This window comes from Streptomyces sp. NPDC096310, assembly GCF_044763125.1.
Lineage (GTDB): Bacteria > Actinomycetota > Actinomycetes > Streptomycetales > Streptomycetaceae > Streptomyces.
In genome coordinates, this window is record NZ_JBIWFO010000028.1 from 1 (window position 1) to 55,285 (window position 55,285).

Consider the following 55,285-nt stretch of genomic DNA (forward strand, 5'->3'; position numbering starts at 1 on the left):
CAACCCACCTCGCCCAGCCATCCCCGCCGTCACCCTCGTCCAACCCACCAAAACGGCCCCAACCCCACGGATGAAGTCCTAAAGCACCGGTATTGGGCCTAGGACCCGGGCGCCGCGGACCAGACCGAAATGCCCGTGCGGGTTCGGACCCGCGTACGAGGCGGCTGGGGCGCCGGCGTTCCTACGGTGGACGCGTCACAGGCCGCAGATCCCAGGTCGGGAGTCGTAGGTGGCCGGTGGCCGGGATCGCCGACGCGAAGGAGCGGATGTCATGCCGGTAGCGGTCGTCACGGGGGCGTCGAAGGGGCTGGGGCGCGCGCTGGCCGAGGGGCTGGCCCGGCGCGGCTGGGATCTGGTGCTGGACGCCAGGACCGCGCGCGTACTGGAGGGGACGGCCCGGGCGGCCGGGGCGCACGGGACGCGGGTGGTGGCGCTCGCCGGGGATGTGACGGACGCCGCGCACCGCGCGGAGCTGGTGGCCGCGGCGGCGGGGCTCGGCTCGCTGGACCTGGTGGTGAGCAATGCCAGCGCGCTGGGCGCGGAGCCGCTGGTACGGCTGGACGCGCTCACTCTGGCAGGGCTGCGGGCGGCGCTGGAGACCAATGTGGTGGCGGCGCTCGGGCTGGTGCAGGAGGCGCTGCCGCTGCTGCGGGAGAGCGCGGCGGGGGCGGTGATCGCGGTCAGTTCGGACGCGGCGGCGGAGGCGTACGAGACCTGGGGCGGGTACGGGGCGTCCAAGGCGGCGCTGGACCACCTCGCGGCCGTGCTGGCGGTCGAGGAGCCGGGGCTGCGGGTGTGGGCGGTCGATCCGGGGGACATGGCGACGGATCTGTACGCGGCGGCCGTGCCGGACGACCCGGACCCGCGTCCGGCGCCCGAGGTGGTGGTGCCCGGCTTCCTGCGGCTGCTGGAGCGGCGGCCGGTGAGCGGCCGGTACGCGGCGCCCGCGCTGCTGGAGGGGACGGCATGAGGCTGCCGGACATGCCCGAGGAGCTGTCGGCGCGGGTGCCGGCGGAGCAGCGCGGGGCGGGCCGGGACGACGTACGGCTGCTGGTGTCCCGGGGGACCCGGGTGAGCCACCACGTCTTCCGGGAGCTGCCGGGGCTGCTGCGGGCCGGGGACGTCCTGGTGGTCAACACGTCGGCGACGCTGCCCGCGGCGGTCGACGGGCGGATCGGCCCGGAGCCGGGCGGCGAACGGGTTGTCGCGCACTTCTCGACGCGGGGTGACGACGGCCGGTGGGCGGTCGAGCTGCGGACCCCGCGCGGCCCGGCTGCGACGGAGGCCGGGACGGGGGTGACACTGCCCCGCCCGGGCGGCCGGGCGGGGACGGTCGTACGGCTGCCGGGCGGGGCGCAGCTCGTCCTGGAGGAGCCGCTGGACCCGGCGGGGGCCAGGCTCTGGTGGGCGCGGACCCCGGGCGCCGATGTGCCGGGGCTGCTGGGCCGCCACGGCCGCCACATCCGGTACGGGTACACGGAGCGGGACCAGCCGCTCTCCGCGTACCAGACGGTTTTCGCGCTCCCCTCCCCCGGCGGCGGCGGCTCGGCGGAGATGCCGAGCGCGGGGCGGCCCTTCACCGCGGGGCTAGGACGAGCTGGTGAGCCGGGGTGTGCGGTTCGCGCCGCTGGTCCTGCACACGGGGGTGGCGTCGGCGGAGGCGCACGAGCCGCCGTACCCGGAGCGCTTCGCGGTGCCGGAACCGACGGCGCGGCTGGTGAACGCCGCGGTGGCGGGCGGCGGCGCGGTCGTCGCGGTCGGTACGACGGCGGTGCGCGCCCTGGAGTCGGCGGCGGGGCCGGACGGGGTGGTGCGGGCGGCCTCCGGCTGGACGGACCTGGTGGTGACGCCCCGGCGCGGGGTGCGGGTGGTCGACGGGCTGCTGACCGGGCTGCACGAGCCCGCGGCCTCGCATCTGCTGATGCTGGAGGCGATCGCCGGGCCGACCGCTCTGACCAGGGGCTACGAGGCGGCGCTGCGCCGCGGCTACCTCTGGCACGAGTTCGGGGACGTCCATCTCCTGTTGCCCGGAAATCGCTCACGCTCCGGATTGCGGGAGCAACACGCGGTCAGGTCGCAGGGGGCCCGATGTGAGCCCCGGCATAGGACCCACATCACTTACGAGCGGGATTAGTCGACGGATAAGGGCCGCGTGAGCACGGCATAACGGGACATTGGGGCGCCTTCCCGGCGCCCCTTCGCACTATCCGGGGTCGTACATCACACCTTTGCCAGGGCATTTTGCGGCCGCTAACAATTGCCGACGTCGCCGCCGAGATGGCTGGCCGTCCGGCCTCCGCGACTCCCGCTATTCGAAGAGGTACGTCTCTATGTTCTCGTCACGCACCCCTGGCCTCAGCCGTCTGAACAAGACCCATCGGGCATCGATCGCCGGCGTCGCAGCCGCCGGAGCCGCGGCTCTGACGTTCACCCTCGTCCCCGGGGGCCACGGCGCCGCCGAGGCCAAGCCCGAGGCCCAGGCCAAGACCTCCGCCGCCACGCACGTGGCGTGGAAGTCGGCGACGGACAACACCCAGGCATCGACCGTGCACGCGATCGTCGCCAAGCAGCACGCGAACGCGCTCGACGGCGCGGCCCAGGTCAAGAGCACCAGCGTCTCCAAGGCCGACTCCGAGGCCAAGGCCAAGGCCGCCGCGAAGGCCAAGGCCGAGGCAAAGGCGAAGGCCGAGGCGAAGAAGCGCGCCAAGACCACGTCCGCCAGCCGCTCGACCGTGCGCAAGCCGGTCTACCCGAACAACCTGGACGGCTGGATCCGTGAGTCGCTGGCCATCATGAAGAAGCACGGCATCCCGGGCAGCTACAACGGGATCCACCGCAACGTCATCCGTGAGTCGAGCGGTAACCCGAACGCGATCAACAACTGGGACATCAACGCCCAGAACGGCATCCCCTCGAAGGGTCTGCTCCAGGTGATCCCGCCGACCTTCAAGACGTACCACGTCAAGGGCACGCCGAATAACATCTACGACCCGGTCTCGAACATCGTGGCCGCGTGCAACTACGCCGCGGACAAGTACGGCTCGATGGACAACGTCAACAGCGCGTACTGATCCGCACGGACACGCACGGAGCGATCCGGGCAGTGAACGCCGGAGGGCGGCACCCCCACCACGGGGATGCCGCCCTCCGGCGCGTTCCGGTGCATCACCGTACGGTCACTTGCGCATGACCTCGGGCTCGTGACGGCGCAGCAGCCGCGCGACCGCGAAGCCGCAGACGACCCCGATCAGCAGCAGGACCGAGATGTTCAGGACCCACTGGCCCGCCGCGTGCTCCCACAGCGGGTCCAGGTTCGTCGGGTCGTTGATGTCCCACGGCGCCATCAGGTGCGCGAGGTCCAGGGTCGTGCCCGCGCCGGCGATGGCCCAGCGGGACGGCATCAGCCAGGCGAGCTGTTCCAGCCCCGGCGAGTCGTAGAGCTGGAAGAGGACGCCCGTGAACACGACCTGGACGATCGCGAACATGACGAGGAGCGGCATCGTCTTCTCGGAGGTCTTCACCAGCGAGGAGATGACCAGGCCGAACATCATCGAGGTGAAGCCGAGGGCGATCACGACCAGGCAGATCTCGACGGCCGGCGGCATGATCAGGCCCTCTTCGGGCAGCACGCGGGGCGCGAAGCCGATACCGCAGATGATGACGCCCTGGAAGGCGGTGATCACACCGAGTGTGATCACCTTGGACATCAGATAGGCGGAACGGGAGAGGCCGGTGGCCCGTTCCCGTTCGTAGATCACCCTCTCCTTGATCAGTTCACGTACGGAGTTGGCCGCGCCCGAGAAGCACATGCCGACGGTGAGGATGAGCATGATCGTGCCCGCGGCGCTGTTGAACCGGGCCGGGGCCTCGGGCGGTCCGAGGCCGAACTTGGCCGGGATCACGACGCTGACCACACCGAGCACCGCGGGCAGGATCAGCATCAGCCCCATGAAGCCCTTGTCGGAGGCGATCACCGAGGAGTAGCGGCGTATCAGGGTCCAGAGCTGGGAGCCCCAGCTCTGGGCCTTCGGCGGGCGCAACTGCTGCGGCGGCGTGCGGACCGACTGGGCGGCGACGGAGTCGATGTCCGCGGCGTACATCTGGTAGTGCTGGGAGCCGCGCCAGCGGCCCGCCCAGTCGTAGTCGCGGTAGTTCTCGAAGGCCGAGAAGACATCGGCCCAGGTGCTGTAGCCGAAGAAGTTGAGCGCTTCCTCCGGCGGGCCGAAGTACGCGACGGAGCCGCCTGGCGCCATCACGAGCAGCTTGTCGCAGATGCTCAGCTCGGCCACCGAGTGGGTGACCACCAGGACCGTACGGCCGTCGTCGGCGAGGCCGCGCAGAAGCTGCATGACATCGCGGTCCATGCCCGGGTCGAGGCCGGAGGTCGGCTCGTCCAGGAAGATCAGCGAGGGCTTGGTGAGCAGCTCCAGGGCGACGGACACGCGCTTGCGCTGACCGCCGGAGAGCGAGGTGATCTTCTTGTCCTTGTGGATGTCGAGCTTCAGCTCGCCCAGCACCTCGCCGATACGGGCCTCGCGCTCGGCCTCGGCGGTGTCACCGGGGAAGCGGAGCTTGGCCGCGTACTTGAGCGCCTTCTTGACGGTCAGCTCCTTGTGCAGGATGTCGTCCTGCGGAACGAGACCGATGCGCTGGCGCAGCTCGGCGAACTGCTTGTACAGGTTCCGGTTGTCGTAGAGGACATCGCCCTGGTCGGCGGGGCGGTAGCCGGTGAGCGCCTTGAGCAGGGTGGACTTGCCGGATCCCGAGGGACCGATGACCGCGATCAGCGACTTCTCGGGGACGCCGAAGGAGACGTCCTTGAGGATCTGCTTGCCGCCGTCGACGGTCACCGTGAGATGGCGGGCCGAGAAGGAGACCTCACCGGTGTCGACGAACTCTTCGAGCCGGTCCCCGACCAGCCGGAAGGTGGAGTGACCGACACCGACGATGTCGTTGGGGCCGAGGAGCACGGTGCCGGACTTGGCGATCGGCTGACCGTTGACGTAGGTGCCGTTGTGGGATCCGAGGTCGTGGATCTCGAAGCGGCCGTCGGGGGTCGCCGTGAACTCGGCGTGGTGACGCGAGACCTGGAGGTCGGAGACGACCAGTTCGTTCTCCAGCGCACGGCCGATGCGCATCACACGGCCGAGGGAGAACTGGTGGAAGGTGGTCGGGCTGCGGTCCCCGTACGCGGACGGGGCCCCCGCCGCGCCGCCCGCGCCACCACCCTGTGGCTGCTGTGGCCTCGGTGACTGAGGCGCCTGCTGCACATAGTGCGGTGCGGGGGCCTGAGCCTGAGCCTGGGCCTGCTGGGGTACGGGGGCCGCCTGGGCCTGGACCTGTGCCTGCTGCCAGCCCTGCTGCGGCGGGGCGGCCTGCTGCTGGGGCTGCTGCCAGCCCTGCTGGGCCGGTGCCTGGTGGGGCCCCGCCTGCTGGGCCCCCGCCTGCTGAGGCGCCGCGCCCTGCGCGCTGTGCGCGCCCGCTCCGGTGAGCGTCACGCGCGGGCCGTCGGTGGCGTTGCCGAGATGGACGGCGGAGCCGACGGCTATCTCCATCTGCTGAATGCGCCGGCCCTCTACATAGGTGCCGTTGGTGCTGCCGTGATCCTCAATGACCCAGCCACGGCCTCCCCACTTCACGGTGGCGTGACGCCACGAGACCCGGGCGTCGTCGATCACGAGGTCGCCCTGTGGATCGCGGCCGAGGGTGTACGACCTGGACGGATCGAGCGTCCAGGTCCTTCCGTTCAATTCCAGTACGAGTTCCGGCACTCCATGCCCCACTAGTTGTCCCCCGAGTTTCCCCCATCGCAGGGAGTCCAGGGATGGCGAACATCGTGAGGAACTATTTCAGGCTCACTCCCGTCTTTGAAAGTCAGGCCGTGTGCCATATCGGCACAAGCGTGTAACAGCCCCCCACGGAGGGGCTGTCGGTGGGGAACAAAGGGCCATGGAGAGCAACAACACCGACAAAACAGCGGGGTGGTCCGGGTATCCGTCGCCGTGCGCGCTTTCTCGGCGCCCGTCGGAAAGGGCGTCCGCGGCCATGCCCTACAGCGCGAAGACGCGATTCAACCGTCGTTTTCTTGCCATTCGAGAACCGGCCGATACGGCGGTACCGGAGTCATGGAATCCGGTACGTCGGTTACCTCCGGTGCGCCCGAGGGTCCGTACGGCACGCCGGATGGTGATCCTTACCCCGTCGGCACACTGTATGCGCAGGTCATCCCCTCCATCACCACATGATCGCTGTCCGGTACGCGGGACGGCTGGCCGGTTTCCGCGCCCCGCCCGATACGGTGGAACCACCATGAGCGCACCTCAGCCCCGTTTGAACTCCGACGTCCCGACCCTCCTCGTCAAGATCTTCGGGAAAGACCGCCCGGGGATCACCGCCGGGCTCTTCGACACTCTCGCCGCCTTCTCCGTCGACGTGATCGACATCGAGCAGGTCGTCACCCGTGGCCGTATCGTCCTGTGCGCACTCGTCACCGCTCCGGCCCCGGGCGGTGCCGGCGAGGGCGAGCTGCGGGCCACCGTGCACAGTTGGACCGAATCCCTCAAACTCCAGGCCGAGATCATCTCCGGCACGGGCGACAACCGGCCGCGCGGAAGTGGCCGTTCGCATGTCACCGTCCTCGGAAATCCGCTGACCGCCGAGTCGACGGCGGCCATAGCCGCCAGCATCACCGCGACCGGCGGCAATATCGACCGGATCTTCCGGCTCGCGAAGTACCCGGTCACGGCGGTCGAGTTCGCCGTGTCCGGTGTGGAGACCGAACCGCTGCGCACCGCCCTCGCCACCGAGGCGGCCGAGATCGGGGTGGATGTCGCCGTCATCTCGGCCGGACTGCACCGCCGGGCCCAGCGGCTGGTGGTCATGGATGTGGACTCGACCTTGATCCAGGACGAGGTCATCGAGATGTTCGCGGCGCACGCCGGCTGCGAGGACGAGGTCGCCGAGGTGACCGCCCGGGCCATGCTCGGTGAGCTGGACTTCGAGCAGTCCCTGCACGCCCGGGTCGCCCTGCTCGCCGGGCTCGACGCGTCGGTGGTGGAGAAGGTGCGGGCCGAGATACGGCTCACCCCCGGCGCCCGCACCCTGGTCCGTACGCTCAAGCGGCTCGGCTACCAGGTCGGCGTGGTGTCCGGCGGATTCACACAGGTCACCGACGCCCTCCAGGTACAGCTCGGGCTGGACTTCGCCGCCGCCAACACCCTGGAGATCGTGGACGGAAAGCTCACGGGACGGGTCGTGGGCGAGATCGTCGACCGGGCGGGCAAGGCCCGGCTGCTGCGCCGGTTCGCGGCCGAGGCCGGGGTGCCCCTGGCACAGACGGTCGCCATCGGTGACGGCGCGAACGACCTCGACATGCTGAACGCGGCCGGGCTCGGTGTGGCCTTCAACGCCAAACCGGTGGTACGCAAGGCCGCCCACACGGCGGTGAACGTACCGTTCCTGGACACCGTGCTCTATCTGCTGGGCATCACGCGGGAAGAGGTCGAGATCGCGGACGGTGAGGACGGCCTCGAAGAGCCGGCCGAGCCGGGCCCGCGGGACGGCCGCGCGGGCTGAGCCTCAGCGGAGAAGCCCCCGGCGGAGACATACGGCAAGGGGCGGCGGGACCGGAGGGAAGGAAGGCCCCGGCGGGGAGCCGGTGAACGCACCGGATCCCCCGCCGGGGCCTTCCCCGTCCGTACGGACGGAGCCGCACGCCGCCGCCCGGGGGCGCGAGCCCCGCGGGTCAGCCGCGGGGCGTCCAGAACGCGGTGAGCGTCGCCACGCCGTGCTCCACCGACTTCCAGCTCCCGTCGAACGTGAGGACGGCGAAGGCCGCGGTGGGGAAGCCGCTGCGGTTCATCCGGGCGAGCGTGTCACCCTCCGACGCACCCGCGAGGGCGTCGGCGAGGGCGTGCGTCACGGGGTTGTGGCCGATGAGAAGAAGGTCGCGCACATCGTCGGGGACCTCGTTGACGACGGCGATCAGTTCGCCGAGGCCGGCTTCGTACAGCCGGTCCTCGTAGACGGTCCTGGGGCGCTGCGGCAGCTCCGCCACCGCCAGTTTCCAGGTCTCTCGCGTTCTCGCCGCGGTCGAGCAGAGAGCCAGATCGAAGGCGATACCCGTCGCGGCCAGCTCACGGCCCGCGACGGGGGCATCCGCACGGCCCCGGTCCGCGAGCGGCCTTTCGTGGTCCGCCACATCGGGCCAGTCGGCCTTGGCGTGCCGGAGGAGGACGATCCTGCGGGGTGTTTCGACGCTCATGCTTTCCAGCTTCGCATGAAATGAGCCAGCGGGCGCAGGGTGTTGACGTGCTCACCCGGCACGGGTGAACGGCGCCGTCGGCGCTGACCGGTACTACCGGGCCAGGGTCAGATGCAGGTGTTCCAGGATCCGGCCGACCGTGGGGTCGGCGGTCGCGGCGTGCGCCTGGCCGGGATCCGCCATCAGCACGAACAGGACCACGAAGGCTATGGAGGGCAGGGCGACGGACCACCACGGCAGCCGGATGTCGACGCCGCCGGAGGAAGCCGGGGAGTAGGGCCGGGAGTGGGTACGGGCCGGCATGGCCGCCTCCGGAGGTCTGCGAATCGGTCGGTGATCGAATCGGTCGGTGATCCGTGATGCCTCAACGCTACGGATCGCGAGGCCCGGTTCCCATCCGGTGACCCACCCACTTGACCCTGACCCAGGCCCCCTAGGGGATGGGGGTGCCAGCCCCACCCCGGGATGTCACGACGGCGGACGGTCAGGGGCTGGCGATGGTCGCGATGATGCTGATGATCACCATGATGCCGATGATCGTGCCGAAGACGAGCAGCAGTTTCCGCTGGCCGTTCTGAGGGTTCGGGTCAAGGACTGGCATACGGTCAGTCTCGCATCCGCGTCTCGTCCTCGATCGTCCGGTCCCGCCCCGCGACGACACCCATCACCATCTGCGGCACGAGGAACGCCGCCATCAGCCCGATCGGCAGCCCCCAGCCGCCGGAGTACTCGTACACCACTCCCACCAGCATCGGGCCCGGGATCGAGATCAGGTAGCCGGTGCTCTGGGCGAAGGCGGAGAGCCGTACGACCCCGGCGCCGGTCCGCGACCTCAGGCCGATCATGGTGAGGGCCAGCGGGAACGCGCAGTTGGAGACGCCCAGCAGCACGGCCCAGACCCACGCTCCCCCGGCCGGTGCGAGATAGAGCCCGGTGTAGGCGGTCAGCCCGCAGAACCCCAGGGCGACGACGATCGGCCCCTGGTTGCTCATACGGGTGGCCACCCGGGGGATCACGAAGGCCAGCGGCACCCCCATTACCATGGTCACGGCGAGCAGCAGCCCCGCCGTGCCCGCCGGGACCCCGGCGTCGCGGAAGATCTGCGGCATCCAGCCCATGGTGATGTACGCGCCGGTGGCCTGGAGGCCGAAGAAGCAGGCGAGGGCCCACGCCGTACGGCTGCGCCCGAGCCGGAGACCGGGGGCCGCACTGCCGCCCGGCGCCGCCCCCGCCCCCGTACCCGAGCCGGCCGCCGGGGAGCCGGAGGCGGCCGTGGAACGGTCGCGCGCCAGGCCGGCCCACGGCAGTACGGCGACAGCGGCGAGCACCGCCCACACGCCCAGCCCCGTACGCCAACTGCCGCCCAGCGCCTGGGTCATCGGGACGGTCACGGCTGCCGCCGCGGCGGTGCCGAGCGCCAGGCCCATGGAGTACAGGCCGGTCATGGTGCCGACCCGGTCGGGGAAGTGGCGCTTGACGATCACCGGCATCAGCACATTGCTGACCGCGATCCCCATGAGCGCGAAGGCGCTGGCGGCGAGGAAGCCCGCCGTACCGCCGGCGAAGGGGCGGAGCGCCACTCCGGCGGTGATCGCCACCATCCCGGCGAGGACGACGGCACCGGGCCCGAAGCGGCGCGCCAGCCGGGGCGCGGCGAAGCCGAAGACGGCGAAGCAGAGCGGCGGTACGGAGGTGAGGACGCCCGCGAGGGTGCCGCTCATGTGCAGCCCGTCCCGTACCTCTTCGAGGAGGGCGCCGAGGCTGGTGATGGCGGGGCGGAGGTTGAGGGCGGCGAGGACGAGTCCGGCGACCAGAAGCCGGGTGCGCCACTTCGAAGACGACCCGGACGTCGCGGACGACACGGAGGGGACGGCGGGGACGGAGGGGACGGAGGGGACGGCGGGGACGGAAAGGGCGGCGGGCGCGGACGCCGGTATGCGCCCGGTCCGCGGGTGGAGAGAGGTGTGCGGCTCGTCGGACATGGGGCCATCATAGAATGATGGGATGTTTTGTTCTCCGTCCGCGGGACACTGTCCTTCTCCGAGACCAGGAGCACCATGGCACTGACCTCTCCCCGGCGCTCCGCGCTCTCCGATCAGGTGATCACCGAGCTGCGGAACCAGATCACGTCGGGCGCGTGGCCGGTGGGCTCACGCATCCCGACCGAGCCCGAGCTGGTCGAACAGCTCGGCGTGGCCCGTAACACCGTCCGCGAGGCGGTCCGGGCGCTCGCCCACAACGGGCTGCTCAGCATCCGGCAGGGCTCGGGGACGTACGTCGTCGCGACCAGCGAGCTGGCCGGCGTGATGCACCGCAGATTCGCCGGGGCCGACCCGCTGCACATCGCCGAGCTGCGCACCACGCTGGAGTCCTCGGCCGCGCGGCTGGCCGCCCAGCGCCGTACGGAACACGATCTGCGCCGTCTCGACACGCTCCTCGCCCGACGCGAGGAGGCATGGGCCGCCGGGGACGCGGACCGGTTCGTGGCGGCGGACGCGACGCTCCATCTCGCCGTCGTCGCCGCGTCGCACAACGACGTGATGACCGCGCTCTACGCGGACCTGGGCCATCTGCTGCGCGACTGGCTACGGGAGGACGTGGGCCGGGAGCTGCGCCCCGAGAACCACATGGACCACGCGCGGCTGGTGGCGGCGATCCGGGCGGGCGACACGGAGACGGCGGCGGCCGAGGCGGCGAGCTACACCCGGCACTGCCTGGTCACGGGCGTTCGTGGCTGACCCGCACCGATCTGATCTCCTTCCAGCACCGGTCGGCGAGCCGGACGTATCCGGCGGCACCGATGTCCACGGGCCCGCCCACGGCGTCGATGTCCCACCAGCGCGCGCAGTCCACGTGCAGCCGGACCCGGTCCGTCTCGGGATACGGGTTGTGGCAGTACGCGACGGCGCGGGAGCCCTGGATGTCCGTACGGCAGGTGGCGTGGAACCGGTCGGGGGCAGGGCGGTCCCGGCCGGGGCGGTCGGCGGCGACCGCGAACGCCGAGGCCGTCAGCGCGACCGCCACGAGAACGGCCGTACGGCGGCGCTGCGGACGCATACGGACTCCTCCTCCCCCGGCCGGGCAGAGCCGTAGGGGCGGCTCCGTCATGAGCCGTCCCGCCCAGTGTGCGGGGAAGAGCCGCTCTTTTCGACTCGGGGAAGAGCCGCGGGGAAACGGGAGAACGGAAACACGGAAGCCGCGCGCCCGGCCGGGACACGCGGCTTCCTCGACACCGTCACCAGATGCGCGTCAGGCGCCCATCATGTGCACGCCGCCGTCGACGTGGACGATCTCGCCGGTCGTCTTCGGGAAGAAGTCCGACAGCAGACCGACGACGCCACGGCCGGCCGGCTCCGGGTCCGAGAGGTCCCAGCTGATCGCGGCGCGCTCGTTCCAGACGTCCGCGAAGGTCTCGAAGCCCGGGATCGACTTGGCCGCCATCGACTTGAGAGGACCGGCCGAGATCAGGTTGCAGCGGATGTTCCGCGCACCCAGATCACGGGCGAGGTAGCGGTTGGTGGACTCCAGGGCCGCCTTGGCGACGCCCATCCAGTCGTACTTGGGCCAGGCGAACTGCGCGTCGAAGGTGAGGCCGACGACCGAGCCGCCACGCCCCATCAGCGGCAGGCAGGCCATGGTGAGCGACTTCAAGGAGTACGCCGAGACGTGCACCGCCGTGGAGACGTCCTCCCAGCTCCCCTCCAGGAAGTTGAAGGCGCCCTGCGGCCCGAAGGCGATCGAGTGCACGATGCCGTCGAGGGAGGCGCCCTCGCCCTGGTGCTCACGGATCTTGTCGGCCAGCCCGTCCAGGTGCTCCTGGTTCGTGACGTCCAGCTCGATGACCGGGGCGGGCTTGGGCAGCCGCTTGGCGATGCGCTCGACGAGCGTGAGCCTGCCGAAGCCGGTGAGGATGACGTCCGCGCCCTCCTCCTGGGCCACCTTGGCGGCCTGGAAGGCGATGGAGGACTCCGTGAGGACGCCCGTCACGAGAATGCGCTTGCCGGCGAGGATTCCACTCATGTGATCAGTGACCCATGCCCAATCCGCCGTCAACGGGAATGACGGCTCCAGTGATGTACGAGGCGTCGTCGGAGGCGAGGAACCGCACCGTCGCGGCGATCTCCTCCGGCTGCGCATAGCGGCCGAGCGGCACCTGCGAGACGATGCCCGCGCGCTGCTCGTCGGTGAGTACCTTCGTCATGTCGGTGTCGACGAAGCCGGGCGCGACGACGTTGAAGGTGATGTTCCGCGAACCCAGCTCACGGGCGAGGGAGCGGGCGAACCCGACCAGACCGGCCTTGGACGCGGCGTAGTTCGCCTGCCCCGCCGAGCCGAGCAGCCCGACCACGGACGAGATCAGTACGACCCGGCCCTTCTTGGCGCGCAGCATCGCGCGGTTGGCGCGCTTGACGACGCGGAAGGTGCCGGTGAGGTTGGTGTCGAGGACGGACGCGAAGTCCTCCTCGGACATCCGCATGAGCAACTGGTCCTTGGTGATACCGGCGTTGGCGACCAGCACCTCCACGGGACCGTGCTTCTCCTCGATCTCCTTGTATGCCTGCTCCACCTGCTCGCTGTCGGTGATGTCGCAGCGGACCGCCAGGCAGCCCAGCTCGGTGAGCGCCTGCGGCGGCTCGCCGGAGCGGTAGGTGATGGCGACCTTGTCGCCGTTGTCGGCGAAGGCACGGGCGATGGCGAGGCCGATGCCCCGGTTTCCTCCGGTGACGAGAACCGAGCGGCTCAACGGATCAGCCTTTCCTCAAGGGGTCTGGTACCTGTGAAACCTATAGGTCCCACCCGGCCCACGGGGACTCGCCCCCTGACAGCGCCTCGGGGTCCTCCCTGTCGGGTCCCTACAGAAACGGGGGACGCCGCGTCCGGTATCGGCCGGGACCGGGGCAGTGGAGGATCGGGACGGCCGAGGACCGGGACAGGGGCGTTGTCAGGACAGGGATGTATCAGGCCGGGGGGAGATATCAGGAGAGCGCCGGGTTGCCGCAGCACTTCTTGTATTTGCGTCCGGACCGGCACCAGCAGAGACCGTTGCGCGGCGGCGGCCAGGCGTCGGCGTGCCCGATCCTGGCCAGTTCGGCGGCGTACGCGGACCGGGTGGCAGGGGCGGCCGGCGACGAGTTCTGGCCACGCGCGTACTCGTCAAGATCCGCCAGGGAGCCCTGTCCGACGGCGAGCCGGACGTCTCCCTGGTCGGAGAGGCCCCGCAGGGTCCGCTCGACCTGCCGAAGATGCCCGGCGTGCTCGGTTCCGTATTCGTCGGCCACCGCCGGCCAGGTGTCGAGCAGTCGTCCGAACTCCACCTCGGGCCAGAAGAGCACGCACGTCATCACCGTCCGCGGCCGGGCAGCGGCCGCATCGCGCGCGTCGGCCCGAGCCGCCGCTTCCTCAAGCAACAGCATCTCCTCCCGCATCATCTCGGGATCGTTCTTCCAGGTGGCGTCCATCCGCCGGGGGTCGTGGAGTTCGTCGAGCGAACGCAACTCGCCGAAGAAACCGCCCCGCCCCTGGTGCAGCTCATGGGCCAGTTCGTCGCCGTCGTCGTGCGGCTCCCCGAGCCTCCGGCGCACCCGGTGGCGCCCGGTCACCAGCATGTCCACGTCGTCCTCACCGGTCACCAGGTCGGCCGCCGAGGCCAGCGGGGTCGTCGCCCCGAGCGCCTGGGTGATACCCGCCGTGAACCACTCGGCGGCGACCCGGTACTCACCCTTGGCCTCGAACAACTCGGCCACGACGTTCCAGGCTCCCGCGTCCTCGATACGGCTCCGGCGCAGCAGAGCGGCCGCCGCCCGCGCCTCCGTCTCCCGCCCGGCGTCCCACAACGCACTGATGCGGAACGCCTCGGTCAGCTCGGGAGCCGCAGGGCCCTCCGCGAGCAGCCGCTCGTACAGGGCGACCGCCCGGCCGTACTCCCCGGCCTCGCTCCACTCACCGGCGGCATCGTGCAGCAGCTCTTCGCGCCGTTCCGGATACCGCTCGGCGTCCGCCTCCATCTCGGCGGCGGCCTCGGCGGCGGTGTAGAAACGGCGGACCGGGCGGGGCGCGGGGACACGCTTTCGCGTGGTGGAACGACTCTTACGGGACATGCCTTCCACCGTAGCGATGTCAATCGGCACGCACCGCACGATGGGTCGGAGTGCCCTCGTGCGGGTGACACGACTGCTACGGTCCCGATCCCCGGCCCTGGATTCGCCGATCGGTTTCACTCACCGCCGTACAACCGCTCCAGCCCCACCAGAACGACCTCGCCACGCCGCTCCGCCGCGCGCAGTTCGGGGGTGAACCCGGCAGCGCTGAAGCAGACGGGCCGGGCTTGCGTCACATCGGTGCCCCGCTCGGCCAGCAGCCGCAGAATCATCCACAGCCGTTCGAGATGCCCGATCCCCATTCTCTGGTCCCACTTGCACTCACCGACGGACAGCAGCACTCCGTTGTCCTGGCCGACCGCCCCGTGGGCGACCACATCGACTTCGTACGAGGTGCGCTTCGCCGGGTCGGAGACCGTGCCGTAGGAGACGTCGATGGGCATGCCTCCGAAGGTCTCGGGTGCGGCGAAGTGGGCGACCCAGTCCCGGCACAGTTGCTCGAAGTGGGGCCCGACCACACCGGGGAAGAAGCGCTGCCCGCCGCTCCGCCAGGCGGTCTCGGCCATGCCCCGGTCGAGCAACGGGATCTTCGGACGGACGATGGCGTGGTCGAAGTGGATCAGTGGTTCGGCGACTTGGTAGATGCTCCGGTTCTTGCGGAAGGCGTCCGTCTGCCGACGCACCAGACCGCAGTCCTGGAGCACGGTCAACGGGTGCGTGATGTCGCCGGTGGGCCGGGCGAGGAAGCTCGCGATACGGCCGGACGTACAGTTCCCCGAGGCGATCGCCGACAGCACGGAGTGATAGATCGCCCGGTCCCGCAGATCGGATTCGTCGGCCAGCAGATAGCGCGCCTCCCGGTAGAGGGGCGAGCTCGGCGAGAGCACGGTGCGGCAGATCCACGCGTCGAAGTCCTCGATGCCGGACGGGGTGTCGTCCCGTACGAACTCACGGCGGTAGGCAGGAGTGCCGCCGACCACGGAGTGGACGAGCACCGCGAGCCGGGAATCGTCGATGCCCCAGAACTCCGCCGCCTTGCGGAAGTCAAGCGGGTGCACGACCAGTTCCAGGCTCGCCCGGCCACGCAACGGCGACGTGCCGCTGAGCAGCCCGCCCATAAAGGCGAGCGAGCTGCCGCACAGCAGCAGCCGGGTCCTGGACTCCCGGCGCTCCGGGCGGCGCGGCCCGTACGCCACCTGAAGTACGGAGGGCAGCGAGGGCGAATGGCGCGCGAGATAGGGGAACTCATCGATCACCACCGGAAGGGGCCCTTCCCGCCCGAGCGCCAACAGGGCGTCGACGGCCGCCTCCCAGCCGTCGAACCTCAGCGGGGCGGCGCTTCGCGTGTACTGGGCCAGCTCGTCACCGAAGCGGCGCAGCGACTCGGCCTCCGTCGCCTCGTACGCGCAGAAGTAGAAGCCGTCACCGGCCCGGGCGAGCGCGTCGAGCAGGAACGACTTGCCCTGCCTGCGCCGACCGGACACGACGGCCATGGTCGCCTCGGGCCCGGGGTCGGACGCGAAGGCCGTCAGCTCGCTCCACTCCCAGTCCCGGTCGAACATGTCGTCCGGTTTCGCGAGCCGGCGCCGTCCCTGCTTCACGGGCCTCTCCCCTGTTCAGCGGGCTCCCGTTCAAGGAAGCACATTTCCCGGAAGTACGTTTCCCTTAACGACACCGGGCGGGTCGCGTCACGGTTGCCCCCACCGTCAGTCGAGCGGAAGCAGGCAGCGGATCTGCTTGCCGACAGGAGTCCGCAGCACGTCCCAGCCGGGCGCGAGCACATCCACGATCCGCAACCCGCGCCCCGACTCGGCTTCGGGGTCGCTCATGGCCACGCCGGAATGCCAGGGCATCCGGCTCTGGTCCGGGTCGTGCAGCCGGACCCAGACGCCGGCCGCGCCCGCCTCCACCTCTGCGACGAGCGGTACGTAGTCGCCGCAGGCGTTGACGGCGTTGCTGTAGAGCTCGGCGAGGACGAGCTGCGCGCAGTCCACGCCGTCCGGGCTGACGCCCGCGTTGCGGAGGGTCGCCTCGGTGAGCCCGCGTACGGCGCGGAGGTTGCGCGGGGAGGCGGACATGTGGAGGGAGAAACCGGTGGGGTTGGGGGTGAGGTAGTGGCCGAGAGTGGCGCCGGGGTGGGGAGTGGGCGCGGACGGGAAGGTGGGGGGCGGGTTGAGGTTCCTGGAGCCTCCAGCCGTAGGCGGCGCGTCATGGCACCGAGCGAGGTAACACCCTGCGGTCGCCCGCATGCACTGAGCGACCACGGACCGAGGGTGCACCATTTTCTTGGCGGACGGCAAATTTTCTACCCGATCGGGTGATGTGGGCTCCAAGTTGGCGGTTGAGCCGCCATGCCCGATGCACACTTCGGGCATGCCCAACTCTCCACTGGTCCCCACGATCCGGCGTCGGCGCCTTGGCACAGCACTCAAGCGGCTGCGCAACGACGCGGGGCTAACGCTCGAAACGGCCGCCAAGGCCATGGGGTGGAAGGGCCCCAAGCTGTCGAAGATCGAGAGCGCCAGCCAGTCCATCCGCCCCGTCGATGTCGCCGCGTTGCTCAAGGTCTACGGCGAGACCGACCCCGAGGTGCTCACCGCGCTGGACAACCTCGCCAAGGACGCGGGCAAGAAAGGGTGGTGGCAGACCTATAGCGGCATCGTGTCTCCCGCCTACGCGGACTACATCTCGCTGGAATCCGATGCCTCACACATCTGTGAGTGGTCGCCGTTGGTGATCCCCGGCCTGTTGCAGAGTGCCGCCTACGCGCGCGAGAACATCGCGGGGATCACGACCTTCCGCACGGCGGAGGAGGTCTCCGCACTCGCCGAAGTACGACTGGCGCGGCAGTCCGTACTCACCAGGCCCGGGCAGCCACTGGAGCTCTGGGCGATCATCCATGAGGCAACGCTTCATCAGCGTTTCGCCATGCGTCCGACCGCTATGCGTGACCAGCTTCGCCGCCTGCTCGACGCCAGCGAACTACCCAACGTGACCGTGCAGTTGATGCCGCTGGACTCGACCACTCACCCAGGGGTTGTGGGCGGCTTCAGCATGGTCAGCTTCCCTGGCCCCACACCCGATGTGGTTCTGCTGGAAAATCTCAGCGGTGAGACCTACGTTGAAGGTGACGAGGCGACCCCCTTCGCCAAGGCTTTCGAGCGGATCCGCGCGACAGCGCTGTCGACGGAGGACTCGATCGCCCGCATCGCGCAGATGGAAGAAGGCCACCAGCAGTGAACAGACCCAAGGCGCCGCTGTATGGACACGATCTCTCGGTGGTCTCCTGGCGCAAGTCCTCTGCCAGCGGAGCGGAGAACAACTGCGTCGAGGTCGCCGAGATCCCGGGCGGCGGCAGAGCCATACGTGACTCCAAGAACCCCCAGCGCGAACCCCTGCGCTTCACCGCCACCGAGTGGGCCGCGTTCCGCAGCGGCGTGATCACCGGGGAGCTCTGAGCGCGGCGGCGTGACGGCCGCCGCATGTTACGCCGTCAGCTCCGGCGATCGAGCCGAACCTCACGCTTCCGCGCATCGGAATCGAGTGGCCAGACCCGGGCCCCGCGCGGCATGGTTCACTCCGTATCACCAGATACCAGAGTGCGAGAAGGAGAGGCAGCACGTGCCCCACGAGGTAGATCAGTCCTTCCTGGCGCTGCCGCTGCGGGCGCTCGCCGACGCCGCGCTCGCGCGGGCGCGGGCGCTCGGTGCGCAGCACGCGGATTTCCGGTTCGAGCGGGTGCGCGGCGCGGCCTGGCGGTTGCGGGACGGGAAGCCCGCCGGGTCCTCCGACACCACCGATCTCGGGTACGCGGTCCGGGTGGTGCACGGCGGGGCCTGGGGGTTCGCGTCCGGGGTGGATCTGAGCATGGACGCGGCGGCGCGGGTCGCCGGGCAGGCCGTGGAGATGGCCAAGCTGTCCGCGAAGGTGATCGCCGCCGCCGGGTCCGACGAGCGGGTGGAGCTGGCCGAGGAGCCGGTGCACGCCGAGAAGACCTGGGTGTCGGCGTACGAGATCGATCCGTTCGACGTGCCGGACGAGGAGAAGGCGGCGCTGCTCGCCGAGTGGAGCGGGCGGCTGCTGCGGGCGGAGGGCGTGGCGCATGTGGACGCCTCGCTGCTCACCGTCCACGAGAACAAGTTCTACGCGGACACGGCGGGCACCGTCACCACCCAGCAGCGGGTGCGGCTGCATCCGCAGCTCACGGCGGTCGCGGTCGACGGCAAGAGCGGCGAGTTCGACTCGATGCGGACGATCGCGCCGCCGGTCGGCCGGGGCTGGGAGTATCTGACCGGGACCGGCTGGGACTGGGACACGGAGCTGGAGCGCATCCCCGGGCTGCTCGCGGAGAAGATGCGGGCGCCGAGCGTCGAGGCCGGTACGTACGACCTGGTCGTCGACCCGTCCAACCTGTGGCTGACGATCCACGAGTCGATCGGGCACGCCACCGAGCTGGACCGGGCGCTGGGGTACGAGGCGGCGTACGCGGGGACGTCCTTCGCCACGTTCGACCAGCTCGGGACGTTGGCGTACGGCTCCTCGGTGATGAATGTGACGGGTGACCGCACGGCCGAGCACGGGCTCGCCACGATCGGGTACGACGACGAGGGCGTCGAGGCGCAGTCGTGGGACCTGGTCAGGGAGGGCACGCTCGTCGGCTACCAGCTCGACCGGCGGATCGCGAAGCTCACCGGTCTCGGCCGGTCGAACGGCTGCGCGTACGCCGATTCGCCGGGGCACGTCCCCGTGCAGCGCATGGCGAACGTGTCGTTGCGGCCGGATCCGGGCGGGCTCGCCACGGAGGATCTGATCGGCGGGGTGGAGCGCGGGATCTATGTGGTCGGCGACCGGTCGTGGTCGATCGACATGCAGCGCTACAACTTCCAGTTCACGGGCCAGCGGTTCTTCCGGATCGAGAACGGCAAGCTGGCCGGCCAGCTCCGCGATGTCGCCTACCAGGCGACGACCACGGACTTCTGGGGCTCGATGGAGGCGGTCGGCGGACCGCAGACGTATGTCCTGGGCGGCGCCTTCAACTGCGGCAAGGCGCAGCCGGGCCAGGTGGCGGCGGTCTCCCACGGCTGCCCGTCGGCGCTCTTCCGCGGCGTCAACATCCTCAACACCACGCAGGAGGCCGGACGATGACTTCCCCGACGTCCCCCACGAACCGTGTCGGCAAGCCGCACGAGATCGTCGAGCGCGCCCTCGAACTGTCCACCGCCGACGGCTGCGTGGTCATCGCCGATGAGCAGTCCTCCGCCAACCTGCGCTGGGCGGGCAACGCGCTGACGACCAACGGCGTCACCCGGGGCCGTACGCTCACCGTCATCGCGACCGTGGACGGCGCGCAGGGCACCGCCTCCGGGGTCGTGTCGCGCTCCGCCGTCACCGCCGACGACCTGGAGCCGCTGGTACGGGCCGCCGAGGCCGCCGCGCGGGGTGCCGGGCCCGCCGAGGACGCGCAGCCCCTGGTCGGTGGGGGCCAGGTGTCAGGGGACTTCACGGAGGCGCCCGCCGAGACGACCTCCGCCGTCTTCGCGGAGTTCGCGCCGGCGCTCGGCGAGTCCTTCGCACGGGCCCGGGCCGGCGGCCGTGAGCTGTACGGGTTCGCGAACCACGAGCTGACCTCGACGTATCTCGGTACGTCGACGGGCGTACGGCTGCGCCACGACCAGCCGAGCGGCACGCTGGAGCTGAACGCGAAGTCGCCCGACCGCTCGCGCTCCGCCTGGGCGGGGCGGGCCACGCGTGACTTCCGGGATGTGGACCCGGCCGCCCTCGACGCCGAGCTGGCCCGTCGCCTGGCCTGGGCCGAGCGGAAGGTGGAGCTGCCCGCGGGGCGGTACGAGACGCTGCTGCCGCCGACCGCCGTGGCCGATCTGCTGATCTACCAGTTGTGGTCGTCCACGGCCCGGGACGCGGCGGAGGGCCGTACGGTCTTCTCGCTGCCGGGCGGCGGTACCCGCGTCGGGGAGAAGCTGTCGGAGCTGCCGCTCACGCTGCGCAGCGACCCGTACGCGCCGGGCCTGGAGTCCGCGCCGTTCGTGATCGCGCACGCCTCCGGCGACGACGCCTCCGTCTTCGACAACGGGCTGCCGCTCGCCCCGACGGAGTGGGTGCGCGGCGGCACCCTGGACCGGCTGGTCACCACCCGGCACAGCGCCGGTCTGACCGGGCTCCCGGTCGCGCCAGGGATCGGCAATCTGATCCTGGACGCGGGCGGCGAGCGCTCGCTGGACGAGATGGTCGCGGGCACCTCGCGCGGGCTGCTGCTGACCTGCCTCTGGTACATCCGTGAGGTCGATCCGGCGACGCTGCTGCTCACGGGGCTGACCAGGGACGGCGTCTATCTGGTCGAGGACGGTGAGGTGGTCGGCGAGGTGAACAACTTCCGGTTCAACGAGTCGCCCGTCGATCTGCTGTCGCGGGCCACGGAGGCCGGCCGTACGGAGAAGACACTGCCGCGGGAGTGGGGCGACTGGTTCACCCGGGCCGCGATGCCCGCCCTGCGCGTCCCCGATTTCAACATGAGCTCGGTCAGCCAGGGTGTGTGACCGCCATAGACTGATGATTCGACCGATTCGACGCCGCACCATCCACGCGTGCACCATCCGAGGAGCGAAACGACCGTGACGGACATCGTCGACGACCTGAAGTGGCGCGGGCTCTTCGCCCAGTCCACCGACGAGGACGCCTTGCGCAAGGCGCTCGCGGACGGTCCCGTCACGTTCTATTGCGGTTTCGACCCCACCGCGCCCAGCCTGCACGTGGGCCATCTGGTGCAGGTGCTGACCGTGCGCAGGCTCCAGCGGGCCGGGCACCGGCCGCTGGCGCTGGTGGGCGGGGCCACCGGGCAGATCGGTGACCCGCGGCCGACCGCCGAGCGGACGCTGAACGATCCGGAGACGGTGGCCGGCTGGGTGGAGCGGCTGCGGTCGCAGATCGAGCCGTTCCTCTCCTTCGAGGGGCCGAACGCGGCGACCATGGTCAACAACCTGGACTGGACCGCGGGGCTGTCCGCGATCGAGTTCCTGCGGGACATCGGGAAGCACTTCCGTGTCAACAGGATGCTGACGAAGGACTCGATCGCCCGCCGGCTGGAGTCCGACGAGGGCATCAGCTACACCGAGTTCAGCTACCAGCTCCTCCAGTCCATGGACTTCCTGGAGCTGTACCGGCGGTACGGCTGCGTCCTCCAGCAGGGCGGCAGCGACCAGTGGGGCAACCTCACCGCCGGTCTGGACCTGATCCACCGCTTGGAGCCGGGCGCCGAGGTGCACGCGCTGGCGACGCCGCTGATGACGAAGGCGGACGGCACCAAGTTCGGCAAGACGGAGGGCGGGGCGGTCTGGCTCGACCCGGCGATGACCACGCCGTACGCGTTCTACCAGTTCTGGCTGAACGTGGACGACCGCGACATCTCCGCGTACAGCCGCATCCTCAGCTTCCGGAGCCGCGAGGAGCTGGAGGAGCTGGAGGAGGCCACGGCGAGCCGTCCGCAGGCGCGCGCCGCGCAGCGGGCGCTGGCGGAGGAGCTGACGACGCTGGTGCACGGCGCCGAGCAGTGCGCGGCGGTCATCTCGGCGTCCCGGGCGCTGTTCGGCCAGGGCGAGCTGACGGGGCTGGACGAGGCGACGCTGGGCGCGGCGCTCTCCGAGGTGCCGCGTGCCGAGGTCACGGAGCCGGCGTCGGTGGTGGATCTGCTCGCCGCGGTGGGTCTGGCGCCGAGCAAGTCGGCGGCGCGGCGGACCGTCAAGGAGGGCGGGGCGTACGTGAACAACGTCAAGGTCGTGGACGGTGAGGCGGTTCCGGATCGTACGGAGCTGCTGCACGGCCGCTGGCTGGTGCTGCGCCGCGGGAAGAAGAACCTGGCCGCGATCGAGGTCACGGCCGGCTGAATCCGAGGGTGCCCGGGCCGCGGCCGGGTGTGCGGACGGTGGTCCGCGCGCCCGGCCGCGGCGCTGTCCGTCGGACGCGGTGCCGCCAGTCGGCTGCGGCGCTGTCCGTCGGATACGCGTGCGGGTGCCCGTCAGATGCGCTCGCGGGTGCCCGCCGCGCCTCTGTTGCCGCGGATCGCGTGCCAGACCTTGGCGACCAGCGCGACCACGATGACGGCCCCGATGAGCTGGAGCACATGCCGGGTCCAGTCGACGCCCTTGGTGTTCGCGACACCGAGCCAGCCGGCGACGGCGTTGCCGAGCACGCTGCCCAGGATGCCGCACAGGATCGTCAGCCACAGGGGGATGTTCTGCTTGCCCGGGATGATCGCTTTGGCGATCAGGCCGAGCACCAGGCCCACGATGATGACCCACAACCAACCCATGGTCGCCTCCTCACGCGGCGCGATGTGCGCATGAGGGCCAGTCTGTGTCGGTCGGCCATACGGCGCATGTCGGACGCGGCTGTACGGGGCGCGACGAGACGCGTCGACGGGGCGGGTGAGGAACACCGGTCACGCCTGCGGGTGACCCCCTCTCGTGGCCGCCGCACGGTCGGCGTACCGTGAGGGTGTCCGGTCCGGGGAAGTCCGTAAAGAGTCCGGCGGCACGAAATCGGGTGGTGGAACGTGATGCGGAAGCAGAGCGGTGCCGAGGTCTTCCGGATCACCGGGGCCCGTACGGGACTGGCCGATGACGTACGCGGCCGGCAGCGCCGGTATGTGATCTCGATGAGCGTGCGGACGCTCGCCGTGGTCGCGACGGTTGCCCTGTGGAACGTACAGCGGCCGATCGCGATCGTGACGCTCGCCCTGGGGGTGCTGCTGCCCTATGTGGCGGTGGTCATCGCCAACGCGGGCCGGGAGAACTCCCCCGCGCTGCCCTCCACTTTCGTGGCGGCGCCGATGCTGCCCCCGATGATCGCCGCGTCGCCCGCGCCGGGCACGGCCCAGGCGGGTGCCACGGGCGCCGGCCGGGAGTACGGCGAGGGGCCGTCGCAGGCACGCGAACCGGCGTGACGCGAGGGGCCGGACGCAGGCGGGAGCGGATTCTCCGCGTCCGCACAGGGCGGCCGAAGCCTCAAGAAAAGCTCAGATCAATCGTGAAGTTCCGGTGCCCGGCACCCCGTTACGCGTGACATACTTTGCAGGCGCTCCGCATCCCCCGTCGGAGCGACGGACCGACGCCGGGCAGCTCCCCCCGTGGCTGCTCGGCGTCGCCTTTTCCGGGGTCTTCATGGCCGGAGACCGTCACCGCGGCCGGAGACCGTCGCGACCGGGCCGGCCACCGCGGCCGGAGTGGCCGGTCACCGCGACAAGGCTCCGCGGACTCGTCCTAGGGTGGGTGGGTGAACTTCCCCCTCTTTCCCGCTCCTGACTCCCCCGACGACCAGGCACCCCCGGTCTGCTCCGCGAAGGGCTGCCGGGACGCCGCCGTCTGGGTCCTCGCCTGGAACAACCCGAAGCTGCACACCCCGGAGCGACGCAAGACCTGGTTGGCGTGCGACGCGCACCGCGAGCATCTGTCGTCGTTCCTGGGGGTGCGCGGGTTCCTCAAGGAGGTCGTGACCCTCAAGGAGTGGGGGGATCGCGAGGAGCACGATTCAGCCTCCGATGGCTGACATCGGGCGGTCCGGCTGGAGAAACGCGGGATCGTCCAGACCGGAACCGGCCTTCTTTCCCCACATCGCCAGCTTCCAGAGCGTGGCTATCTCCTCGTCGGGGGCGCCCGAGCGCAGGGCCGCCCGCAGGTCCGTCTCCTCCCGGGCGAACAGGCATGTACGCACCTGCCCGTCGGCCGTGAGCCGGGTGCGGTCGCAGGCGCGGCAGAACGGGCGGGTGACGGAAGCGATCACCCCGACGCGGTGCGGGCCGCCGTCCACGAGCCAGCGTTCGGCGGGCGCCGAGCCCCGTACGCTCGGCTCCTCCTCGGTCAGGGTGAACCGGGTGCGCAGCGAGGCCAGGATGTCACCGGCCGTGACCATGCTGTCGCGCTTCCAGCCGTGCTGCGCGTCGAGGGGCATCTGCTCGATGAACCGCAGCTCGTAGCCGTGCTCCACGGCCCAGGCCAGCAGCTCGGGGGCCTCGTCCTCGTTGACCCCGGGCATCAGGACCGTATTGACCTTGACGGGGGTCAGCCCCGCGTCGTGGGCCGCCCGCAGCCCGTCGAGGACGTCCTTGTGCCGGTTGCGGCGGGTGAGGGATGTGAAGACGTCGGGCCGCAGGGTGTCGAGCGACACATTGACCCGGTCGAGACCGGCGGCCTTCAGCGCGGCGGCCGTGCGCCCCAGCCCGATGCCGTTGGTGGTCAGGGACATCCTGGGGCGCGGCTCCAGCGCCGCGCACCGCTCCACGATCCCGACGAGACCGGGCCTGAGCAGCGGCTCACCGCCGGTGAAGCGGATCTCCTCGATGCCCAGGCGCGTCACGGCCATCCCGATCAGCCGGACGATCTCGTCGTCGGTCAGCAGGTCGGTCTTGGTGAGCCACTGGAGCCCTTCCTCCGGCATGCAGTAGGTGCATCTCAGATTGCACCGGTCCGTGAGCGACACACGAAGATCTGTGGCGACCCGGCCGTAGGTGTCGATGAGCACTATGGCCCCTCCCGGTGGTTCCTGATGGTCGGTATGGCTCCCCGGTGATCGGATCCGGCTCCTTCGAGCCTACGTCAGACCTACGACAACGCCGGTCCCGGTGTACGGCGTCGAGCGCCCGGGGCCACCGGGCGGGTACGCCGCGAGGCCGCGTCGCGGGACTCCACGACGCGGCCTCTCAGGCTCGTACGGCGGCTCGGCGTCAGCGCCCGCGCCACCGGCTCGGGTCAGTGCGCCCCCGTACCGGTGAGGGACTTGACCTCCAGCTCGGCGTACTTGCCGGTGTCCGGCTCGTCCTTGGACAGTACGGTGCCCAGCCAGCCGAGCAGGAAGCCCAGCGGGATCGAGATCAGGCCGGGGTTCTCCAGCGGGAAGAAGTGGAAGTCGACGTCCGGGAACATCGACGTGGGCTTGGACGAGACGACCGGTGAGAAGAGCACCAGCAGGACGGACGAGGACAGACCGCCGTAGATCGACCAGAGGGCGCCCTGGGTGGTGAACCTCTTCCAGAACAGGCTGTAGAGGATGGTCGGCAGGTTGGCCGAGGCGGCGACGGCGAAGGCGAGCGCGACCAGTCCGGCCACGTTGAGGTCGCGGGCCATGGCGCCGAGGCCGATGGAGACGACACCGATGGCCACGGTCGCCCAGCGGGCGGCGCGGACCTCCTCCTTCTCGGTCGCCTCGCCCTTGCGGATCACGTTGGCGTAGATGTCGTGCGCGAACGACGAGGACGAGGCCAGCGTCAGCCCGGCGACGACCGCGAGGATGGTGGCGAAGGCGACCGCCGAGATCACGGCCAGCAGGATCGCGCCGCCCGTCGACCCGGCTCCGCCGCCGATCTCCAGGGCCGCCAGGGGAGCCGCCGTGTTGCCCGCCTTGTTGGAGGCGATGATGTCGCCGGGCTTGAGGAGCGCGGCGGCGCCGAAGCCGAGGACGATCGTCATCAGGTAGAAGGCGCCGATGATGCCGATGGCCCAGATGACGGACTTCCGGGCCGCCTGCGCGGTCGGCACGGTGTAGAAGCGGATCAGGATGTGCGGCAGTCCCGCCGTACCGAGGACCAGCGCGATCCCGAGCGAGATGAAGTCCAGCTTCGAGGTGGCCGTCGCCCCGTACTTGAGTCCGGGCTCCAGGAAGGCCGCGCCCTTGCCGCTGTTGCTCGCCGCCGTGCCCAGCAGGTCGGAGAGGTTGAAGTGGAACTTCCACAGGATCAGCAACGTGATCAGCAGGGTGCCCGCGATGAGCAGGACGGCCTTGACCATCTGCACCCAGGTGGTGCCCTTCATGCCGCCGATCGTGACGTACACGATCATCAGCAGACCGACCAGCGCGACGATGGCGATCTTCCCGGCGTCGCTGGTGATACCGAGCAGCAGGGAGACCAGTACGCCCGCGCCGGCCATCTGCGCCAGCAGGTAGAAGATCGAGACGACGATGGTGGAGGTGCCGGCGGCGGTACGGACCGGGCGCTGGCGCATGCGGTACGCGAGGACGTCACCCATGGTGTACCGGCCGGAGTTGCGCAGCGGTTCGGCGACGAGCAGCAGCGCGACCAGCCAGGCGACCAGGAAGCCGATGGAGTAGAGGAAGCCGTCGTATCCGAAGAGCGCGATGGCCCCGGCGATGCCGAGGAACGAGGCGGCGGACATGTAGTCGCCGGAGACCGCGAGACCGTTCTGGAAGCCGGTGAACTGCCGGCCGCCCGCGTAGAAGTCCGAGGCGTCCTTGGTCTGGCGGCCGGCCCAGACGGTGATGATCAGGGTCGCCACGACGAAGAGCCCGAAGAGCGTGATGATCAGCGGCCGGTGCTCGCTGGCGTCCCCCGCTGCGGCGAGCTGTACCGGGGCCGACTGGCTGAGGAGAGTGACCGGGTGGCTCATGCGTCCGCCTCCATGCGGGACTTGATGGCCTCGGCCTGGGGGTCGAGCTTGCGCGCCGCGTGCCGCGAGTAGATCCAGGCGATGAGGAAGGTGGTGACGAACTGTGCGAGGCCGAGGACCAGCGCGACATTGATGTTGCCGAAGAGCTTGGTGCCCATGAAGTCGCCGGCGTAGTTGGACAGCAGGACGTACAGCAGGTACCAGGCGATGAACGCGACGGTCAGCGGGAAGGCGAAGGAGCGGTAGGTGCGGCGCAGTTCGCCGAACTCCTCGCTCTCCTGCACGGCGACGAACTGGGCCGTCGTGGGCTGCGCGGGCGTGGCCCCGGTGGTCGGGGCCGCCTCGGGTGTGGACGGGGCGGTGCTGGTGTCCGTACCGCCCTCGGGCGGCGGCGGTGTGTCGGAAGCCACGGACTCTCCTCGTGACGCGGGTGCGGTGGGGTGGGTCATGGGGCGGGGAACCTCACAGGGAACGCGTAGGTACTGGTCCCCCTGACAACGGCACGGGAGGCGTGGCGAAGCGGTTCAACACCGGCCTTTTTCTTACGGAAAGGATTCGGGAAGTGATTGATGACCACGGCTGGTCGGAGATAACTTCACTGGTCATGTACCCGTCCAGGCGTAGCCCGCGCCGGGACGGCTCTCACGGATGATGTGGAGAACCCATGGCACATCTGGGATCCAGACGGCGGCGCGTCCTCGCGCTGCCCGTAGGTCTGGCCCTCACCGTCTCGCTCGGCTTCCTGCCGGCCGGTACGGCCACGGCCGCCGACACGGCCGCGGCGGGCGGTCCGTCCGCCCCGGTGGTGACGGACGGACCGAAGCTCTCGTACGTGGTGAACACCCGCGGCGGGCGCTCGGTGATCGCGTCGGTCGAGAAGGCGATCGGCAAGGCCGGCGGAACGGTGGTGACGTCCTACGACCGGATCGGCGTCATCGTCGTCACCTCGCGGAACCCCGACTTCGCCAGGACTGTCCGCGAGGTCAGGGGCGTCGACTCGGCCGGTGCGACCCGTACGGCACCGCTGCCCTCGCAGTCCACGACGGACCTCGGGGCACCCCAGGAGGTGACGGCCGAGGAGATCGCGGCGGCCACCGCGAAGGCCGAACGCGCCAACAAACAGCCCAGGGGGGCGTCCGGGGCGTCCGGGAAGGCCCTGGCCCAGGACCCGCTGGAGCCGTTGCAGTGGGACCTGCCCGCCATCAAGGCGGACCAGGCGCACGAGAAGACGCTCGGCAGCAGGAACGTCACTGTCGCGGTCATCGACACGGGTGTCGACGACACGCACCCGGACATCGCGCCGAACTTCGACCGCGCCGCCTCGGTCAACTGCGTGAGCGGCAAGCCTGACAAGGCGGACGGCGCCTGGCGGCCGACCGCCGGGGAGAGCCCGCACGGCACGCATGTGGCGGGCGAGATCGCCGGGGCGAAGAACGGTGTGGGGATCACCGGGGTCGCGCCGGGCGTGAAGGTGGCCGGCATCAAGGCGTCCACCCCGGCCGGGTACTTCTACACCGAGGCCGTCGTGTGCGGCTTCGTCTGGGCCGCCGACCACGGTGTGGACGTGACGAACAACAGCTACTACACCGACCCGTGGTACTTCAACTGCACGAGCGACCCGGACCAGAAGGCCCTGGTCGACGCGATCACCCGGGCCACCCGGTACGCGGAGAACAAGGGCACGGTCAACGTGGCCGCGGCGGGCAACGAGAACTACGACCTCGCCGCCGACTCGATCACCGACCCGAGCAGCCCGAACGACTCGACGCCGGGTGAGCGGGTCATCGACCCCTCCAAGTGCTTCGACATACCGACCCAGTTGCCCGGTGTAGTGACGGTCGCGTCCACCGGCGCCAAGAACGTGAAGTCCTCGTTCTCCAACCACGGTCTGGGGGTCATCGACGTCGCGGCCCCGGGCGGCGACTCCACCCGCTACCAGACGCCCGCCCCTCCGGCGACCAGCGGTCTGATTCTCGGCCCGCTGCCGGGCGGCACGTGGGGATACATGGCCGGTACGTCGATGGCCTCCCCGCACGCCGCGGGTGTGGCGGCGCTGCTGAAGTCGACGCATCCGCACGCGCCCGCGTGGGCCATCAAGGCGCTGCTGAAGGTGCAGGCGGACGACATCGCCTGCCCGGAGGCGTACGACATCGACGGTGACGGACAGGTCGACGCCGTCTGCGAGGGCGGCAAGCGCTACAACAGCTTCTACGGGGCGGGTCTGGTCGACGCCCTGGCCGCCGTCAGCAAGTAACGCCGGCAGGGCGTACGAAGCGCGGGCCCGCCTGTCTGGCGGGCCCGCGCTTCGTGTCCGTACGACCCGATCCGTACGGCCCGATCCGTACGGCCCGATCCGTACGGCCCGATCCGTACGGCCCAAGGGGCCTCAGACGGCGATGAGAACCTTGAGCGCGGTGCGCGCGTCCATCGCCTTGTAGCCGGCGGCGACCTCGTCCAGCCCCACCCGCAGGTCGAAGACGGGCGACGGGTCGATCGTGCCGTTCAGTACGTCGGGAAGCAGCTCGGGCAGGTAGGCGCGGGCGGGCGCGACGCCGCCGCGCAGGGCGATGTTCCGCGAGAACATATGGCCGAGGTCGAGACCGGTGGCGCTGCCGTGCGGCACACCGACGTAGCCGATCGTGCCGCCGTCACGGGTGATCCTCACGGAGGTGAGCATGGACTGCTCGGTGCCGACCGCCTCGATCACGGAGTGCGCTCCCTGCCCGCCGGTCAGCTCCCGTACGGCCGCCACCGCCGCGTCGCCGCGCTCGGCGACGACATCGGTGGCGCCGAAGCTCCTGGCGATGTCCGTACGGGTCCGGTGGCGCCCGAGCGCGATGATCCGCTCGGCGCCGAGCCGCTTGGCGGCCAGCACACCGCAGAGCCCGACCGCGCCGTCCCCGACGACGGCGACCGTGGAGCCGGGCCGTACCCCGGCGCCGACGGCGGCGTGGTGACCGGTGCCCATCACGTCGGAGAGCGCGAGCAGCGCGGTCAGCAGCCGGTCGTCGGAGGCGGCGTCCGAGGGGAGCTTGACGAGCGTGCCGTCGGCGTGGGGCACCCGGACCGCCTCGCCCTGTCCGCCGTCGGAGCCGGCCTGGCCCCAGATCCCGCCCTCGGGGCAGGAGGTCTGGACGCCGTCGTGGCAGAACTCACAGACGCCGTCGGACCAGGCGAAGGGCGCGACGACAAGGTCGCCGGACGCGAATCCGCCCACGTCGGAGCCGGTCTCCTCGATCACGCCGAGGAATTCGTGGCCTATCCGCTGCGAGGGCCCGGTGGGCCCCTCGCCCCGGTAGGGCCACAGGTCGCTGCCGCAGATGCAGGAGCGCAGGACCCGTACCACCGCGTCGGTGGGCTGCTGGATCACGGCGTCCGGCACCTCCTCGACACGGATGTCGCCGGGTGCGTGGATGACGGTGGCGCGCATGTGGGGGGTTACCTCTTCCTGGGGCATTGATTGGTACGACCATCCGATGGCCGACCATCCACCGTAAGCCCGCCCGTGGGGACGGATGCAAACGAGCCGCCCCGGAGCCGTGCCACGGCCGGCCCCCGAACACGGCGAAGGCGTGTCCCGGGCAGACCCGGAACACGCCCATTGCTTTTCCACAACCGCGTCGCCGCAGATCGGCGGCCTCAGCCCGCCAGCAGCGCCTTCGCCGCTGTGATCACCGGCACGCCCACCTCGCCGACCAGCGCCGCGATGCCGGAGATGCGCTGCACCAGGCCGCGCCGACGCTCCGGAGACGTCTCCTCGGCGATCGACTTGGCCGCCGCGTCCACCTCTGCCCGGTCCTTCTCGTCCAGGTGCCGACGCAGCTTCTCGACCTCCTTCAACAGGGCCTCCACCGCGGGCCCTTGCGCGGTCGCGCCGACCGTCTTGCCGCCGGCCACGATGTCACCGGAACCGGTGTGCTCGGCCTTGCCGATGCTGCCGTCGCCGTACTGCTGAATCCAGTCGCCGCTCATGATCCCCCGATTTTCCCGCTGCCGCTGTGAACGGCCTTGCCGATGCTGCCCTTGCCGTACTGCTGGATGAGATCGCCCTGCACCGCGTGTGCCACGTTGATGATCGTCTGCGCGATGTCGGGGTTGCCGATCGCCTTGGTGACCTCGTGGATCAGCCGGTGGATCTCCTCCTGCTCCGTGGACCAGATGGCGTCACGCTGGGTGCCGGCGGTGTTCAGGACCAGCCCGTACACCGTGGGCTTCTGCAGGACGGAGACCAGCTTCCAGACCAGAAGCGCCTCGACGACGAGGAAGATGATGGTTCCCACGGTGCCTACCACAGCCGCGAAAGTGCCACCCAGGATCAACCAGCCGATGGTCCGGAGGATGAACTTCTTCCACGCGGCGGCCTGGTCGACGGTCAGTTTTCTCAGTCCGACGTGCGAGATGTTGCGCAGCGGATACGCCTCACCCTCCACCCACAACACGCCTTCATTGATTCTTACTTGATCGGCCATAGGACCCCCGTCTGCTACTGAATGCCGAGGTATGGAGGGTAGCGAAACCGAGCCGGGCAGGCGGCGGAAATCAGCTCATTCACTTCCTACGGGTCTACACGCCCGCCGCCCCCAGCAACGCCCCCGCCCCGTACGTCACCCCCATCGCCAGCGCTCCCCCGGCCACGTTCCGCAGCAGCGCGGGACCCACCGCCGCCGAGCCCAGGCGGGCGCTGCCCCAGCCCGTCAGGGACAGGGCCGCCAGGACCGACAGGACCGTGATCCAGAGCCGCAGCGACGCGGGCGGGAGGACCATCGCCAGGAGGGGGAGCAGGGCGCCCGCCGTGAAGGCGAGGAAGCTGGCGCCCGCCGCGTGCCAGGGGTTGGTGAGGGCATCGGGGTCGATACCCAGTTCCACGCTCGCGTGGGCGCGCAGCGCGTCGCGGCGGGTGAGCTGTTCCGCGGCCTCCCGCGCCACCTCCCGCGAGAGTCCACGGTCCGCCAGCATGCCGGTCAGTTCGTCGAGTTCGGCCCGCGGCTGCTCGCGCAGTTCCCGCTTCTCGACCTCCAGCGCCGCCTTCTCCGAGTCGCGCTGCGTGGAGACCGAGACGTACTCCCCCGCCGCCATCGACATCGATCCCGCCAGCAGCCCGGCCAGACCCGCCGTGAGCAGGGTGCCGTGCGCGCTCGTGGCGCCCGCCACCCCGACGACGATCCCCGCCGTGGAGACGATGCCGTCGTTCGCGCCGAGGACGGCCGCGCGCAGCCAGTTGAGGCGGGTGCCCAGGGCGTCGCCGTGGGGCTCGTCATGCGTGGTGGTGTCGGTCACCCGGCCAAGGTCTCACCCCGACCCCGCGCCGCCGGTGGATCGACCCGCCCCTCAAGCGCCTTGACGGGGCGACGGCTGACCGGGCAACAGCACTGTCGGTCGCGGCCCGTATTCTCTGTGACCATGCTTGACGACCAGACGCAGACGCCTTCAGCGGCATGGCCGACCGCCTATCCACAGGGGTACGCGGTCGTTGACGTCGAGACCACCGGTCTCGCCCGCGACGACCGGATAATCTCCGCCGCCGTCTACCGCCTGGACGCCCTCGGCAATGTCGAGGACCACTGGTACACCCTCGTCAACCCGGAGCGCGATCCGGGGCCGGTGTGGATCCACGGTCTGACGAGTGAGGTGCTGGAGAGCGCGCCGCTCTTCCCCGAGGTCGCGGAGGAGCTGGCCGAGCGGCTGGACGGGCGGGTGCTCGTGGCGCACAACGCGATCTTCGACTGGTCGATGATCGCCCGGGAGTACGCGCGCGCGGGGCGCACCGCGCCCACCCGGCAGCGGCTGTGCACCATCGCGCTCTCCAAGGAGCTGAGCCTGCCGCTGCCCAACCACAAGCTGGAGTCGCTGGCCGCGCACTTCGGTGTCGTACAGCAGCACGCGCACCACGCGCTGGACGACGCGCGGGTGCTGGCCGAGGCGTTCCGGCCGAGTCTGCACGCGGCGGCCACGAGCGGCGTACGGCTGCCGCTGCTGGAGTGCCGGCCGCTGACCGAGTGGTCGGACGCCCCGTCACGCCCCCGGGTGGGATATCAGCCGTCGTCCCGGCAGGGGAGCTGGCGGCCGTCGCGCAAGCGGCCCGCCTGTCCGTATCCCAATCCGGGGCGGTACGAGCCGGGCGGGACGCTGCGGCAGGGGATGCGGGTGGCGTTCTCGGGTGACACGTCGGTCGACCGGGAGCTGCTGGAGGACCGGGCGGTGGAGGCGGGGCTGCATGTGGCGACGAGTGTGTCCCGGCTGACCAGTCTGCTGGTGACGAACGATCCGGACTCCTCGACGTCGAAGACGGTCAAGGCGGCGTCGTTCGGCACCCCGGTGGTCGACGAGGCGGCCTTCACGCAGCTCCTGCGGGATGTGACTCCCGCCGGCGGTCCGGCGGGCGCCCCGCGCGGGTCCGGTGCGTCCCGTGGCGCCGTACCGGCGGAGCACTCCGTACCGCCCGGCCGTCCCGTACCCGCGCAGGAGTCGGCCCCCGGGCTGTTCCCCGCGGACGGATGACCGAGCGGGTGACCGGACCGATGACCGGGCGGATGACCAGACGGGTGAATTGACGCGCGACGCGCCACCTTCCCGCTCGCGCCCCGGCCCCCGGCGCTCCACTCTGTGGCGCATGGCACGTTGTGAGGTCTGCGGAAACGATTACGGCATGTCCTTCGAGGTGCACGCGCAGGGCGTGGTGCATGTCTTCGACTGTTTCGCGTGCGCCATCCACCGGATGGCGCCGATCTGCGAGCACTGCCGGGTGCAGATCATCGGGCAGGGCGTCGAGGTGGACGGGCACTGGTTCTGCGGCGGGCACTGCGCCCGCGCCGACGGCAGGGCGGGCATCGTCGACCATGTCTGAGGCACACACCACCGGCGCCCGAGGCGTCCCATCCCGACCCCCGGGTCGGCCCGCCGGGACCCGCCGGGTACCGTCGATGGGGTGTACCGCTTCCTGTTGTCCCGGCAATGGGTGATCCTCACCCTCCTTGCCCTCGCGCTCATCCCCGCGATGATCGAGCTGGGCTTCTGGCAGTTGCACCGCCACGAGCACAAGGTGGCCCAGAACTCGCTGATCTCGGCCAATCTCGCGGCGAAGCCCGTTCCGGTCACGGAGCTGACCTCCCCGGGGCACACCGTCCCGCGCTCCGACTACTGGCGTGGTGTCACGGCCACCGGCACGTTCGACCCCGCGCACGAGGTCGTCGTACGGCGCAGGACCTCCAACGACGACCGCGTCGGCTACCACGTCCTGACCCCGCTGGTCATGAAGGACGGCCGGGTGGTCGTGGTCAACCGCGGCTGGATCCCGGCAAACGGCGACCAGCACACCTTCCCGGCCATCCCCGCCCCGCCGAAGGGCGAGGTCACCATCGCGGGCCGGCTGAAGGCCGACGAGACCTCGGCGGTCACCGGCATCCGGGACGTGGGGGATCTGCCGCCCCGCCAGGTCATGCTGATCAACAGCCGCCAGCAGCAGGAGTCCCTGGGCCGTACGGTCCTCGGCGGCTACGTCGAGCTGACCTCCCCCGCGCCGGCGGACGGCAGCCCGCAGCCGATCCAGAGCCCGGACGACAGCTCGATCGGCCCGCACATGGCGTATGCCGTGCAGTGGTGGCTGTTCGTGGCCGCCGTACCGGTCGGCTGGGGGATTCTCGTACGCAACGAGAGGCGCGACCGCCTCGCCGCCGCCGCGAAGAGCGCCGCGGACGCCGACTCCGAGCCCGAACCGGAGCCGGCCCACGCCTGACCTGCCGCCCCGCCGCGTCATCCCCCTGCCCCATCCCGCTGCTTAGCCCTGCCGCCGTACGGGAAAAAGCCCTGGCGTGACCCAACGCATCGAGGATTACGCACTCATCGGCGATCTCCAGACCGCCGCCCTGGTCGGCAGGAACGGCTCCATCGACTGGCTGTGCCTTCCTCGCTTCGACTCGGCGGCCTGCTTCGCCGCGCTGCTCGGCTCCGAGGAGAACGGTCACTGGCGGCTCGCCCCCGCGGGGGCCGGGACCTGCACCCGGCGCGGCTATCTGGGTGACTCGCTGGTGCTGGAATCGGTGTGGGAGACCAGGACCGGCACGGTCAAGGTCATCGACTTCATGCCGCAGCGCGAGCGGGCCCCCGACGTGGTGCGGATCGTCGAGGGTGTCAGCGGCGAGGTGGAGATGAGGGCCACCCTCCGGCTGCGCTTCGACTACGGCTCCGTGGTGCCGTGGATGCGGCGCGCCGACGGTCACCGGGTCGCGGTCGCGGGCCCCGACTCGGTCTGGCTGCGCAGCGAGCCCCCGGTGAAGACCTGGGGGCAGCACTTCAGCACCTGTTCGTCGTTCACGGTCAAGCCGGGCGAGCAGGTGGCGTTCGTCCTCACCTGGCATCCCTCCCACGAACCGCGCCCCGAGCGCGTCGATCCGTTCGACGCGCTGGCGCACAGCCTGGAGGACTGGGAGGACTGGTCGGCCCGCTGCCGCTACCAGGGCCCGCACCGTGCGGCCGTCCTGCGCTCGCTCATCACGCTCAAGGCGCTCACGTACGGCCCTACGGGCGGCATCGTCGCCGCGCTCACCACGTCCCTGCCGGAGGAGATGGGCGGCGTACGCAACTGGGACTACCGCTACTGCTGGCTGCGCGATTCCACCCTGGTGCTGGGGGCGCTGGTCTCGGCCGGCTATCTGGAGGAGGCGGCGGCCTGGCGGGACTGGCTGCTGCGCGCGGTGGCCGGCGACCCGGCCGATCTTCAGATCATGTACGGGCTCGGCGGTGAGCGCCGGCTCCCGGAGAGCGAGCTGCCGTGGCTGCCCGGGTACGCGGGGTCCCTCCCGGTCCGTACCGGCAACGGCGCGGTCGACCAGCTCCAGCTCGACGTGTACGGGGAGGTCATCGACTCACTGAACCTGGCACGTACGGCGGGGCTCGCCCCGAAGCCGCACGCCTGGAACCTCCAGCTCAGCCTGCTGGGCTTCCTGGAGTCGAAATGGCGTGAGCCGGACGAGGGGCTGTGGGAGGTACGGGGCCCGCGCCGGCACTTCGTGCACTCCAAGGTGATGGCGTGGGTCGCCGCCGACCGTGCCGTACGGACGCTGGAGGAGGAGCCCTCGCTCCACGGCGACGTACGGCGGTGGCGGGCGATGCGGGACGAGGTGCACCGGGAGGTGTGCGAGAAGGGGTACGACCCCGAGCGCAACACCTTCACCCAGTCGTACGGCTCGGCGGAGCTGGACGCGGCGACGCTGCTCATCCCGCGTGTCGGCTTTCTGCCGCCGGACGACCCGCGGGTGATCGGCACGGTCGACGCGGTACGGGCCGAGCTGGGGCAGGGCGGCCTCCTGCGCCGCTACAGCGGGACCGGGTTCGCGGTGGACGGGCTGCCCGGGGCCGAGGGAACGTTTCTGGTGTGCTCCTTCTGGCTGGCCGACGCGCTCCACCTCACGGGGCGTACGGAGGAGGCCGAGGAACTGTTCGAGCGGCTGCTCGCGCTGCGCAACGATGTCGGGCTGCTCGCGGAGGAGTACGACCCGGTGACGCGGCGCCAGCTCGGCAACTACCCGCAGGCGTTCAGCCACATCGGCCTGGTGGTGACGGCGCTGACGCTCGCCGGGGTGACGGCGGGGAGGGAGCCCGAGGAGCGTACCGCCGAGGGCGAAGCGGGGGCCGGGCACGGGCCGGGGGACGCGGGAGACGACAGGGCGGGGGCCGGCACGGCAGGATAGGGCCATGGATCTTGGACTGAAGGACCGCGTCTATGTCGTCACCGGTGGCTCGCGAGGGCTGGGCCGGGCCGCCGCCGAAGCGCTCGCGGCGGACGGCGCGAAGGTCGTCGTCTCCGGGCGCGACGAGAAGGGCATCGCCGCCGCCGCGGCCGAGATAGGGCCCGGCGCGTACGGAGTGGCCGCGGACAACGCGGACCCGGCCGTGGCGGAGCAGCTGATCGCCACCGCGAAGGAACGGTTCGGCCGCTTCGACGGCATCCTGATCAGCGTCGGCGGCCCGGCGCCGGGGTCGGCCGCCGGCAACACGGACGAGCACTGGCGTACGGCGTTCGAGTCGGTCTTCCTGGGCGCGGTACGGCTGGCCCGCACGGCGGCGGCCGAACTGTCCGAGGGCGGGGTCGTCGGCTTCGTGCTCTCGGGCTCGGTCCATGAGCCCATCCCGGGCCTGACCATCTCCAACGGGCTGCGCCCCGGTCTCGCGGGGTTCGCGAAGTCCCTGGCGAACGAGGTCGGGCCGCGCGGTATCCGGGTGCTGGGCCTGCTGCCGTCCCGGATCGACACGGACCGGGTCCGCGAGCTGGACGCACTGTCCGGCGACGCGGAGGCCGCGCGGGCGGCGCAGGAGTCGCGCATTCCGCTGCGGCGGTACGGGACGCCGGAGGAGTTCGGCAGGACGGCGGCGTTCCTGCTGTCGCCCGCCGCGTCGTATCTGACGGGCGTGATGCTCCCGGTGGACGGCGGGGCACGCCACGGCTTCTAGCGCCCCTCCCGGCGCCAGCGGACGCCTGCGGGGAGGGGCGGGGCAAGGGACAAGGGGCGGGGCAGGGGGCAAGGGCAACAGGGCCTGGCTCAGGGCGAGTTCGGCTATTGGCCGACCAGGCTCTACCCATCGGTAACCCATGGCTGCCACGATGTGCGCGACCCATCGGCCCCACCCCTCACCCCAGGAGACCGATATGGCGGCACTCGGCCTGCTCAGAAGCCTCACCACGACCGCGGTCCTCACCACGGCACTCGCGGCGGGCACCGCTCTCCCCGCCCTGGCGGCCCCTTCCGCCGCTGCGTCCGCCCAGGCCGCTGCGGCCACTGCCGCGGCAGCGAAGCCCGACTACGCGACCTGGCAGGCAGACATAGCCGCCGTCATGGACCAGGCCGACTCCTACGTCGCCGGACGCCTCGCCTCGGTGCCCGCCGGCCAGAGGCCCGCCCTCGTCCTGGACATCGACAACACGTCGCTGGAGACCGACTACTCGTCGGCCTTCCCGACCCCGGCGATCCGGCGCACCCTCGCCCTGGCAGACTTCGCGCACGACCGGGGCGTCAAGATCTTCTTCGTATCGGCCCGTCCTGACCTCATCCAGTCGGTCACGCAGTACAACCTGACGTCGGTCGGCTACACGGTCGACGGTCTCTACGGCCGGTCGATCGGCGACCTCTTCACCGAGGTGAGCGCGTTCAAGACAGCCCAGCGCGTGAAGATCGAGAAGAACGGCTACACGATCATCGCCAACATCGGCAACAACACCACCGACCTGACCGGTGGCCACGCCGAACGCACCTTCAAGCTCCCCGACTACGACGGGCAGCTCTCCTGAGCGGCTGACCGACGGCGTCGCTGCCGAGGGGGATCCCCGAATGATCGGGGATCCCCCTCCCGTAACCGGGATACGGCAGGACTCGCCCCGCCCCTCAGCTCACCCGCTCCGCCCGGTGTTTCACCGCCCCCAGCCGTACCTCCGCCGGCAGCGACGCCAGCCCCGCCGAACTCCGCGCGTGCGCCAGGGACCCGTCCGACAGGCGGCGCAGCGTCTCGCCGGGCCCCGCGTGCGGTTCCAGGAGGAGGTGGACGCGGGCCGACGGGCTTGTGCGACGGCCCGTGAGGCGGACGGCCGCGCGGGCCACGCCGTCCAGGGACTCCGCGTCGTCCGCGACGACGTTCTCCAGCGCCCGGCCGCGCAGCACCGCGCCCTCGCCGTCACCGTCGCGGATCAGGACCTCCGGCAGCCGGGCGCGGCGCAGTTGGGCCAGCAGCCACCACAGGGTCAGGACGACGAGGACCGCGAGGACGGCAATAACCGCAGGCCACCACCAGTCGTCACCCCGGTAGCGCATCCTGTCCGCGCGGCTCAGCAGGACGCCGCGCGGACCGGCGTACGGCCACCAGGACGGCACCGGCAGCCCCGTACCGGCCGCGAGGACCATGCCGCCCGCGCAGAGCAGGATCAGGCCGATGAGAGCGAGCAGTACCCGGTTGACCAGGCGGACCATCCCGTCACCCCTTCTTCGCGGGCCGGTGGACCCGTACCGTCAGGGTCGGCCGCCGGGCGAGGCCCAGTTCGGCGATGCCGCCGTCCAGCGCCCGGTGCAGGTCGGCCCGTACCTCGTCGAGTGCCCGGAAGTGCGCTGCGGCGTTCACCTTCACGCGGGAGCGCCGCAGCCGTACGCGCGCCGACCGGACACCGGAGACCTCCATGGCCCGGTCGCGCAGCGCCAGTTCGGCGGCCTGGCGGTCGAGCCCGGCGCGTACCGGCACGGACTCCCGCCGCATGGGCAGCAGCCTGCGCAGTCCCGGAGTGAGGGCGAGGGCGAGCAGCCACAGGCCGAGGGCGATCGCGACGGCGGCGGCCACCAGGATCCACACCTCCTCCAGCGGCCGGCGGGCCAGTTGGTCCGCGAGCGCGCGGCGCCAGTACATGGCCCGGTGGCCGGCGCGTACGGCGGCGATGTCGTACAGCAGCAGCCCGGTGGCGCCGAGCAGGATCAGCGCGGTCAGCCCGGCGGGAACGCGGCGGATGGACCAGAAGCGCCGGGCGCGCGCCACACCGCCGCCGTCGTCACCCCCGGCGTCGTCGAGAGTGGGCCGGCGCCCGTGGCCGGCGCTCGTGGCCGCGTCGTCCCGTTCCAGCACGCCACCCCCGTCCGCGTCCCGGTGCATGCCGCGCTGTCCCTCGGGCGCGGGCTCCTCGCTCATCGGATCCTCCCCTGTGCCGCGATACGCGACCGGTCGGAGTGCAGTCGCTCGACCCGCACGTCCACCTCGGGCACCTCCATCCCCACCAGCGTTCTCACCCGGTGGACCACCTGCCGTCGCACCGCGCCGCACTGGGCGCCGAGGTCGGAGGGGTACTCCAGCTCGACACCGACCCGTACCCGCGCGCTGTCGTGGCGCACCGTCACAAAGGCATGGGGCGGAGCGCCGCCCTGCGGTACGCCGTCGAGCGCTTCCCTGGCCGCCTGTGCGGCGATCTTCGCGACGACCCGGTCGGCGATCGTGGTCGCTCCTCGTCCGGCCGCCGCCACCCGGTCACCGGCCATCCGCCGTCACCGCCGCCGGCCGTCACGGTCGCGAGGGCGGAAGAAATCGCCGGGCTCCAGATCGCCGTCGACGAACTTCCCCGCCACGAAACCGACCGCACCCAGCACGGCCACCACCACAAAAGCTCCGAAACCACCGAAGTATCCGGCGAATCCGAGCACCATTCCGGCCACCAGGCCGACCGCCGCCATACTCATCGTGCACTCCTCTTCCGCTGCTCGGGCCAGGCCCCCGGCGATTCCGTACGGCGACGTCCTCGCCGACCGTTACTGGAGCCGCGATTCCTGCTCTTCGTCGTCCTCCTCGTCGGGGAGCTTCACATCGCTGACCGCGATGTTGACCTCGACGACTTCGAGACCCGTCATCCGCTCGACCGCCGCCACCACGTTCTCCCTGACCGCGGCGGCGACCGCGGTGATCGACACGCCGTAGTCGACGACGATCTCCAGGTCGAGCGCGGTCTGCACCTCGCCGACCTCGGCCTTCACCCCGCGACTGACGGACTTGCCGCCGCCGGGGACCCTGTCCCGTACGGCGCCGAAGGTACGGGCGGCCCCGCTGCCCATGGCGTGCACACCGAGGACGTCCCGGGCGGCGAGACCGGCGATCTTCTCCACGACGCCATCGGCGATGGTCGTACGGCCACGCGAGGCCGGGGGTCCGCCGCCGCGCTTGGTGACGGGGGAGGCTCCCCCCTTCTCGTCGGCCCGACTGCGGGGTGCGGTGTCTGACATCGCCACTCATCCCTTTCCGCGCGGTGATCTGACTCCTTTGCCCACATTAGGTGCGCTTTCGTCGTTCCGCGCCGTGGATGCGGCAGGGTGGAGGAATGACGACTGGGCACGGGACCGAGGGATGGACGGCGGCCGTACGGCAACGGCTCGACCTGGGCAGACTGCTCGCGCTGGGCGACGCGGCCGACGGAACATGGCTGGCCGAGCGGGCCGCGACGGCGGAGCTGCGGCGGGCCGCGGTCTCCGTGCCGGGCGCCGTGCTCGGCGAGGTACGGATCGCCCTGGCCGACCCGGACGGGGCGGCGGACCCGGCGGTACCGCCGCCGCCCGGCGCACAGCCGCCGGGACCGCTGCGGATCGACGGGGAGTTCTCGGCGGTGCCGGGCGAGCCGCTGCCCGCGCTGGCGGAGCGGCTGCGCGGGGTGCTGTACGCGTGTGCGGTGGACGGGCTGGGGCTGCGGGTGGCCGAGGTCGATCTGCGGGTGACGGCGCTGCTGGACACGGCGGCGGAATCCCCGGCGCCCGCTGGGCCGGTCGGGCGAGACGCCGCGGAGCCGCAGGACGCGGTGGGGTCCGCGGCGGCGGCCGTGCCCGGGGTCGCGTATCTGACCAGGACGCTGGGCGCCGCGGTGGTCGGGACGGCGGCGGCCGACGGCGGCGGTGGGGAGCGGGTACGGGTGGAGCTGGCGACGGCGGCCGGGCAGCACCCGCTGAAGGTGGCGCGGGCGGTGCGCGCGCGGCTCGCCCGGCTCGACAAGACACCGCGGACGGTGACGGTGGTGGTGACGGCGGTGGAGGTGCCGGCGAGCCGGTCGGGCCGGGCGGGACGCGGGAACGCACGGCGTACGGCGCGGAGCTGATCGGCGCGGGGCCGTACCGTACGCCGGTACGGCCCAGCACTCCGGTGCGCCTGTGCGCGCCCTTCAGGATCCTGCGCCCGTCGGCGGCCGTACGCCCGTCAGTCCCCCAGGCCGGCCAGATCGCGCAGCCGGCGCGCCTGGGCCGCGCGCTCGGCGGTGCGCTGGGCCTCGAAGGAGCGCTCCGGCGCACCCTGGAGCAGGGCCTTGGTCTCGGTCAGCGCGGCCCGGGGCGCGGCGAGCAGCGCCGCCGCCAGGTCCTGGGCCGCGGCGTCGAGTTCGCCCGGCGGCACCACCAGGTTGGCCAGTCCTATGTGTCCCGCCTCCTCGGCGTGGACGAAGCGGCCCGTGGCACAGATCTCCAGCGCACGGCCGTAGCCGACGAGCCCCACCAGCGGATGGGTGCCGGTGAGGTCGGGGACGAGGCCCAGGCTGGTCTCCCGCATGGCGAACTGCGCGTCCGACGCGACGACCCGCAGATCGCAGGCGAGGGCGAGCTGGAAGCCCGCCCCGATCGCGTGTCCCTGGACGGCCGCGATCGACACGAGGTCGCTGCGGCGCAGCCAGACGAAGCCGTCCTGATACGCGGCGATGGCCGCGTCCAGCTCCGCGTCGGAGCTGCGGGCGAGATCGGTGAACGACGGCTCACCGTCGAACCCCTCGGGGGCGAACGCCTGTCGGTCCAGCCCCGCGGAGAAGGATTTACCCTCTCCGCGCACCACCACGACCCGCACGCTGCCCGGCAGTGACCTTCCGGCTTCTGTCAACGCCCGCCACAGAGCGGGAGACTGGGCGTTGCGCTTGGCCGGAAGGGTCAGTGTCACCGTGGCAACCGCGTCCTCGACGGTGAGCCGTACGCCGTCCTTGTCGAGTACTGGTGCGAGCGAAGTCATGGGGTGCCTCCGGTTCGGGCAGTCGGACTCAACGCATGAGCGCCTTAAGTGACTGCACAGTAACCACCTGGGCGATCGCGCGATCGCCCAGGGTGGCCACTCTCCGAACCGCTGACCGGGAGGAGCCGCGCTCGGTCGTCAGGCCGATGCGGCCTTCTTGCCTCGCGTGGCCCCGCCGCGTCCCCGCAGCGTGACTCCGGACTCACTGAGCATCCGGTGGACGAATCCATAGGAACGGCCCGTTTCCTCGGCCAGTGCCCGGATACTCGCACCACTGTCGTATTTCTTCTTCAGGTCTGCCGCGAGCTTGTCACGCGCGGCGCCGGTTACCCGGCTGCCCTTCTTCAGAGTCTCGGCCACCCGTGCCTCCTCATGGGAAGTGCGCTCTGGACTTCTCATGATCACCCCTCACGGGCGTCCTGGCCACCCATTCAGCAAGGTCCGTACGACAAGCTTCGGCGTACTTCAACCTTCCAGCACGAACGGAATGCCCGATTCCAGAGCCGCCCCGATCCGAGCCCGCGCCGAGCCGGGCGAGAAGTGCCAGGTCAGGGCCGTACCCCTGGCATGGGTGCGGATGATGTACGTGAGGAGGCGATCCGCCGGGAACCACGCCGAGAGTACGAGACGCGGTCACTCAGATGATGGATCACTGCTGAGCCGAATGATCCAGAGGAAGTGGATCACGCTGGACGATCACCTCGTCGGCGGGGCGGCGCGGGACGCGCCAGGGCACCCGGAGCGCCGGGCACGCGTCAGGCGAGCGCGACCAGGTCCGCGTAGTCCGCGCCCCACAGGTCCTCGACACCGTCCGGCAGCAGAATGATCCGCTCCGGTTCCAGCGCGTGGACGGCGCCCTCGTCGTGGGTGACGAGGATGACCGCGCCCTTGTACGTCCGCAGCGCCCCCAGGATCTCCTCACGGCTGGCCGGGTCGAGGTTGTTCGTCGGCTCGTCCAGCAGCAGCACATTGGCGGAGGAGACGACCAGGGTGGCGAGCGCCAGCCGGGTCTTCTCGCCGCCGGAGAGCACCCCGGCGGGCTTGTCGACATCGTCACCGGAGAAGAGGAAGGACCCGAGCGTCTTGCGGACGTCGACCAGATCGAGGTCGGGGGCCGAGGAGCGCATGTTCTCCAGGACGGAGCGCTCCGGGTCCAGGGTCTCGTGCTCCTGGGCGTAGTAGCCGAGCTTGAGACCGTGGCCGGGGGTGACCTGCCCGGTGTCCGGCGTCTCCACCCCCGCCAGCAGACGGAGCAGGGTGGTCTTGCCGGCGCCGTTGAGGCCGAGGATGACGACCCGGGAGCCCTTGTCGATGGCGAGATCCACGTCCGTGAAGATCTCCAGCGAGCCGTACGACTTGGACAGGCCCTCGGCGGTGAGCGGTGTCTTGCCGCAGGGGGCGGGCTCGGGGAAGCGCAGCTTGGCGACCTTGTCGGCCTGGCGTACCTGCTCCAGTCCGGAGAGCAGCCGCTCGGCACGGCGGGCCATGTTCTGCGCGGCGACGGTCTTGGTGGCCTTGGCGCGCATCTTGTCGGCCTGCGAGTTCAGGGTCGCGGCCTTCTTCTCCGCGTTGGCTCGCTCACGCTTGCGGCGCTTCTCGTCCGAATCGCGCTGCTGCTGGTAGAGCTTCCAGCCCATGTTGTAGACGTCGATCTGCGCGCGGTTGGCGTCCAGGTAGAAGACCTTGTTGACGACCGTCTCGACCAGGTCTTCATCGTGGGAGATCACGATGAAGCCGCCGCGGTAGGTCTTGAGGTAGTCGCGCAGCCAGACGATGGAGTCCGCGTCGAGGTGGTTGGTGGGCTCGTCGAGGAGCAGGGTGTCGGCGTCGGAGAAGAGGATGCGGGCCAGCTCGACGCGGCGGCGCTGACCGCCGGAGAGCGTATGGAGGGGCTGGCCGAGCACCCGGTCGGGCAGGCCGAGCGCGGCGGCGATCGTGGCGGCCTCGGCCTCGGCGGCGTAACCGCCCTTGGTGAGGAACTCGGTCTCCAGGCGCTCGTACCGCTTCATCGCCTTCTCGCGGGTGGCGCCCTTCCCGTTCGCCATCCGGTCCTCGTTCTCGCGCATCTTCTTCAGTACGGAGTCGAGGTCGCGGGCGGAGAGGACGCGGTCGCGGGCGAGGACGTCGAGGTCGCCGGTGCGCGGGTCCTGCGGAAGGTAGCCGACCTCACCGGAGCGGGTGATGGTGCCTGCGGCGGGGATGCCCTCGCCCGCGAGGCACTTGGTGAGGGTCGTCTTGCCTGCTCCGTTGCGGCCGACGAGGCCGATGCGGTCGCCCTTGGCGATACGGAACGAGGCGGACTCGATGAGGACGCGGGCGCCGGCGCGCAGCTCTACGCCGGTTGCGGTGATCACGGAAAGACTCCAGGGCGGTATGGACGGCGGAAGAGGGCAGGCGGAGGGATTCTTCGACGCCGGCTAATGCACAAGGAGAAATGCCATACGGCTCAGTCTAGCGGGGCGGCGCAACTGCTTTGCCGGGACGGGCTCCCGGACCCGCGACCTGGCACGGAGGACGGCTGTCAGTGGTCGATGCGAGACTGAGACCTGGATCACAGAAGGACCGGAACCGGAAGGATCGGAACCGGAAGACGTGACGGCGTGAGTGAAGGGGTGATCAGCATGACCGGTGGACCGAGCATCTGTCCGACGCTCCTCTACCAGGACGCGAAGGCCGCGATCGGCACGCTCAAGGAGGCCTTCGGCTTCACGGAGGTCAGTGTGTACGCGAGCGAGGACGGCACGGTGCTCCACGCCGAGCTGGCGTACGGCAACGGGATGGTGATGCTGGGCTCCCGGGGCAGGAAGGGCGTCTTCGCGCGGGCCATGGCGGACGGCGGCCCGGTGGGGGTCTACGTGGCCGTGGAGGACCCCGACGCGCACCACGCGCGGGCGGCGGCGCACGGCGTGGAGATCCTGCTGCCGCCCACGGACCAGGAGTACGGCGCGCGGGACTACATGGCGCGGGACTCCGAGGGCAACATATGGAGCTTCGGGACGTACGCACCGGCGGTTCCGGGCTGACGGGCCCGGGTCGGGGTGGCGATCCCGCGCCAAGGGGTCCGTCACGGCCCTGGCACGCTCCCGGGCGGCCGGGGGTGGCGCCCCCGGCCGTGGGGGCGCCGGGCGCGTCAGGATCCTCCGGTGTGCACCTGGAAGGCGGCCCTGCGGACGGCCTTGGCCAGGGCGGGGTCGGGGTGTGCGGCGGCCAGGGCGACCAACACCTGGACGGTACGGGGATGGCCCAGGGCCCTGACCTCGGCGAGCAGCGCGGGCACATTGCCCTGGACCGCCGATTCGAGGTGCCTGACCAGCAGATCGCTCTCGCCGTGGTCCGCGACGGCCGCCGCCGTGTCGACCCACAGCCAGGTCGACTCCTCCCGGGTCAGCACCTCGGAGGCGTCATCGGGGTCGGCACCCTCGTACTCCGCCAGCCAGAGCAGCGCGTAGGGCCGCAGGGAGGTGTCATGGGCGGCGGCCCGCACGTCGGCCTCCGCCGGGGCGCCGACCACGCGCAGCGCCTCGAAGGCGAGCCCGCGCAGCAGGGCGTCCTCGCCCCGGGCGACGGTGAGGAGTTCGGTGACGGCACTGCCGACGGTACGGGCGGCGAGCCAGGCCCGGTACTCGGCGCGGGCCGGGCCCGGGGTGAGCCGGGCGCAGCCGCGCAGCATGTGCTCGGCGGACTGCTCGATGTTGCCCGCGGGGCTCTGGGCGGCGACGCAGATCTGTTCGAGCTTGACCCAGACCGCCCAGTTGCCGAGCGGGGTCAGGGTGGCCTGGCCCTCTCCTCTGGTGAGGGCGCCGACGGCGGCGAGGCCGTCCAGGGCCCAGTCCAGCAGCGGGGGCAGCAGGGCCTCGTCGACCGGGTCGGGGGCCTGCGGCTCGGTGGTGGTGGGGGCCGGGGCGGGCTGCGGGCCGTAGGGGACCTCGCAGCGTCCCTCGTGCAGCTCCGCGACGCGCTGCTGGAGCAGGTCGAGCAGGGTCGGTACGAGCACCGGCCCGGCCGAGAGCTGGAGGAGGGAGAGCACCTGGGGGACGGCCTCGATGACCTCCGCGACCGTCGCGGGGGCGATGTCGGCGGGGCCGGGGTGGACGAGCGACCAGGCGTCGAAGAGGGCGACCCAGCCGCGCTGGACGGCGCTGTCGTCGCGGTCCCAGGCCTGGAGCCGCCAGCCGGGGCGCACGGTGCCGTCGTGCAGTTCGACGAGACCGGCCAGCCGGGCCCGGTCCCAGGCCGCGCTGACCTGCTCCGGGGTCAACTCCAGCGCTGTCGCGGCCCGTTCGCGCGCCGCCTCGGTGAGTGGGCCCGCGCCGGGGTCCCGGTCGACGGCGGCCCAGCGGGCCACCCGTACCGCGTCGGCGAGCACGGCCCTCGCCTGCCGGGCCAGCTCTGCCTGGGGCGGAGTGCCCTGCGGCGGCCGGGGGGCCGGCCGGCTGCGCCCCTCGGTCACGGCCCGTCGGGCCGTGGTCAACGGCCGCCCGCGGACGAGTCGGAGTGTGGAGTTGCGCGCCAATTGCTCATCAGGCTTTCGGGACGTCACGGGGGCAGTCTTCCCGGTGACTGCCCGAAAGCCCAAACGGAACCCCTTTCGGCGGTACCGGAACGGCGGAAGTGGCCCCTCGTGCGTAGCGGTCTCACCGGTGCGCAGGGGGCGCCGTACGACTGTTCGGGGAGGTGGGGAGGGCGGCGGTCCGGGGCGCGCCGGCGGGCGGTGCGGTGCGCGCGGGGGCGCGAAGGCAGCGCAAGGAGTCCAAGCGGAGGCGCGCCGGGGCGGACCGGCGGCACCCGCGTCCGCGCCGTACCGCAGGACCCGCGTCCGCACCTCGTCCGCGCCGCACCGCCCGGAGCCGGGCGCGGGCCCGGGGCGCCGGTGCTACATGAGCGGGGTGAGGAAGCGGCGGAGTGTTTCCTCGTACCCGTCGGGGTCCGCGTTCCACATGGCCGCGTGCGGGGCGTGCGGGACGGTGTGGAGGGCGACCAGTTCGGGCCGGTGGGCGGCGAGTTCGCGCGAGGGGTTCCAGGACGCCATCGTGTCGTCGGGGCCATGGAAGATCAGCGTCGGGACATGCAGATTGCGCGGGTCGGCGGCTTCCAGCAGCCGGTCGCCGTGCAGCCCCGTCCGGCCCTGGGCGGCCCGTACGGCGAGCGGCAGCAGGGGCCCGGGGATCCGGCGGGCGGTGGCCAGTGCCCGCAGGGTGGCCTCCCAGTCCAGCACCGGCGAGTCGAGCACGAGGCCGGCGATGCGCTCGCTGAGGGCGGAGTTCGCGGCGGCGTGCAGCGCCATCGAGGCGCCGGTGGACCAGCCGTGCAGGACCACGCGCTCGGCGCCCAGGCGGAGGGCGTGGCGGATCGCCGCGTCGAGGTCGCGCCACTCGGAGTCGCCGAGGTGACCCAGGCCGTCCGGGGAGCGGGGCGCACCCGGGTCGCCCCGGTAGGCGATGTCGAGGACGGGCAGACGCTGGGCCGCGAGGAACTCCATGACGTTCAGGGGGTGCTCGCGGGTGGTGCCGAGGCCGTGCACGGTGATCACCCAGGTGTCGCGCGGACCCGGCACGAACCACGCCGGCAGGGAGCCGAGTTCGCCCGGGATCCACACGTTCTGGTGGGCGAGGCCCAGGGCGGTCCCGGGGTCGCCGCTGTGCACCTGAGGGGTGAGCCGGACGCGCCGCCCCGGCACGAGGGCGCCGTGGGTGACCCGTTCCAGGCGGCGCACCACGGTGTCGGCCGGGTGCGGGACGCCGTCCAGGACCGGGCCCACGACGGCGTGCACGCCCGTGCCCTCGATCCCGTACGTTCCGGGGCGCAGGGAGGCGAGCGAGCGGGTCAGGGTGACCTGTCCGGCGGCCATGGCGTGCACGGTGATCTTGGGGTCGCTGGGCAGGGGCCGCCCCGGCGGTGCCTTGAGCGCGGCATCGCTGGCGTACCGGCCGGCCGCGACCGCAGCCGCGCCGACCCCGAGCACTGTGGTGACGGCCGCTGCCGTCGCTGTTGCCGGGCGCACGCTCCCAGTGTCACCACCCGTGCCGGACCCGGCCAGCGGGCGGGGGCCGTCGGGGGCGGAGGCCCCGGGGGCAGGGGCTGGGGGTCACTCCCGCTGGCCGTAGCCCCGGAGCTTCTCCCCCACCTCCCGGACCTGCTCCTCCGAGAGCAGCGAGGGCCGGTGTCCCGGCACCGCGCTGGCCGTGAGCCACAGGTGGCACATCCATTCGAGCTGGGCGGTGCGGTCGTACGCCTGGGCGAGGGTGTCGCCGTACGCCACCGTGCCGTGGTTCCGCAGCAGGCAGGCCGTCCGGTCCACCAGGGCCTCGCACATCCCGCGGGCCAGCTCCTCCGAGCCGTACAGCGCGTACGGGGCGACACGGACCGGGCCGCCGAGGGCCGCCGCCATGTAGTGGATCAAGGGGAGTTCGGGGACGAGGGTGGAGACCGCGGTGGCGTGCACGGCATGGGTGTGGACCACGGCCGTCGCGGAGGTGTCGCGGTAGACGGCCAGATGCAGCGGCAGTTCGCTGGTGGGGGTGAGGGTGCCGAGGACCTGCCGCCCCGCGAGATCGACGGCGATCGCGTCGCCGGGTGCGAGCCGGTCGTACGGCACCCCGCTCGGGGTGACGAGGACCAGGTCGCCGACCCGGACCGAGACATTGCCGGAGGTGCCGACGACCAGCCCCTCCGCGGCCGTTCTGCGCGCGGTGTCGACCAGCTCCGCCCAGGCCCGCTCCAGGGCGCCCTGTCCGGTCGCCGATTCCCTGTGCCCGCCCGCCGGTTCACCGTGTTCGCCGGTCCGCTCATCCGTCATACGCCGATCCTGCCAGGCGCCGCCGGCACCTCCACGGAGTGGGTCACTCCGTGGACCCGCCCAGTTCATCTTCCGTTCACTCTGACTCCTTACGTTCACCGAGGCCACCGACGTCGAACGATTGCCTGGGTCCTGGGTCAATGGAACACATCACGCTGCTGCTCGCGATCGTGATCGTGACAGCTCTCGTGTTCGATTTCACGAACGGTTTCCACGACACCGCCAACGCGATGGCGACGACCATCTCGACCGGCGCTCTGAAGCCCAAGGTCGCGGTGGGCATGTCCGCGGTCCTGAATCTCGTCGGCGCGTTCCTGTCCGTGGAGGTCGCCAAGACGATCTCCGGCGGGCTCATCAACGAGCGGGGCATCAGAACAGAAGTGATCTTCGCGGCGCTCGTCGGCGCCATCCTGTGGAATCTCCTCACCTGGCTGCTCGGACTCCCGTCCAGCTCCTCCCACGCGCTCTTCGGCGGCCTGATCGGCGCCACCCTGATGTCCGTCGGCGCCTCCGGCGTCAACGGCGGGGTCGTCATCACCAAGGTCCTGATCCCCGCGCTCGCCGCCCCCGTGGTCGCCGGGCTCGCCGCCCTGCTGGCGACGAGGCTGACGTACCGGATCGGCCGCGGTACGGACGACAAGGCCACCGCCAAGGGCTACCGGGCCGGGCAGATCGCCTCCGCCGGGCTCGTCTCGCTCGCCCACGGCACCAACGACGCGCAGAAGACCATGGGCGTCATCACGCTCGCCCTGGTCACCGGTGGTGTCCTCGCCCCCGGCTCCAACCCGCCCCTGTGGGTGATCGTCTCCGCGGGCATCGCGATCGCGCTCGGCACGTACCTCGGCGGCTGGCGCATCATCCGCACCATGGGCACCGGCCTCACCGACCTCCAGCCGCAGCAGGGCTTCGCCGCCCAGACCAGCGCAGCCACCGTCATCCTGGCCTCCTCGCACCTGGGCTTCTCGCTCTCCACCACGCAGTCCTGCTCCGGCGCCGTGATGGGCGCGGGGCTCGGCCGCAAGGGCGGCGTGGTGCGCTGGTCCACCGCCACCCGGATGTTCGTCGCCTGGGGGCTGACGCTGCCGGCCGCGGGACTGGTCGCCGCCGGCGCCGAGTTCCTGACCGGCCAGGGCACCTGGGGCATCGCCGTCGTCGCGGTGCTGCTGGTCGCGGGCTCCGCCGGGATCTGGCTCGCCTCGCGCCGCCGCCCGGTCGACCACACCAACGTCACCGCCGAGCCCGCCGCGGGCACCGGCCTCGCCGCCGAGCCGGCCGGAGTGGTCACCACCGCCATGGCGGCCGTCACCCCGCCTCCGCCGGCGGGCGCCGCCGACCAGGACCTCTCGACCACCATCCCGGCCCCCGCGGCCACCACCCCGGGCCAGACCGGTGAGCCGGCCCGCCCCGCCACGGTGTAAGGAAGCGACCGTATGAACATCGACTGGGCAGCACTCGGCTCCGTCTTCGGCGTCAGCCTCGTGGCGACCGTCGGCCTCGTGGGCCTGTTCACCCTGGGCATCGTGGGCCTCGCCAAGCGCGGCTCCACGGCCGCGCCAGGACCGGCCGGCACCTCGGCCGCCGCCTCCACCCCCGCCACCGGCCCCGCGCCGCTCGCGGCCCGCGCCGGCGCCTGCCTGTGCTTCGCGCTCTGCGCCGGGGCCGTCGCGTACGGGATCAGTCTCATCGTGGCCTGAGCCCACGAGCACGCCCCCAGGAGCCCCGCATCGGCCGACCGGCCCGATGTGGGGCTCCGCACACTGTCCCGCCGCAGGTCAAGGATGAGTTGACGGGTGTTGCGGAGCGTGGTGGACTTCCGGGGCCATTGACGACGGCAGCAGAGGAAGCCGGTGCGAATCCGGCGCGGTCCCGCCACTGTCACTGTGAGCCTCGCCTCCAGGAGCCAGGAACTCTCGCCGTCGTACTCCGAACGTCGAACCGGGGCGCGGACCCTGAGTGAGGACACTTCGCCATGCCTGGCTGCGGTTTTGCCGCGCGCGGCGGTTCAGCCGCCCCTGCCGCCGAGCGGGTCTTCGCGTACGGCGCCACCCTCGGCCTGCTGGGCGACCGGCTGTTCGGCGATCCGCGCCGGGGACATCCGGTGGCCGCCTTCGGGCGGGCCGCCGGGGCCGTCGAACGCGCGCTGTGGCGCGACCACCGCGGCTGGGGTGCGCTGCACACCGCGCTGTGCGCCGGAGGCGCCGCCGGGGCCGCGGCACTGGCCGCCACCGCGGTACGCCGCAGCCCCGCCGCCTCCGTGGCGCTGACCGCCACCGCCACCTGGGCCGTGGTCGGGGGCGCCTCGCTGGGCCGCGAGGCGCGGGCCGTCGGCGCCGCGCTGGCCGCCGGGGACCTCGAAGCCGCCCGGCGGCGCCTGCCGCATCTGTGCGGGCGTGACCCGTACTCCCTGGACGAGGCGCAGATCGCGCGCGCCGTCGTGGAGTCCGTCGCCGAGAACACCTCCGACGCCGTCGTGGGCGCCCTGGTGTGGGGCGCGGTCGCCGGGGCGCCGGGGCTCGCCGGGTTCCGGGCCGTGAACACACTGGACGCGATGGTGGGTCACAAGAGCGAGCGTTACCGCCGGTTCGGCTGGGCGTCGGCCCGGCTCGACGATGTCGTGGGGTGGCCGGGGGCCCGGCTGACCGCCGCGCTGGCCGTCGCCGCCGGAGAGGACAGGCGCGGTGCGCTGCGGGCCGTACGGCAGGACGCGCACCGCCATCCGAGCCCCAACGCGGGGCCGGTGGAGGCCTCGTTCGCCGGGGCGCTGGGGGTACGGCTCGGCGGAACGCTCGCGTACGGCGGGCGCGTGGAGCACCGCCCCGTCCTGAACGGCACGGGGCGCCCGGTCGGGGTCCAGGACATCGAGCGCGCCGTGCGGCTGGCCCGCCGGGTCAACGTGCTCGCTCTCGCGGCCTGTGTCACGGGCCGCCTCGGGTACGGCGCGGTGCGCGCGGCCCTCACCACCAGGAGGCGCGGATGAGCCGGAACAGCGGGGGCACGGGGCTCGGCGGAGGGCTGCTGATCGCCGGTACGACCTCCGACGCGGGCAAGAGCGTCGTCACGGCGGGGATCTGCCGCTGGCTGGCGCGCCGGGGTGTGAAGGTCGCGCCGTTCAAGGGCCAGAACATGTCGCTGAACTCGTTCGTGACGCGCGAGGGCGCGGAGATCGGGCGCGCCCAGGCGATGCAGGCGCGGGCCGCGCGGGTGGAGCCGACCGCGCTGATGAACCCCGTGCTGCTGAAGCCGGGCAGCGACCGCAGCAGCCAGGTGGTGCTGATGGGCAAGCCGGTCGGGGAGCTGAGCGCCCGCGGCTACCACGGCGGCCGGCAGGAAGCGCTGCTCGAACCCGTGCTGGCGTGCCTCCAGGAGCTGCGGTCCACGTACGACGCCGTGATCTGTGAGGGCGCGGGCAGCCCGGCCGAGATCAATCTGCGCCGTACCGACATCGTGAACATGGGGATCGCGCGGGCCGCGCGGCTGCCGGTGGTCGTGGTCGGGGACATCGACCGGGGCGGGGTCTTCGCCTCCTTCTTCGGGACGACCGCGCTGCTGAGCCCGGAGGACCAGGCGCTGGTCGCCGGGTATCTCGTCAACAAGTTCCGGGGCGATGTCTCGCTGCTGGAGCCGGGGCTCGACATGCTGCGCGGGCTGACCGGGCGGGCGACGCTCGGCGTGCTGCCCTTCCGGCACGGTCTGGGGATCGACGAGGAGGACGGCCTGCGGGTCTCGCCGCGCGGTGGCGCCCGTGAGTCGGTGGTGGCTCCCCCGTACGGCGCGGACGTGCTGCGGGTGGCGGTCTGCGCCCTGCCGCTGATGTCGAACTTCACCGATGTGGACGCGCTGGCGGCGGAGCCCGGTGTCGTGGTGCGGTTCGTGGACCGTCCCGAGGAGCTGGCCGACGCGGATCTGGTGATCGTGCCGGGTACGCGCGGCACGGTCCGGGCGCTGGCGTGGCTGCGGGAGCGGGGGCTGGCCGACGCGCTGGCCCTGCGGGCCGCCGAGGGCCGTCCCGTGCTGGGGATCTGCGGCGGCTACCAGATCCTCGGCGAGCGGATCGACGACAAGGTGGAGTCCCGGGCGGGTGAGGTGGCCGGGCTCGGACTGCTGCCCGTACGGGTCAGGTTCGAGCGGGAGAAGACTCTCGCGCGGCCGACCGGGGTGGCCCTCGGCGAGCCGGTCGAGGGGTACGAGATCCACCACGGCGTCGCGGACGTACGCGGCGGGGACGCCTTTGTCACGGACCCGCGGGGGCGGGCGCTGGACGGCTGCCGGGCCGGCGCCGTCCAGGGCACGCACTGGCACGGGGCGCTGGAGAGCGACGCGTTCCGGCGGCGGTTCCTGGCGGAGGTGGCGCGGACGGCGGGCCGGCGGTTCGTGCCCGCGCCGGACACCAGCTTCGACGCGCTGCGCGAGGAACAGCTCGACCTGCTCGCCGACCTCGTCGAGGAGCACGCGGACACGGCCGCGCTGCTGCGCCTGATCGAGGAGGGCGCCCCGGCCGGGCTGCCGTTCATCCCTCCGGGGGCGCCGTGAGCACCGCTGTGAGCACGGCCGTGAGCACCGCTGTGAGCACCGAGGAACGCCGTCCGGTCATCGATGAGTCATTCGAAGGAGCGATCAGCCTATGAGCACCCCTTTCCCGTTCACCGCCGTGGTGGGGATGGACGATCTGCGGCTCGGCCTGCTGCTGAACGCGGTCAGTCCCGCGGTCGGCGGCGTTCTCGTACGGGGTGAGAAGGGCACGGCGAAGTCGACGGCCGTACGGGCGCTGGCCGCCCTGCTGCCCGAGGTGCCGGTGGTGACCGGGTGCCGGTTCAGTTGCGACCCGGCGGCGCCGGATCCGCGGTGCCCGGACGGGCCGCACGGGGGCGCGGCCGGCGAGGCGCGGGCCGCCCGGATGGTCGAGCTGCCGGTGGGCGCGTCGGAGGACCGGCTCGTGGGGGCGCTGGACATCGAGCGGGCGCTGTCGGAGGGCGTGAAGGCGTTCGAGCCGGGGCTGCTCGCGGACGCGCACCGCGGGGTGCTGTACGTGGACGAGGTCAATCTGCTCCACGACCATCTCGTGGACCTGCTGCTGGACGCGGCGGCCATGGGCGCCTCGTACGTCGAGCGCGAGGGTGTCTCCGTACGGCACGCCGCGCGCTTCCTGCTCGTCGGGACGATGAACCCGGAGGAGGGCGAGCTGCGGCCGCAGTTGCTGGACCGCTTCGGGCTGACCGTGGAGGTCGCGGCGTCGCGCGAGCCCGATCTGCGGGTGGAGGTGGTGCGGCGGCGGCTCGCGTACGACGACGACCCGGCCGGGTTCGCGGCGCGCTGGGCCGGCGAGGAGACCGCGCTGCGGGAGCGGATCGTCGCGGCGCGCGCGCTGCTGCCGAGCGTGCGTCTCGGGGACACGGCGCTGCGCCAGATAGCCGCGACCTGCGCCGCGTTCGAGGTGGACGGGATGCGCGCGGACATCGTGATGGCACGGACGGCGACGGCGCTGGCGGCGTGGGCCGGGCGCACGGACGTCACCGCCGACGATGTGCGGCAGGCGGCGCTGCTGGCGCTGCCGCACCGCAGGCGCCGTAACCCCTTCGACGCGCCGGGGCTCGACGAGGAGAAGCTCGACGACACGCTGGAGGAGTTCCGGAGCGACGAGTTCCAGGGCGACGAGGACCCGGACCCCGACGGCCCTGACGACCCCGGCGGGCCGGGAGGCGGGGGCGGACAGCCGCCGTGCGGCGGCCCTGAGGGACCGGAGGCGCCCGCGCAGGACGGGCCGGCGCACGACGACACGCCCGCGCCCCAGGAGACGGACGCCCCGCCGGAGCCCCGGCCCGAGGGCGGGCAGCCGCGCGCCGGGGCCGGTGAGCAGTCCCCCGTACGGTCCGCCGAGCCGTTCCGTACGAAGGTGCTGAGCGTGCCGGGGCTGGGCGAGGGCGCGGCCGGGCGCCGCTCCCGGGCCCGTACCGAGCGGGGCAGGACGACCGGGTCGCGGCGGCCCAGGGGCGCGCTGACCAAGCTGCATCTCGCGGCGACCGTGCGGGCGGCGGCGCCGCACCAGCGGGCGCGCGGGCGCAGCGGTCCCGGGCTCGTGGTGCGCCGGGACGATCTGCGGCAGGCGACCAGGGAGGGGCGCGAGGGCAATCTCGTGCTCTTCGTGGTCGACGCGTCCGGTTCGATGGCGGCCAGGCGGCGGATGAGCGCCGTGAAGGGCGCGGTGCTGTCGCTGCTGCTCGACGCCTACCAGCGG

Annotated in this window: 54 protein-coding genes, 2 pseudogenes and 1 riboswitch (1 of these 57 cut by a window edge); of the genes and pseudogenes, 26 read left to right on the forward strand and 30 right to left on the reverse strand. The window is 71.7% G+C overall.

The features are described 5' to 3' along the window. Nucleotides 1–271: 271 nt before the first annotated feature. From ACIQ7D_RS32770 to ACIQ7D_RS32780, 3 genes and pseudogenes are all read left to right on the forward strand, one after another. Nucleotides 272–970 carry an SDR family NAD(P)-dependent oxidoreductase gene (locus ACIQ7D_RS32770; RefSeq protein ID WP_403943967.1) on the forward strand — a complete coding sequence of 233 codons (699 nt, stop codon included), beginning with the start codon at nt 272–274 and terminating at the stop codon, nt 968–970. Nucleotides 971–981: 11 nt separating this feature from the next. After that, nucleotides 982–2,156 (forward strand): annotated as a pseudogene (locus ACIQ7D_RS32775) (S-adenosylmethionine:tRNA ribosyltransferase-isomerase). Nucleotides 2,157–2,330: 174 nt separating this feature from the next. Further along, entirely contained in the window at nt 2,331–3,071 is a 741-nt protein-coding gene (locus ACIQ7D_RS32780) for a transglycosylase SLT domain-containing protein (RefSeq protein ID WP_403943970.1), read from the forward strand. 105 nt (nt 3,072–3,176) lie between these two features. Here the strand turns inward: ACIQ7D_RS32780 and ACIQ7D_RS32785 are convergent, their stop codons facing one another. Then, complete coding sequence (locus ACIQ7D_RS32785; protein WP_403943972.1) at nt 3,177–5,783, reverse strand: FHA domain-containing protein; 2,607 nt, start codon at nt 5,781–5,783, stop codon at nt 3,177–3,179. A gap of 526 nt (nt 5,784–6,309) precedes the next feature. Here ACIQ7D_RS32785 and serB point away from each other — a divergent pair. Further along, entirely contained in the window at nt 6,310–7,575 is a 1,266-nt protein-coding gene (gene serB, locus ACIQ7D_RS32790) for a phosphoserine phosphatase SerB (protein WP_403943975.1), read from the forward strand. 169 nt (nt 7,576–7,744) lie between these two features. On the opposite strand, the gene ACIQ7D_RS32795 is transcribed toward serB, so the two are convergent. The 4 genes from ACIQ7D_RS32795 to ACIQ7D_RS32810 form a co-directional block, all read right to left on the reverse strand. After that, nucleotides 7,745–8,263 (reverse strand): SixA phosphatase family protein, encoded by a 519-nt coding sequence (locus ACIQ7D_RS32795; RefSeq protein ID WP_403943978.1) that lies wholly within the window; start codon nt 8,261–8,263, stop codon nt 7,745–7,747. A gap of 93 nt (nt 8,264–8,356) precedes the next feature. Continuing rightward, a complete protein-coding gene (locus tag ACIQ7D_RS32800; RefSeq protein ID WP_403943980.1) occupies nt 8,357–8,566 on the reverse strand; it encodes a hypothetical protein in 210 nt (69 codons plus the stop codon). Nucleotides 8,567–8,747: 181 nt separating this feature from the next. Next, entirely contained in the window at nt 8,748–8,864 is a 117-nt protein-coding gene (locus ACIQ7D_RS32805; RefSeq protein WP_283958703.1) for an SGM_5486 family transporter-associated protein, read from the reverse strand. A 4-nt stretch (nt 8,865–8,868) separates the two neighbouring features. After that, a complete protein-coding gene (locus tag ACIQ7D_RS32810) occupies nt 8,869–10,245 on the reverse strand; it encodes a CynX/NimT family MFS transporter (RefSeq protein WP_403943982.1) in 1,377 nt (458 codons plus the stop codon). Between the two features lie 75 nt (nt 10,246–10,320). On the opposite strand from ACIQ7D_RS32810, the gene ACIQ7D_RS32815 reads away from it, so the two are divergent. Continuing rightward, nucleotides 10,321–11,001: a FadR/GntR family transcriptional regulator gene (locus ACIQ7D_RS32815; RefSeq protein ID WP_403943984.1), complete on the forward strand. Its 681-nt coding sequence runs from the start codon at nt 10,321–10,323 to the stop codon at nt 10,999–11,001. Here the strand turns inward: ACIQ7D_RS32815 and ACIQ7D_RS32820 are convergent. From ACIQ7D_RS32820 to ACIQ7D_RS32845, 6 genes are all read right to left on the reverse strand, one after another. Further along, nucleotides 10,982–11,320, reverse strand: a complete 339-nt coding sequence (locus tag ACIQ7D_RS32820) for a hypothetical protein (RefSeq protein ID WP_403943986.1) — start codon at nt 11,318–11,320, stop codon at nt 10,982–10,984. The two genes, ACIQ7D_RS32815 and ACIQ7D_RS32820, sit on opposite strands and share 20 nt — an antisense overlap. 192 nt (nt 11,321–11,512) lie before the next feature. Beyond that, complete coding sequence (fabI, locus tag ACIQ7D_RS32825) at nt 11,513–12,283, reverse strand: enoyl-ACP reductase FabI (protein WP_403943989.1); 771 nt, start codon at nt 12,281–12,283, stop codon at nt 11,513–11,515. 4 nt (nt 12,284–12,287) lie between these two features. After that, entirely contained in the window at nt 12,288–13,007 is a 720-nt protein-coding gene (fabG, locus tag ACIQ7D_RS32830; protein ID WP_329826278.1) for a 3-oxoacyl-[acyl-carrier-protein] reductase, read from the reverse strand. A gap of 232 nt (nt 13,008–13,239) precedes the next feature. Further along, nucleotides 13,240–14,361 (reverse strand): SEC-C domain-containing protein, encoded by a 1,122-nt coding sequence (locus tag ACIQ7D_RS32835; protein WP_403943992.1) that lies wholly within the window; start codon nt 14,359–14,361, stop codon nt 13,240–13,242. A gap of 116 nt (nt 14,362–14,477) precedes the next feature. Then, the gene (locus ACIQ7D_RS32840) at nt 14,478–15,962 is read right to left on the reverse strand and encodes an ATP-binding protein (protein ID WP_403943994.1); all 1,485 of its coding nucleotides are present in this window, start codon (nt 15,960–15,962) and stop codon (nt 14,478–14,480) included. Between the two features lie 105 nt (nt 15,963–16,067). Beyond that, nucleotides 16,068–16,610 carry an ATP-binding protein gene (locus tag ACIQ7D_RS32845; RefSeq protein WP_403943996.1) on the reverse strand — a complete coding sequence of 181 codons (543 nt, stop codon included), beginning with the start codon at nt 16,608–16,610 and terminating at the stop codon, nt 16,068–16,070. Nucleotides 16,611–16,734: 124 nt separating this feature from the next. Here ACIQ7D_RS32845 and ACIQ7D_RS32850 point away from each other — a divergent pair, with 124 nt between their 5' ends. The 5 genes from ACIQ7D_RS32850 to tyrS all read left to right on the forward strand — a co-directional run bounded on the left by ACIQ7D_RS32850 (nt 16,735) and on the right by tyrS (nt 22,259). Beyond that, nucleotides 16,735–17,601: a helix-turn-helix domain-containing protein gene (locus tag ACIQ7D_RS32850; RefSeq protein WP_403943998.1), complete on the forward strand. Its 867-nt coding sequence runs from the start codon at nt 16,735–16,737 to the stop codon at nt 17,599–17,601. Then, nucleotides 17,598–17,819: a DUF397 domain-containing protein gene (locus ACIQ7D_RS32855; protein ID WP_403944000.1), complete on the forward strand. Its 222-nt coding sequence runs from the start codon at nt 17,598–17,600 to the stop codon at nt 17,817–17,819. The genes ACIQ7D_RS32850 and ACIQ7D_RS32855 overlap by 4 nt, the downstream gene beginning before the upstream one ends. Before the next feature lie 163 nt (nt 17,820–17,982). Then, nucleotides 17,983–19,506, forward strand: a complete 1,524-nt coding sequence (locus tag ACIQ7D_RS32860; RefSeq protein WP_403944001.1) for a TldD/PmbA family protein — start codon at nt 17,983–17,985, stop codon at nt 19,504–19,506. Continuing rightward, a complete protein-coding gene (locus tag ACIQ7D_RS32865) occupies nt 19,503–20,915 on the forward strand; it encodes a metallopeptidase TldD-related protein (protein ID WP_403944003.1) in 1,413 nt (470 codons plus the stop codon). Before ACIQ7D_RS32860 ends, ACIQ7D_RS32865 begins: the two co-directional genes overlap by 4 nt. A 75-nt stretch (nt 20,916–20,990) precedes the next feature. After that, the gene (gene tyrS / locus ACIQ7D_RS32870) at nt 20,991–22,259 is read left to right on the forward strand and encodes a tyrosine--tRNA ligase (RefSeq protein WP_403944005.1); all 1,269 of its coding nucleotides are present in this window, start codon (nt 20,991–20,993) and stop codon (nt 22,257–22,259) included. Between the two features lie 131 nt (nt 22,260–22,390). On the opposite strand, the gene ACIQ7D_RS32875 is transcribed toward tyrS, so the two are convergent. After that, nucleotides 22,391–22,684: a GlsB/YeaQ/YmgE family stress response membrane protein gene (locus ACIQ7D_RS32875; RefSeq protein WP_403944006.1), complete on the reverse strand. Its 294-nt coding sequence runs from the start codon at nt 22,682–22,684 to the stop codon at nt 22,391–22,393. 246 nt (nt 22,685–22,930) lie between these two features. Between ACIQ7D_RS32875 and ACIQ7D_RS32880 the strand changes: the two genes are divergently transcribed. Next, nucleotides 22,931–23,317: a DUF3099 domain-containing protein gene (locus tag ACIQ7D_RS32880; RefSeq protein ID WP_403944009.1), complete on the forward strand. Its 387-nt coding sequence runs from the start codon at nt 22,931–22,933 to the stop codon at nt 23,315–23,317. A 329-nt stretch (nt 23,318–23,646) separates the two neighbouring features. Then, the gene (locus ACIQ7D_RS32885; RefSeq protein WP_403944011.1) at nt 23,647–23,919 is read left to right on the forward strand and encodes a hypothetical protein; all 273 of its coding nucleotides are present in this window, start codon (nt 23,647–23,649) and stop codon (nt 23,917–23,919) included. On the opposite strand, the gene moaA is transcribed toward ACIQ7D_RS32885, so the two are convergent. The 3 genes from moaA to ACIQ7D_RS32900 form a co-directional block, all read right to left on the reverse strand. Beyond that, entirely contained in the window at nt 23,902–24,891 is a 990-nt protein-coding gene (moaA, locus tag ACIQ7D_RS32890; protein WP_403944013.1) for a GTP 3',8-cyclase MoaA, read from the reverse strand. The genes ACIQ7D_RS32885 and moaA overlap by 18 nt on opposite strands. 227 nt (nt 24,892–25,118) lie before the next feature. Then, nucleotides 25,119–26,771 carry a cation acetate symporter gene (locus ACIQ7D_RS32895; RefSeq protein WP_403944015.1) on the reverse strand — a complete coding sequence of 551 codons (1,653 nt, stop codon included), beginning with the start codon at nt 26,769–26,771 and terminating at the stop codon, nt 25,119–25,121. Next, nucleotides 26,768–27,181 (reverse strand): DUF485 domain-containing protein, encoded by a 414-nt coding sequence (locus ACIQ7D_RS32900; RefSeq protein WP_403944018.1) that lies wholly within the window; start codon nt 27,179–27,181, stop codon nt 26,768–26,770. The genes ACIQ7D_RS32895 and ACIQ7D_RS32900 overlap by 4 nt, the downstream gene beginning before the upstream one ends. A gap of 254 nt (nt 27,182–27,435) precedes the next feature. On the opposite strand from ACIQ7D_RS32900, the gene ACIQ7D_RS32905 reads away from it, so the two are divergent. Continuing rightward, a complete protein-coding gene (locus ACIQ7D_RS32905; protein ID WP_403944020.1) occupies nt 27,436–29,025 on the forward strand; it encodes a S8 family peptidase in 1,590 nt (529 codons plus the stop codon). Between the two features lie 132 nt (nt 29,026–29,157). On the opposite strand, the gene ACIQ7D_RS32910 is transcribed toward ACIQ7D_RS32905, so the two are convergent. The 4 genes from ACIQ7D_RS32910 to ACIQ7D_RS32925 form a co-directional block, all read right to left on the reverse strand. Then, the gene (locus ACIQ7D_RS32910) at nt 29,158–30,201 is read right to left on the reverse strand and encodes a zinc-dependent alcohol dehydrogenase family protein (protein ID WP_403944023.1); all 1,044 of its coding nucleotides are present in this window, start codon (nt 30,199–30,201) and stop codon (nt 29,158–29,160) included. A 209-nt stretch (nt 30,202–30,410) separates the two neighbouring features. Beyond that, nucleotides 30,411–30,743, reverse strand: a complete 333-nt coding sequence (locus ACIQ7D_RS32915) for a hypothetical protein (RefSeq protein ID WP_403944024.1) — start codon at nt 30,741–30,743, stop codon at nt 30,411–30,413. After that, nucleotides 30,740–31,240, reverse strand: a complete 501-nt coding sequence (locus ACIQ7D_RS32920; protein ID WP_403944026.1) for a DUF6232 family protein — start codon at nt 31,238–31,240, stop codon at nt 30,740–30,742. The genes ACIQ7D_RS32915 and ACIQ7D_RS32920 overlap by 4 nt, the downstream gene beginning before the upstream one ends. Nucleotides 31,241–31,334: 94 nt before the next feature. Beyond that, nucleotides 31,335–32,048, reverse strand: a complete 714-nt coding sequence (locus ACIQ7D_RS32925) for a VIT family protein (protein WP_403944028.1) — start codon at nt 32,046–32,048, stop codon at nt 31,335–31,337. A gap of 117 nt (nt 32,049–32,165) precedes the next feature. Between ACIQ7D_RS32925 and ACIQ7D_RS32930 the strand changes: the two are divergent. The 6 genes and pseudogenes from ACIQ7D_RS32930 to ACIQ7D_RS32955 all read left to right on the forward strand — a co-directional run. Next, a pseudogene (locus ACIQ7D_RS32930) lies at nt 32,166–33,143 on the forward strand (DEDDh family exonuclease); the annotation flags it as partial. Between the two features lie 238 nt (nt 33,144–33,381). Then, nucleotides 33,382–33,615 carry a hypothetical protein gene (locus tag ACIQ7D_RS32935; RefSeq protein ID WP_403944030.1) on the forward strand — a complete coding sequence of 78 codons (234 nt, stop codon included), beginning with the start codon at nt 33,382–33,384 and terminating at the stop codon, nt 33,613–33,615. 81 nt (nt 33,616–33,696) lie between these two features. Next, entirely contained in the window at nt 33,697–34,503 is an 807-nt protein-coding gene (locus ACIQ7D_RS32940; RefSeq protein WP_403944032.1) for an SURF1 family protein, read from the forward strand. Nucleotides 34,504–34,579: 76 nt separating this feature from the next. Then, the gene (locus ACIQ7D_RS32945) at nt 34,580–36,457 is read left to right on the forward strand and encodes a glycoside hydrolase family 15 protein (protein WP_403944034.1); all 1,878 of its coding nucleotides are present in this window, start codon (nt 34,580–34,582) and stop codon (nt 36,455–36,457) included. Between the two features lie 4 nt (nt 36,458–36,461). Further along, nucleotides 36,462–37,217 carry an SDR family oxidoreductase gene (locus tag ACIQ7D_RS32950; RefSeq protein WP_403944037.1) on the forward strand — a complete coding sequence of 252 codons (756 nt, stop codon included), beginning with the start codon at nt 36,462–36,464 and terminating at the stop codon, nt 37,215–37,217. Nucleotides 37,218–37,413: 196 nt separating this feature from the next. Continuing rightward, a complete protein-coding gene (locus ACIQ7D_RS32955) occupies nt 37,414–38,052 on the forward strand; it encodes an HAD family acid phosphatase (protein WP_403944039.1) in 639 nt (212 codons plus the stop codon). Between the two features lie 94 nt (nt 38,053–38,146). Here the strand turns inward: ACIQ7D_RS32955 and amaP are convergent, their stop codons facing one another. The 5 genes from amaP to ACIQ7D_RS32980 all read right to left on the reverse strand — a co-directional run bounded on the left by amaP (nt 38,147) and on the right by ACIQ7D_RS32980 (nt 40,507). Continuing rightward, a complete protein-coding gene (amaP, locus tag ACIQ7D_RS32960; RefSeq protein ID WP_403944040.1) occupies nt 38,147–38,725 on the reverse strand; it encodes an alkaline shock response membrane anchor protein AmaP in 579 nt (192 codons plus the stop codon). Between the two features lie 4 nt (nt 38,726–38,729). Then, complete coding sequence (locus ACIQ7D_RS32965; protein WP_403944042.1) at nt 38,730–39,428, reverse strand: DUF6286 domain-containing protein; 699 nt, start codon at nt 39,426–39,428, stop codon at nt 38,730–38,732. After that, complete coding sequence (locus ACIQ7D_RS32970; RefSeq protein ID WP_403944043.1) at nt 39,425–39,772, reverse strand: hypothetical protein; 348 nt, start codon at nt 39,770–39,772, stop codon at nt 39,425–39,427. Before ACIQ7D_RS32970 ends, ACIQ7D_RS32965 begins: the two co-directional genes overlap by 4 nt. A 6-nt stretch (nt 39,773–39,778) precedes the next feature. Beyond that, nucleotides 39,779–39,970: a hypothetical protein gene (locus tag ACIQ7D_RS32975; protein WP_384926012.1), complete on the reverse strand. Its 192-nt coding sequence runs from the start codon at nt 39,968–39,970 to the stop codon at nt 39,779–39,781. A 69-nt stretch (nt 39,971–40,039) separates the two neighbouring features. Then, entirely contained in the window at nt 40,040–40,507 is a 468-nt protein-coding gene (locus ACIQ7D_RS32980) for an Asp23/Gls24 family envelope stress response protein (protein WP_403944044.1), read from the reverse strand. 95 nt (nt 40,508–40,602) lie between these two features. On the opposite strand from ACIQ7D_RS32980, the gene ACIQ7D_RS32985 reads away from it, so the two are divergent. Beyond that, a complete protein-coding gene (locus ACIQ7D_RS32985) occupies nt 40,603–41,367 on the forward strand; it encodes a hypothetical protein (protein ID WP_403944046.1) in 765 nt (254 codons plus the stop codon). A 98-nt stretch (nt 41,368–41,465) separates the two neighbouring features. On the opposite strand, the gene ACIQ7D_RS32990 is transcribed toward ACIQ7D_RS32985, so the two are convergent. The 3 genes from ACIQ7D_RS32990 to ACIQ7D_RS33000 all read right to left on the reverse strand — a co-directional run bounded on the left by ACIQ7D_RS32990 (nt 41,466) and on the right by ACIQ7D_RS33000 (nt 44,611). After that, complete coding sequence (locus tag ACIQ7D_RS32990) at nt 41,466–42,257, reverse strand: enoyl-CoA hydratase/isomerase family protein (RefSeq protein ID WP_403944048.1); 792 nt, start codon at nt 42,255–42,257, stop codon at nt 41,466–41,468. Nucleotides 42,258–42,395: 138 nt separating this feature from the next. Beyond that, nucleotides 42,396–42,617 carry a helix-turn-helix domain-containing protein gene (locus ACIQ7D_RS32995; RefSeq protein WP_006123601.1) on the reverse strand — a complete coding sequence of 74 codons (222 nt, stop codon included), beginning with the start codon at nt 42,615–42,617 and terminating at the stop codon, nt 42,396–42,398. 395 nt (nt 42,618–43,012) lie between these two features. After that, complete coding sequence (locus ACIQ7D_RS33000; RefSeq protein WP_403944051.1) at nt 43,013–44,611, reverse strand: ABC-F family ATP-binding cassette domain-containing protein; 1,599 nt, start codon at nt 44,609–44,611, stop codon at nt 43,013–43,015. Nucleotides 44,612–44,878: 267 nt separating this feature from the next. On the opposite strand from ACIQ7D_RS33000, the gene ACIQ7D_RS33005 reads away from it, so the two are divergent. Next, nucleotides 44,879–45,280: a VOC family protein gene (locus ACIQ7D_RS33005; protein WP_403944053.1), complete on the forward strand. Its 402-nt coding sequence runs from the start codon at nt 44,879–44,881 to the stop codon at nt 45,278–45,280. 107 nt (nt 45,281–45,387) lie between these two features. Here the strand turns inward: ACIQ7D_RS33005 and ACIQ7D_RS33010 are convergent, their stop codons facing one another. The 3 genes from ACIQ7D_RS33010 to ACIQ7D_RS33020 form a co-directional block, all read right to left on the reverse strand. Then, nucleotides 45,388–46,707, reverse strand: coding sequence for a hypothetical protein (locus tag ACIQ7D_RS33010; protein WP_403944055.1), 1,320 nt, complete (start codon nt 46,705–46,707; stop codon nt 45,388–45,390). Between the two features lie 423 nt (nt 46,708–47,130). Continuing rightward, a complete protein-coding gene (locus tag ACIQ7D_RS33015; RefSeq protein WP_403944058.1) occupies nt 47,131–48,258 on the reverse strand; it encodes an alpha/beta hydrolase in 1,128 nt (375 codons plus the stop codon). 84 nt (nt 48,259–48,342) lie between these two features. Continuing rightward, a complete protein-coding gene (locus tag ACIQ7D_RS33020; protein ID WP_403944059.1) occupies nt 48,343–49,053 on the reverse strand; it encodes a class II aldolase/adducin family protein in 711 nt (236 codons plus the stop codon). Between the two features lie 140 nt (nt 49,054–49,193). On the opposite strand from ACIQ7D_RS33020, the gene ACIQ7D_RS33025 reads away from it, so the two are divergent. From ACIQ7D_RS33025 to ACIQ7D_RS33045, 5 genes are all read left to right on the forward strand, one after another. Next, nucleotides 49,194–50,471: an anion permease gene (locus tag ACIQ7D_RS33025; protein ID WP_403944061.1), complete on the forward strand. Its 1,278-nt coding sequence runs from the start codon at nt 49,194–49,196 to the stop codon at nt 50,469–50,471. A gap of 12 nt (nt 50,472–50,483) precedes the next feature. Then, entirely contained in the window at nt 50,484–50,747 is a 264-nt protein-coding gene (locus ACIQ7D_RS33030; RefSeq protein ID WP_403944064.1) for a hypothetical protein, read from the forward strand. Nucleotides 50,748–50,865: 118 nt separating this feature from the next. After that, nucleotides 50,866–50,986: riboswitch (cobalamin riboswitch) on the forward strand. 36 nt (nt 50,987–51,022) lie between these two features. Continuing rightward, complete coding sequence (locus ACIQ7D_RS33035; protein ID WP_403944067.1) at nt 51,023–52,030, forward strand: cobalamin biosynthesis protein; 1,008 nt, start codon at nt 51,023–51,025, stop codon at nt 52,028–52,030. After that, nucleotides 52,027–53,583, forward strand: a complete 1,557-nt coding sequence (locus tag ACIQ7D_RS33040) for a cobyric acid synthase (protein ID WP_403944070.1) — start codon at nt 52,027–52,029, stop codon at nt 53,581–53,583. The genes ACIQ7D_RS33035 and ACIQ7D_RS33040 overlap by 4 nt, the downstream gene beginning before the upstream one ends. A gap of 91 nt (nt 53,584–53,674) precedes the next feature. Continuing rightward, nucleotides 53,675–55,285, forward strand: partial view of a putative cobaltochelatase gene (locus ACIQ7D_RS33045; protein ID WP_403944072.1) — the 5' portion only. The gene runs 492 nt beyond the window's last position; only the first 1,611 of its 2,103 coding nucleotides appear in the window; it begins with the start codon at nt 53,675–53,677; its stop codon lies off the right edge, out of view.

Excerpts from the sequence above, each read along its gene's own strand:
- ACIQ7D_RS32935 (WP_403944030.1), top strand. The coding sequence starts at position 33,382 with ATGGCACGTTGTGAGGTCTGCGGAAACGATTACGGCATGTCCTTCGAG.
- serB (WP_403943975.1), top strand. The coding sequence starts at position 6,310 with ATGAGCGCACCTCAGCCCCGTTTGAACTCCGACGTCCCGACCCTCCTC.
- ACIQ7D_RS32810 (WP_403943982.1), bottom strand. The coding sequence starts at position 10,245 with ATGTCCGACGAGCCGCACACCTCTCTCCACCCGCGGACCGGGCGCATA.
- ACIQ7D_RS32910 (WP_403944023.1), bottom strand. The coding sequence starts at position 30,201 with ATGCGCGCCACCGTCATCCACGCACCCGGCGACATCCGTGTCGAGGAG.
- ACIQ7D_RS33030 (WP_403944064.1), top strand. The coding sequence starts at position 50,484 with ATGAACATCGACTGGGCAGCACTCGGCTCCGTCTTCGGCGTCAGCCTC.
- ACIQ7D_RS32985 (WP_403944046.1), top strand. The coding sequence starts at position 40,603 with ATGACGACTGGGCACGGGACCGAGGGATGGACGGCGGCCGTACGGCAA.
- ACIQ7D_RS32975 (WP_384926012.1), bottom strand. The coding sequence starts at position 39,970 with ATGAGTATGGCGGCGGTCGGCCTGGTGGCCGGAATGGTGCTCGGATTC.
- ACIQ7D_RS32820 (WP_403943986.1), bottom strand. The coding sequence starts at position 11,320 with ATGCGTCCGCAGCGCCGCCGTACGGCCGTTCTCGTGGCGGTCGCGCTG.
- ACIQ7D_RS33025 (WP_403944061.1), top strand. The coding sequence starts at position 49,194 with ATGGAACACATCACGCTGCTGCTCGCGATCGTGATCGTGACAGCTCTC.
- ACIQ7D_RS32895 (WP_403944015.1), bottom strand. The coding sequence starts at position 26,771 with ATGAGCCACCCGGTCACTCTCCTCAGCCAGTCGGCCCCGGTACAGCTC.
- ACIQ7D_RS32795 (WP_403943978.1), bottom strand. The coding sequence starts at position 8,263 with ATGAGCGTCGAAACACCCCGCAGGATCGTCCTCCTCCGGCACGCCAAG.
- ACIQ7D_RS32915 (WP_403944024.1), bottom strand. The coding sequence starts at position 30,743 with ATGAGCGGCGACTGGATTCAGCAGTACGGCGACGGCAGCATCGGCAAG.
- ACIQ7D_RS32965 (WP_403944042.1), bottom strand. The coding sequence starts at position 39,428 with ATGAGCGAGGAGCCCGCGCCCGAGGGACAGCGCGGCATGCACCGGGAC.
- ACIQ7D_RS33040 (WP_403944070.1), top strand. The coding sequence starts at position 52,027 with ATGAGCCGGAACAGCGGGGGCACGGGGCTCGGCGGAGGGCTGCTGATC.
- ACIQ7D_RS32815 (WP_403943984.1), top strand. The coding sequence starts at position 10,321 with ATGGCACTGACCTCTCCCCGGCGCTCCGCGCTCTCCGATCAGGTGATC.
- ACIQ7D_RS32875 (WP_403944006.1), bottom strand. The coding sequence starts at position 22,684 with ATGGGTTGGTTGTGGGTCATCATCGTGGGCCTGGTGCTCGGCCTGATC.
- ACIQ7D_RS32990 (WP_403944048.1), bottom strand. The coding sequence starts at position 42,257 with ATGACTTCGCTCGCACCAGTACTCGACAAGGACGGCGTACGGCTCACC.
- ACIQ7D_RS32805 (WP_283958703.1), bottom strand. The coding sequence starts at position 8,864 with ATGCCAGTCCTTGACCCGAACCCTCAGAACGGCCAGCGGAAACTGCTG.
- ACIQ7D_RS33005 (WP_403944053.1), top strand. The coding sequence starts at position 44,879 with ATGACCGGTGGACCGAGCATCTGTCCGACGCTCCTCTACCAGGACGCG.
- ACIQ7D_RS32880 (WP_403944009.1), top strand. The coding sequence starts at position 22,931 with ATGCGGAAGCAGAGCGGTGCCGAGGTCTTCCGGATCACCGGGGCCCGT.
- ACIQ7D_RS32845 (WP_403943996.1), bottom strand. The coding sequence starts at position 16,610 with ATGCGGGCGACCGCAGGGTGTTACCTCGCTCGGTGCCATGACGCGCCG.
- ACIQ7D_RS32970 (WP_403944043.1), bottom strand. The coding sequence starts at position 39,772 with ATGGCCGGTGACCGGGTGGCGGCGGCCGGACGAGGAGCGACCACGATC.
- fabI (WP_403943989.1), bottom strand. The coding sequence starts at position 12,283 with ATGAGTGGAATCCTCGCCGGCAAGCGCATTCTCGTGACGGGCGTCCTC.
- ACIQ7D_RS32780 (WP_403943970.1), top strand. The coding sequence starts at position 2,331 with ATGTTCTCGTCACGCACCCCTGGCCTCAGCCGTCTGAACAAGACCCAT.
- ACIQ7D_RS32850 (WP_403943998.1), top strand. The coding sequence starts at position 16,735 with ATGCCCAACTCTCCACTGGTCCCCACGATCCGGCGTCGGCGCCTTGGC.
- ACIQ7D_RS32865 (WP_403944003.1), top strand. The coding sequence starts at position 19,503 with ATGACTTCCCCGACGTCCCCCACGAACCGTGTCGGCAAGCCGCACGAG.
- ACIQ7D_RS32950 (WP_403944037.1), top strand. The coding sequence starts at position 36,462 with ATGGATCTTGGACTGAAGGACCGCGTCTATGTCGTCACCGGTGGCTCG.
- ACIQ7D_RS32955 (WP_403944039.1), top strand. The coding sequence starts at position 37,414 with ATGGCGGCACTCGGCCTGCTCAGAAGCCTCACCACGACCGCGGTCCTC.
- ACIQ7D_RS33020 (WP_403944059.1), bottom strand. The coding sequence starts at position 49,053 with ATGACGGATGAGCGGACCGGCGAACACGGTGAACCGGCGGGCGGGCAC.
- amaP (WP_403944040.1), bottom strand. The coding sequence starts at position 38,725 with ATGGTCCGCCTGGTCAACCGGGTACTGCTCGCTCTCATCGGCCTGATC.
- ACIQ7D_RS32905 (WP_403944020.1), top strand. The coding sequence starts at position 27,436 with ATGGCACATCTGGGATCCAGACGGCGGCGCGTCCTCGCGCTGCCCGTA.
- ACIQ7D_RS32920 (WP_403944026.1), bottom strand. The coding sequence starts at position 31,240 with ATGGCCGATCAAGTAAGAATCAATGAAGGCGTGTTGTGGGTGGAGGGT.
- ACIQ7D_RS32770 (WP_403943967.1), top strand. The coding sequence starts at position 272 with ATGCCGGTAGCGGTCGTCACGGGGGCGTCGAAGGGGCTGGGGCGCGCG.
- ACIQ7D_RS32800 (WP_403943980.1), bottom strand. The coding sequence starts at position 8,566 with ATGCCGGCCCGTACCCACTCCCGGCCCTACTCCCCGGCTTCCTCCGGC.
- ACIQ7D_RS32835 (WP_403943992.1), bottom strand. The coding sequence starts at position 14,361 with ATGTCCCGTAAGAGTCGTTCCACCACGCGAAAGCGTGTCCCCGCGCCC.
- ACIQ7D_RS33035 (WP_403944067.1), top strand. The coding sequence starts at position 51,023 with ATGCCTGGCTGCGGTTTTGCCGCGCGCGGCGGTTCAGCCGCCCCTGCC.
- ACIQ7D_RS32980 (WP_403944044.1), bottom strand. The coding sequence starts at position 40,507 with ATGTCAGACACCGCACCCCGCAGTCGGGCCGACGAGAAGGGGGGAGCC.